General features: G+C 64.9%; 40 protein-coding genes, 1 tRNA gene and 3 pseudogenes. 17 read left to right on the top strand and 27 right to left on the bottom strand.

From position 1 onward, the window contains the following. The 8 genes and pseudogenes from AC1DXK_RS16345 to AC1DXK_RS16310 form a co-directional block, all read right to left on the bottom strand. A pseudogene (locus tag AC1DXK_RS16345) lies at positions 1-215 on the bottom strand (AprI/Inh family metalloprotease inhibitor); the annotation flags it as partial. A 171-nt stretch (positions 216-386) separates the two neighbouring features. Then, entirely contained in the window at positions 387-1,211 is an 825-nt protein-coding gene (locus tag AC1DXK_RS16340; RefSeq protein ID WP_457106409.1) for a succinate dehydrogenase iron-sulfur subunit, read from the bottom strand. An 85-nt stretch (positions 1,212-1,296) separates the two neighbouring features. Next, on the bottom strand, positions 1,297-3,114 hold the full coding sequence (sdhA, locus tag AC1DXK_RS16335; protein ID WP_477298351.1) for a succinate dehydrogenase flavoprotein subunit: 1,818 nt from the start codon (positions 3,112-3,114) through the stop codon (positions 1,297-1,299). A 31-nt stretch (positions 3,115-3,145) separates the two neighbouring features. Then, positions 3,146-3,565, bottom strand: coding sequence for a succinate dehydrogenase, hydrophobic membrane anchor protein (gene sdhD / locus AC1DXK_RS16330; RefSeq protein WP_457108382.1), 420 nt, complete (start codon positions 3,563-3,565; stop codon positions 3,146-3,148). A gap of 10 nt (positions 3,566-3,575) precedes the next feature. Further along, the gene (gene sdhC / locus AC1DXK_RS16325; RefSeq protein WP_457108383.1) at positions 3,576-3,977 is read right to left on the bottom strand and encodes a succinate dehydrogenase, cytochrome b556 subunit; all 402 of its coding nucleotides are present in this window, start codon (positions 3,975-3,977) and stop codon (positions 3,576-3,578) included. 129 nt (positions 3,978-4,106) lie between these two features. Beyond that, positions 4,107-5,408, bottom strand: a complete 1,302-nt coding sequence (locus tag AC1DXK_RS16320; RefSeq protein WP_457108384.1) for an SLC13 family permease — start codon at positions 5,406-5,408, stop codon at positions 4,107-4,109. 222 nt (positions 5,409-5,630) lie between these two features. Further along, the gene (locus AC1DXK_RS16315; RefSeq protein WP_477298348.1) at positions 5,631-6,260 is read right to left on the bottom strand and encodes a hypothetical protein; all 630 of its coding nucleotides are present in this window, start codon (positions 6,258-6,260) and stop codon (positions 5,631-5,633) included. A 149-nt stretch (positions 6,261-6,409) separates the two neighbouring features. Then, positions 6,410-7,903 carry an AMP nucleosidase gene (locus AC1DXK_RS16310; RefSeq protein WP_457108386.1) on the bottom strand — a complete coding sequence of 498 codons (1,494 nt, stop codon included), beginning with the start codon at positions 7,901-7,903 and terminating at the stop codon, positions 6,410-6,412. A 113-nt stretch (positions 7,904-8,016) separates the two neighbouring features. Between AC1DXK_RS16310 and tsaA the strand changes: the two genes are divergently transcribed. Together tsaA and AC1DXK_RS16300 are read left to right on the top strand one after the other, a co-directional pair. Continuing rightward, positions 8,017-8,514 (top strand): tRNA (N6-threonylcarbamoyladenosine(37)-N6)-methyltransferase TrmO, encoded by a 498-nt coding sequence (gene tsaA, locus AC1DXK_RS16305; protein ID WP_457108387.1) that lies wholly within the window; start codon positions 8,017-8,019, stop codon positions 8,512-8,514. Further along, complete coding sequence (locus AC1DXK_RS16300) at positions 8,511-9,203, top strand: SGNH/GDSL hydrolase family protein (protein WP_457108388.1); 693 nt, start codon at positions 8,511-8,513, stop codon at positions 9,201-9,203. Before tsaA ends, AC1DXK_RS16300 begins: the two co-directional genes overlap by 4 nt. 36 nt (positions 9,204-9,239) lie before the next feature. On the opposite strand, the gene guaA is transcribed toward AC1DXK_RS16300, so the two are convergent. From guaA to AC1DXK_RS16260, 8 genes are all read right to left on the bottom strand, one after another. Then, positions 9,240-10,796 carry a glutamine-hydrolyzing GMP synthase gene (gene guaA, locus AC1DXK_RS16295; protein ID WP_477298346.1) on the bottom strand — a complete coding sequence of 519 codons (1,557 nt, stop codon included), beginning with the start codon at positions 10,794-10,796 and terminating at the stop codon, positions 9,240-9,242. A gap of 96 nt (positions 10,797-10,892) precedes the next feature. Next, positions 10,893-11,312, bottom strand: coding sequence for a hypothetical protein (locus AC1DXK_RS16290; RefSeq protein WP_457108390.1), 420 nt, complete (start codon positions 11,310-11,312; stop codon positions 10,893-10,895). Further along, positions 11,309-11,692 (bottom strand): hypothetical protein, encoded by a 384-nt coding sequence (locus AC1DXK_RS16285; protein WP_457108391.1) that lies wholly within the window; start codon positions 11,690-11,692, stop codon positions 11,309-11,311. Before AC1DXK_RS16285 ends, AC1DXK_RS16290 begins: the two co-directional genes overlap by 4 nt. Before the next feature lie 50 nt (positions 11,693-11,742). Continuing rightward, complete coding sequence (locus AC1DXK_RS16280; RefSeq protein ID WP_457108392.1) at positions 11,743-13,116, bottom strand: NTP/NDP exchange transporter; 1,374 nt, start codon at positions 13,114-13,116, stop codon at positions 11,743-11,745. Positions 13,117-13,200: 84 nt separating this feature from the next. Then, positions 13,201-13,944 (bottom strand): NADPH-dependent F420 reductase, encoded by a 744-nt coding sequence (locus tag AC1DXK_RS16275; protein ID WP_457108393.1) that lies wholly within the window; start codon positions 13,942-13,944, stop codon positions 13,201-13,203. After that, positions 13,934-14,839 (bottom strand): aldo/keto reductase, encoded by a 906-nt coding sequence (locus AC1DXK_RS16270; protein WP_457108394.1) that lies wholly within the window; start codon positions 14,837-14,839, stop codon positions 13,934-13,936. Before AC1DXK_RS16270 ends, AC1DXK_RS16275 begins: the two co-directional genes overlap by 11 nt. A 117-nt stretch (positions 14,840-14,956) precedes the next feature. After that, positions 14,957-15,295 carry a hypothetical protein gene (locus tag AC1DXK_RS16265; RefSeq protein ID WP_457108395.1) on the bottom strand — a complete coding sequence of 113 codons (339 nt, stop codon included), beginning with the start codon at positions 15,293-15,295 and terminating at the stop codon, positions 14,957-14,959. Between the two features lie 74 nt (positions 15,296-15,369). After that, positions 15,370-15,801, bottom strand: a complete 432-nt coding sequence (locus AC1DXK_RS16260) for a CHRD domain-containing protein (RefSeq protein ID WP_457108396.1) — start codon at positions 15,799-15,801, stop codon at positions 15,370-15,372. Between the two features lie 280 nt (positions 15,802-16,081). On the opposite strand from AC1DXK_RS16260, the gene AC1DXK_RS16255 reads away from it, so the two are divergent. Continuing rightward, positions 16,082-16,158, top strand: a tRNA-Met gene (locus tag AC1DXK_RS16255). A 202-nt stretch (positions 16,159-16,360) separates the two neighbouring features. Continuing rightward, entirely contained in the window at positions 16,361-17,683 is a 1,323-nt protein-coding gene (locus tag AC1DXK_RS16250; RefSeq protein ID WP_457108397.1) for a tyrosine-type recombinase/integrase, read from the top strand. Positions 17,684-17,907: 224 nt separating this feature from the next. Here the strand turns inward: AC1DXK_RS16250 and AC1DXK_RS16245 are convergent, their stop codons facing one another. From AC1DXK_RS16245 to AC1DXK_RS16235, 3 genes are all read right to left on the bottom strand, one after another. Continuing rightward, complete coding sequence (locus tag AC1DXK_RS16245) at positions 17,908-19,491, bottom strand: LA2681 family HEPN domain-containing protein (RefSeq protein ID WP_457108398.1); 1,584 nt, start codon at positions 19,489-19,491, stop codon at positions 17,908-17,910. A gap of 106 nt (positions 19,492-19,597) precedes the next feature. Next, positions 19,598-24,463: a P-loop NTPase family protein gene (locus tag AC1DXK_RS16240; RefSeq protein ID WP_457108399.1), complete on the bottom strand. Its 4,866-nt coding sequence runs from the start codon at positions 24,461-24,463 to the stop codon at positions 19,598-19,600. A gap of 159 nt (positions 24,464-24,622) precedes the next feature. Next, positions 24,623-24,748 carry a hypothetical protein gene (locus tag AC1DXK_RS16235; RefSeq protein ID WP_457108400.1) on the bottom strand — a complete coding sequence of 42 codons (126 nt, stop codon included), beginning with the start codon at positions 24,746-24,748 and terminating at the stop codon, positions 24,623-24,625. A gap of 116 nt (positions 24,749-24,864) precedes the next feature. Here AC1DXK_RS16235 and AC1DXK_RS16230 point away from each other — a divergent pair, with 116 nt between their 5' ends. Beyond that, positions 24,865-25,446, top strand: coding sequence for a restriction endonuclease subunit S (locus AC1DXK_RS16230; protein ID WP_457108401.1), 582 nt, complete (start codon positions 24,865-24,867; stop codon positions 25,444-25,446). Continuing rightward, positions 25,443-26,801, top strand: coding sequence for an HsdM family class I SAM-dependent methyltransferase (locus AC1DXK_RS16225; RefSeq protein ID WP_477298341.1), 1,359 nt, complete (start codon positions 25,443-25,445; stop codon positions 26,799-26,801). The genes AC1DXK_RS16230 and AC1DXK_RS16225 overlap by 4 nt, the downstream gene beginning before the upstream one ends. Positions 26,802-26,848: 47 nt before the next feature. Here AC1DXK_RS16225 and AC1DXK_RS16220 read toward each other — a convergent pair whose 3' ends face one another. Then, on the bottom strand, positions 26,849-27,124 hold the full coding sequence (locus tag AC1DXK_RS16220; RefSeq protein ID WP_456684456.1) for a tyrosine-type recombinase/integrase: 276 nt from the start codon (positions 27,122-27,124) through the stop codon (positions 26,849-26,851). A gap of 176 nt (positions 27,125-27,300) precedes the next feature. Here AC1DXK_RS16220 and AC1DXK_RS16215 point away from each other — a divergent pair, with 176 nt between their 5' ends. Then, on the top strand, positions 27,301-27,972 hold the full coding sequence (locus AC1DXK_RS16215) for a dienelactone hydrolase family protein (RefSeq protein ID WP_456684399.1): 672 nt from the start codon (positions 27,301-27,303) through the stop codon (positions 27,970-27,972). A gap of 218 nt (positions 27,973-28,190) precedes the next feature. Next, positions 28,191-28,388, top strand: coding sequence for a hypothetical protein (locus AC1DXK_RS16210; protein ID WP_456684400.1), 198 nt, complete (start codon positions 28,191-28,193; stop codon positions 28,386-28,388). Positions 28,389-29,228: 840 nt separating this feature from the next. Here the strand turns inward: AC1DXK_RS16210 and AC1DXK_RS16205 are convergent. Both AC1DXK_RS16205 and AC1DXK_RS16200 read right to left on the bottom strand, forming a co-directional pair. Next, positions 29,229-29,696 carry a hypothetical protein gene (locus AC1DXK_RS16205; RefSeq protein ID WP_456684401.1) on the bottom strand — a complete coding sequence of 156 codons (468 nt, stop codon included), beginning with the start codon at positions 29,694-29,696 and terminating at the stop codon, positions 29,229-29,231. Between the two features lie 256 nt (positions 29,697-29,952). After that, a complete protein-coding gene (locus AC1DXK_RS16200) occupies positions 29,953-30,426 on the bottom strand; it encodes a tyrosine-type recombinase/integrase (RefSeq protein ID WP_456684402.1) in 474 nt (157 codons plus the stop codon). A gap of 124 nt (positions 30,427-30,550) precedes the next feature. On the opposite strand from AC1DXK_RS16200, the gene AC1DXK_RS16195 reads away from it, so the two are divergent. Continuing rightward, the gene (locus AC1DXK_RS16195; protein WP_456684403.1) at positions 30,551-30,997 is read left to right on the top strand and encodes a MarR family winged helix-turn-helix transcriptional regulator; all 447 of its coding nucleotides are present in this window, start codon (positions 30,551-30,553) and stop codon (positions 30,995-30,997) included. A gap of 167 nt (positions 30,998-31,164) precedes the next feature. Here the strand turns inward: AC1DXK_RS16195 and AC1DXK_RS16190 are convergent. The 4 genes and pseudogenes from AC1DXK_RS16190 to istA all read right to left on the bottom strand — a co-directional run. Then, a pseudogene (locus tag AC1DXK_RS16190) lies at positions 31,165-31,329 on the bottom strand (ATP-binding protein); the annotation flags it as partial. A 4-nt stretch (positions 31,330-31,333) separates the two neighbouring features. Then, on the bottom strand, positions 31,334-33,436 hold the full coding sequence (locus AC1DXK_RS16185) for a recombinase family protein (protein ID WP_477298337.1): 2,103 nt from the start codon (positions 33,434-33,436) through the stop codon (positions 31,334-31,336). Between the two features lie 427 nt (positions 33,437-33,863). Then, positions 33,864-34,585, bottom strand: a pseudogene (istB, locus tag AC1DXK_RS16180) (IS21-like element helper ATPase IstB); the annotation flags it as partial. Continuing rightward, positions 34,582-36,096 carry an IS21 family transposase gene (gene istA, locus AC1DXK_RS16175; RefSeq protein WP_456684405.1) on the bottom strand — a complete coding sequence of 505 codons (1,515 nt, stop codon included), beginning with the start codon at positions 36,094-36,096 and terminating at the stop codon, positions 34,582-34,584. The gene istA and the pseudogene istB, both read right to left, overlap by 4 nt. A 591-nt stretch (positions 36,097-36,687) precedes the next feature. On the opposite strand from istA, the gene AC1DXK_RS16170 reads away from it, so the two are divergent. The 5 genes from AC1DXK_RS16170 to AC1DXK_RS16150 all read left to right on the top strand — a co-directional run bounded on the left by AC1DXK_RS16170 (position 36,688) and on the right by AC1DXK_RS16150 (position 39,911). Continuing rightward, entirely contained in the window at positions 36,688-37,461 is a 774-nt protein-coding gene (locus tag AC1DXK_RS16170; RefSeq protein WP_456684406.1) for a VOC family protein, read from the top strand. A gap of 114 nt (positions 37,462-37,575) precedes the next feature. Then, entirely contained in the window at positions 37,576-38,052 is a 477-nt protein-coding gene (locus AC1DXK_RS16165; RefSeq protein WP_456684407.1) for a GyrI-like domain-containing protein, read from the top strand. A gap of 141 nt (positions 38,053-38,193) precedes the next feature. Then, positions 38,194-38,712, top strand: a complete 519-nt coding sequence (locus AC1DXK_RS16160; RefSeq protein ID WP_456684408.1) for an SRPBCC domain-containing protein — start codon at positions 38,194-38,196, stop codon at positions 38,710-38,712. A gap of 5 nt (positions 38,713-38,717) precedes the next feature. Next, a complete protein-coding gene (locus AC1DXK_RS16155) occupies positions 38,718-39,350 on the top strand; it encodes a dihydrofolate reductase family protein (protein ID WP_456684409.1) in 633 nt (210 codons plus the stop codon). 105 nt (positions 39,351-39,455) lie between these two features. Further along, entirely contained in the window at positions 39,456-39,911 is a 456-nt protein-coding gene (locus AC1DXK_RS16150; RefSeq protein WP_456684410.1) for a DUF1801 domain-containing protein, read from the top strand. Positions 39,912-40,012: 101 nt separating this feature from the next. Here the strand turns inward: AC1DXK_RS16150 and AC1DXK_RS16145 are convergent, their stop codons facing one another. Next, positions 40,013-40,582 (bottom strand): tyrosine-type recombinase/integrase, encoded by a 570-nt coding sequence (locus AC1DXK_RS16145; RefSeq protein WP_456684411.1) that lies wholly within the window; start codon positions 40,580-40,582, stop codon positions 40,013-40,015. 224 nt (positions 40,583-40,806) lie between these two features. Here AC1DXK_RS16145 and AC1DXK_RS16140 point away from each other — a divergent pair, with 224 nt between their 5' ends. The 3 genes from AC1DXK_RS16140 to AC1DXK_RS16130 form a co-directional block, all read left to right on the top strand. Beyond that, a complete protein-coding gene (locus tag AC1DXK_RS16140) occupies positions 40,807-41,172 on the top strand; it encodes a DUF2958 domain-containing protein (RefSeq protein ID WP_456684412.1) in 366 nt (121 codons plus the stop codon). A gap of 438 nt (positions 41,173-41,610) precedes the next feature. Further along, on the top strand, positions 41,611-41,892 hold the full coding sequence (locus tag AC1DXK_RS16135) for a DUF2312 domain-containing protein (protein WP_456684413.1): 282 nt from the start codon (positions 41,611-41,613) through the stop codon (positions 41,890-41,892). Positions 41,893-42,644: 752 nt separating this feature from the next. Further along, a partial coding sequence (locus AC1DXK_RS16130; RefSeq protein WP_477298334.1) for a hypothetical protein occupies positions 42,645-42,833 on the top strand: 189 nt, incomplete at its 3' end.

Here is a 42,833-nt window from a genome sequence, read left to right as displayed (position 1 = left end):
GGCGCGGGCGGGGCGTCCGGGCTGGCGGTGACGCCCGGCGGCGGTGCCAGCGGCGCCGCGGTCACGGTTCCCGACGGCATGGCCGGCACGGCCTCYAGGGAGGCCTGCGGCGACGGAGCCCGGGTGCGAGGCCCGTCAAGGCGGCTCGAGGCGCAGGCGGCCAAGCTGGCGCTCAGGCAGAGAACGGCGAACGTCGACAGGCTCGGTCGCAGCATCGGTTCACTTCGGATCAGGCTTGGAGGCGCGAACGCGCTTGTCCCCTGACTCCGTGCCAATTGCGCTGACCGCAAGGCGGCGCTCTCCTGCGCGGACGACTTCGCTGCGGAGAGCGGGCCTTTTCGGCGCGGTGTGGCCGACAGGCCTCAACGCTCTGCCGGCGCCTGCGATCAGACCGTGCGCTCCACCATCATCTTCTTGATCTCGGCGATGGCCTTCGCCGGGTTCAGGTTCTTCGGGCAGGTGTTGGCGCAGTTCATGATCGTGTGGCAGCGGTACAGCCGGAACGGATCGTGCAGCCCGTCGAGGCGGTGGCCCGTGTTCTCGTCGCGCGAATCGATCAGCCAGCGATAGGCCTGAAGCAGGGCCGCCGGGCCGAGGAACTTGTCGCCGTTCCACCAGTAGCTCGGGCATGACGTGGTGCAGCACGCGCACAGGATGCACTCGTAGAGGCCGTCGAGGCGGGAGCGATCCTCCGGCGTCTGGCGCCACTCCTTCTCGGGCGCGGGCGTCTCGGTCTGGAGCCAGGGCTCGATGGCGGCATGCTGGGCGTAGAAGTTCGTGAGATCCGGCACGAGGTCCTTGAGGACCGGCATGTGCGGCAGCGGATAGATCCGGATCGCCCCGTCCTTGTCCTTGCGGGTCATCACCGGAAGGGCGTTGTCGGGGCTCCTGCACTCGTCGATGCCCATGGTGCAGGCGAGGGCGTTCTGCCCCTCGATGTTCATCGCGCAGGAACCGCAGATGCCCTCGCGGCAGGAGCGGCGGAAGACCAGCGTCGAGTCGACCTTGTTCTTGATCCAGAGCAGCGCGTCGAGGACCATCGGGCCGCAATCCTCGCGGTCGACCTGATAGGTGTCGATCCGCGGATTGGCCCCGTCATCCGGATTCCAGCGGTAGATCCGGAAGGTCTGCAGGTTCCTGGCACCCGGAGGTGCCGGCCAGGACTTCCCCTGTGTGATCTGCGAGTTCTTCGGAAGGTTGAACTGGGCCATGGTTCTCGACGGCTTCCGCTGGATCAGGACGCGGCGGCCGGAGGAGCGAGGCTCCGCCGCCGCAATCGTGTTGCAGAGTGTTCGATCAGTACACGCGCGCCTTGGGCTCGATGTACTGGATCTCATTCGACATCGTGTAGGTGTGCACCGGTCGGTAATCGATGTTGACCTGATGCCGACCCTCGTCGAGCCAGGACAGGGTGTGCTTCATCCAGTCCTTGTCATCGCGGTCCGGGAAGTCCTCGCGGGCATGGGCGCCGCGGGATTCCGTGCGGTTGGCGGCCGATTCCATCGTCACCACCGCCTGGCCGATCAGGTTGTCGAACTCCAGGGTCTCCAGGAGGTCGGTGTTCCAGACGAGCGACCGGTCGGTGATCTTCACGTCGGCGGCAGCGTTCCAGACCTTGTGGATCAGGCCCTTGCCCTCCTCGAGCACCTCGCCGGTGCGGAACACGGCGCAGTTGTTCTGCATCGTCTTCTGCATCTCGGCGCGAAGCTCGGCCGTCGGCGTCGAGCCGTCGGCGTAGCGGAACCGGTCGAGGCGCTCGAGGGCCTTGTCTGTCGCGCCCTTCGGCAACTCCATGGCCCTGCCGTTCGGCTCGACGATCTCGGCGCAGCGCTTGCCGGCGGCCCGGCCGAAGACCACGAGGTCGATCAGCGAGTTCGAGCCCAGGCGGTTGGCGCCGTGGACCGAGACGCAGGCCGCCTCGCCGATCGCCATCAGGCCCGGAACCACCGTGTCGGGGTTGCCGTCGCGTAGCGTCAGCACCTCGCCGTGATAGTTCGTGGGGATGCCGCCCATGTTGTAGTGGACGGTCGGGATGACCGGGATCGGCTCCTTGGTCACGTCCACGCCCGCGAAGATCCGCGCGGATTCCGAGATGCCGGGCAGGCGCTCGTGCAGGATCTTCGGGTCGAGGTGGTCGAGGTGCAGGTAGATGTGGTCCTTGTTCTTGCCGACGCCGCGGCCGTCGCGGATCTCCATGGTCATGGAGCGCGAGACCACGTCGCGCGAGGCGAGGTCCTTCGCCGAGGGGGCGTAGCGCTCCATGAAGCGCTCGCCCTCCGAGTTCGTCAGGTAGCCGCCCTCGCCCCGGGAGCCTTCCGTGATGAGGCAGCCCGCGCCGTAGATGCCGGTCGGGTGGAACTGCACGAACTCCATGTCCTGGAGCGGCAGGCCGGCGCGCAGCACCATGGCGTTGCCGTCGCCCGTGCAGGTATGGGCGGAGGTGGCGGAGAAGTAGGCGCGGCCGTATCCGCCGGTCGCCAGGATGGTCATCTGGGCGCGGAAGCGGTGGATCTCGCCGGTGGCCTGATCGAGGGCGATGACGCCGCGACAGCGCCCTTCGTCGTCCATGATCAGGTCGAGGGCGAAGTACTCGATGAAGAAGTCGGTCTGGTTCTTCACCGCCTGCCCGTAGAGGGTGTGCAGCATGGCGTGGCCGGTGCGGTCCGCCGCCGCGCAGGTGCGCTGGGCTGTGCCCTTGCCGTAATCCGTGGTCATGCCGCCGAACGGGCGCTGGTAGATCTTGCCTTCCTCCGTCCGCGAGAACGGCACGCCCCAGTGCTCCAGCTCGTAGACGGCCGCGGGGGCGTTGCGGACCAGATACTCGATGGCATCCTGGTCACCGAGCCAGTCCGACCCCTTCACGGTGTCGTACATATGCCAGCGCCAATCGTCCGGCCCCATGTTGCCGAGCGAGGCCGAGATGCCGCCCTGCGCCGCCACCGTGTGGGAGCGGGTCGGGAACACCTTGGTGATGCAGGCGGTGCGCAGGCCGGCTTCCGAGCAGCCTACCGTGGCGCGCAGGCCTGCACCGCCCGCGCCGACGATCACCACGTCGAAGGCGTGGTCGTGGATGGTGTAGGCAGGCCCGCTGCCGTTTGTGCCGTTGGCGGCCATGTTCGGCTCCTCGAGATACGTTGTGGCGGGGTCAGGCCGGCTGTACGAAACCGATGCGCAGGACCGCGTAGAGGCAGGCGACGGCCACGACGACCGCGTACGCATTGTTGGCGAGCACAGCCGCGATCTTCGTCGCCGGCGCGTGAACGTAGTCCTCGATGATCACCTGCATGCCGAGACGCATGTGGATCGTCACCGAGAGGAGCGCCAGGATCAACAGGATCGAGACGAGGGGGGTCGCGACGAGGAGCCGCGCCTCCGCGTAGCCGCGGCCCGACATCTTGGCGATGATCACCACGAAGCTCAGCATCAGCACGACGTTGGCGATGGCGGTGAGCCGCTGCAGCCACCAATGGCCGGCCCCGTGATGCGAGACGCCGAGACCGCGCACCCGGGCGCGCGGAGTGCGGATCGAGACACGCGTGTCCTGCCGGACCTCTTCCTGAGCCATATCGGCCTCCTCAGCGGACCAGAAGGGCGACCGCCCAGATGACGAAGGTGAGGGCCACGGAGCCGATCAGCGTCAGCCGGGCCATCGAGAGACGCTTCTCCCGGTCGAAGCCCACGCCCGTGTCCCAGATCAGGTGCCGGATGCCGCCGAGCATGTGGTGCATCAGGATCCATGTGTAGACGAACAGGATCAGCCGCCCGAACACGGAGCCGAAGAATCCGGCCACGTAAGAGTATGCGACGGGTCCGGAAGCCAATGCCACGAGCCAGATCGCGACCAATGCAGTGCCGCCGTAGAGAGCGGTGCCGGTAATACGGTGAAACACCGACATCGCCATCGTCCAGGTCCAGCGATAGATCTGGATATGGGGCGATAACGGCTGTGCCACTGTCGGGCGCGCGGTGGGTGCCATCGGGTTGAAGCCTCGCAGCTGCGAACTGGACCGTGTCTAATCTGGTAGCGCTAGTGCCTGAGCGGGCAAGCCGCAATCCGTCATGGTGCGGCGCAATGTGCCGTCTCGGGCGACACTTTGCCGATTCTGTCACTTCAGCTGCCCCAGGATGCGCCACCACGCATAGTCGAGGGGCGCGGCGACGAGGAGCGACAGGAGGCCGAAGCTCACGGTCAGCCGCGTCGCGTCCCGGAGGCGGACGCGCCCGAGTTCGCTGGCGAACACGATCGGGGGCGCCTGATAGGGGAAGAACAAGGTCGAGTAGCCGATCACCTGAAGGGAGACGACCGCGAGGGGCGACAGCCCGCTCGCTTCGGTCATCTCCCCCGCCAGGGCCGTGTAGAGAGCCGGGGCACCGTTGGCGGTGACGAGGAGGGTCAGCACCGTGGCGATGCCGGTCAGGACCGCGAAGTTCTGTGTCGGCGCATCGTGCGCCAGGGGCGCGACCGTCAGCAGGAGATGCCCCAGGCGCTCGCCCAGCCCGGTCTCGTTGACCAGAGCGACAAGGCCGAGGAGCGCCGCGATGTAGAAGCAGGTCCGCAGGTTCACCTGCTGGAACGCCTCCGGCGGAAGCACTCCGATCCGCGGCAGCAGGCAGACCACCGCGGCGGCGAGGCCGACCCAGGCGGGGGCGAGACCATGCAGGCTGTCGGTCATCCAGAGGACCAGGGTGCAAGCCATGATCACCGCGAGGCGCCGCTCGGCCGCGGAGACCGGCGGCAGCACCGGCAGGGTCGGGACGGCGGAGCCGAGGTGGTCCGGGAACAGCCGGACGATGAGCGCGACCAGCAGTACCCCCTTCACCAGGGCCAGGACCGGGGCGTGCAGGACGAAGTAGGACAGGTATGACAGGTGCAGGCCGAGCAGGTGCTCCGCCGACCCGGCCATCACGAGGTTCGGCACGTTGGCGGGCAGGATCGCCGCCGACAGGATCGGCGTGGCGAGGCCGACGGACAGGACCGCTCCCGCCCGTCCCGGGCGCCCGTCCGTGAGGCCGAAGGCGTCGCAGAGCGCCAGGGTCACGGGAATCATCAAGGCGATGCGACCGAGATTCGACGGCATGACGAGGGCGATGAGGAAGCTCAGCGTCACAAGCCCGGCGATGAAGCGGGCGTAGGATCCCGAGAGCCGCAAAGCGAGCGTCTGGGCCACTCGGGCACCGAGGCCCGTCCGGGTCATGCCCTGCCCCACCACCATGCCGGACAGGACCAACCAGAAGGCGGAGGAGGATAATCCCGAGAATACCGTGGCGGCTGAGCCGAGGCGCAAAAGCATCGCGAGTCCGAAGAAGGCCAGCGCCGTGACGATCTCGGGCAGGAGGGCGGTGGCCCAGAGGCCCATGCACAGCACGAGCAGCGCCGCCGTCACCGCAACAAGACCCTCGCCGCTCACCGCGATCGTCCCCGCACCACACTACGCCGGAGGCGGCATCCTCATCGGATTGGAACGGTTCGCAATTCGGCAGTTGTTGAGCGAGCCTTCGTCAATGGCGAAGGTTATGGATCGGACGCGCCGTCGCGGCTCGCGAATCAACGAGAGCGCCCGGCCGGATCCCGGCCGGGCGCGGTGCTGTCTCGAAACGGCGCCGCAGACATGAAGCCCGCGCCGCGCGGTTCAGTAGCCGTAGCCGTAGTAGCCGTTGCAGGCGGCCGGATCGTAGGCGCCGTAGTCGTCATTGTAGGCGCAGCTGTCGTAGCCGTAGCCGAGGCCGCCCAGGCCGTAACCCACTCCGAGACCGAGCCCGACTCCCGCGAGGCCGTAACCCAGGCCGCGACCGTAGCGACGGCCGTAATAGCCGCGGTTGACGTATCCGCGGCCGACGATACCGCGGTTCCCGATCCCGCCGTACCGTCCGGCGTTATTGAACCCGCCCGTCCGGAGGCCGCCGCCCCGCAGCGCGCCGACGCCGGCGCCGGTCACGCCGGCCGCGCCGAGCCCGGCGCCGCGGAATCCACCGCCCAGGCCGCCGACGCGGGCAGCACCGACGCCGCCGTTCTGAAAGGCCCCGCCGCCGAAGCCGCCGTTCCGGAACCCCCCAGCGCCGACGCTGCCGCCGTGGAAGCCACCCCCGCCGAAGCCGCCGCCGTGGAAGCCACCCCCGCCGAAGCCGCCGCCGTGGAAGCCACCCCCGCCGAAGCCGCCACCGTGGAAGCCACCCCCGCCGAAGCCGCGGGCATCGGCGCCGCTCGGCGCCAAAGCGACGGCCGCCAGAAGGGCGGTGGAAACAAGTGCGATACGAGTCATGGAATTGCTCCGCTCGATGTGTAATGTCTTACACAACTCAACATCGGTCAACGCGGCTGTATCCAAGCTTGAGTATTGCCAGCGGCGTGGCAGTCGGTCGCTGAGACTGTAATCTGCCTCGCCGCTTGCGCGGTCTCTCGCGGAAAGTCTTACCGAAACGGCGGCTCATCGAAGCTGCGCAGCTTGCGCGAGTGAAGCCCCTGCCGGTCGGCGCGGAGGACGTCGAGGGCTGCCAGTCCCACCTGGAGATGCTCGGAGACGGCCCGGTCGTAGAAGGCGTTGGCGGCGCCCGGAAGCTTGATCTCGCCGTGGAGGGGCTTGTCGGAGACGCAGAGCAGCGCGCCGTAGGGCACGCGCAGGCGAAACCCCTGCGCGGCGACGGTGCCGCTCTCCATGTCGACCGCCACCGCGCGCGACTGGTTGATCCGCCGCCTCTCCTGGCTGAAGCGCAGTTCCCAGTTGCGGTCGTCGTAGGTCACCACCGTGCCGGTGCGCAGGCGCCGCTTGAGGGCGTCGGCCTGCTCGCCCGTCACCGAGGCGGCGGCGCTCTGGAGTGCGACCTGCACTTCGGCCAGCGCCGGCACCGGTACGTCCGGCGGCACGAGCTCGTCGAGGATCCGGTCACGGCGAAGATACGCGTGCGCCAGCACGTAGTCGCCGATGGTCTGCGACTGCCGAAGGCCGCCGCAATGTCCGACCATCAGCCAGCAATCCGGGCGCAGCACGGCGAGGTGGTCGGTGATGGTCTTCGCGTTCGAAGGACCGACCCCGATATTGACCAGCGTCGTGCCCTGCTGGGTCCCGTCGGCATCGCGGGCCACCAGATGATAGGCCGGCATCTGGTGGCGATGCCAGGGCGAGGCCGCGATCACCGCGGCGGGATCGGCATCGGCCGCTTCGGCCCGGCTCACCGAGACGCCGCCCGGCAGGACCAGCCGCTCGAACCCCTCCGTGCCCGAGGCTAGCCGCTCCAGCCCATGGCGGACGAACTGGTCGACATAGCGGTGATAGTTGGTGAGCAGGATCCAGGGCTGGACCTCGCGCCAGTCGCAACCGGTGTAGTGCACCAGACGCCGGAGCGAGTAATCGACCCGCACGGCGTCGAACAGCGCCAGGGGCAGCGGCTCGCCGGGGATCTGGTCGAACGTCCCGTCGGCGATCTCGTCGCCCACGAGCGAGAGGAGCGGGACCGGGAAGTAGGTGGCGAGGTCCGCGCCGTCGACGGCCCGCCCGCCCGCGTCGAGCCCGGCCTCCAGCACGTAGGGATAGGGAATCTCTTGCGCGCTCAGACCGACCTCGATGGCGATGCCGTAATCGGCGACCAGCGGCTCCAGCTGACGGGTGAGGTAGGTTCGGAAGAAGCCCGGATGCGTGACCGTGGTGGCGTAGGTACCGGCGGCCTGGAGCTTGGCGGTGGCGCGCCGGACCCGCGGCAGGGGCCCGTCCGGGCGGTAGCTGATCCGCAGCTCCGGGTAGCGGAAGGCAAGCCGCTCCGTGGCGTCCGGCGGCGGCCCGCCGGCGAGGTACCGCTCCAGGGCGCTCCGCAGGGCGCCGGCCGCGTCGTCGTAGAGCTCCACCAGCTGGTCGATAGCGGTCCCGGCATCGGCCACCGCCTGCATCGGCCGCAATTCCCGCTCGATCATGTCGCCTCCGTTGCTGCTGCCGGATCTACACCCCGCGCCATCCGGGTGCGAGATGCGGGGTTGCGAGCCGCGGACGCATCGCCGACAAGCCCGCCGGCATGGAGCGAGGCGGCATGGACGCGGAAGAGTTCGGGACCCGTCCCGGTGAGGAACGCGCGGCGCTGCCCGCGACCTTCGACGCGGGCCTCCACTTCATCGGCCGGCTGCGCACGCCCTGGCAGGCGCGGTCCGACTGCCCGAAGAACGGCCTTCAGACCGACGCGGTCTGCACCGTCGAGGTTGATCCGGCCTTCGCGCCCGGCCTGCGCAACGTCACGGGCTGCACGCACCTGATCCTGCTCTACTGGATGGACCGGTCGACCCGCGGCCTCGTGATCCAGCGCCCGCGCCACGCCGACGGCCCCCGCGGCACCTTCTCCCTGCGCTCGCCCGCCCGTCCCAACCCGATCGCCCTGTCGGTGGTGGAATTGCTCGGCCGCGACGGCGACACGCTCCGCGTGCGCGGGCTCGACTGCCTCGACGGCACGCCGCTCCTCGACATCAAGCCCTACTACGCGTCGACGGATTCGCGGCCCGACGCGCAGGTCGACCGGGCCGGGGCCGAGCCGTGAAGCGCGCCGTCCTGCTGATTCTCGGTGGGCTCGCCCTCCTGGCGATCGGCGGATACGCTGGATGGCGCTTGCACCGGCCTGGAGCCGACGCGCGGGCCTACGCGGAGATGCGCCTGATCGCCGTGCAGGTCAGCCTCGACGAGGCGCCGCCGGACTACGTGTTCTGGGCCGGAGATTCCCAGGTGGAGCTGCAGCCCGGCAGCCAGCGGCCCTGCGGCCTCGAATTCCTAAACGGCGGGGTCAGCGGCGCGACTGCGGCCAGCTACGCGGATTACCTCGCGCGCTTGACCTTCAAGGTCCATCCCCGGCTCGCCGTCCTGACGGTCGGGACCAACGACATCCTGGTGAAGAACAAGCCGCAGCTGCCTAAGCCGACGGAGCAGTTCGAAGCCGCTGCCGAAGCGATCGTCAAGCGGCTGCAGGCCCTGAGCCCGCGCGTCGTGGTGACCGCCCTCCCCCCGGTCGGACGTGAGATCGGCAAGCTCGTCGAGGCCGGCGCGGTGGCCGATTACTCACATCGCTTGCAGACCCTCTGCGGACGGCTCGGCTGCGTCTTCACGGACCCGTTCGCGGCCCTGCGCGACGGCGATACCGGCTACGCCAAGCCCGGCGCCCTGCGCGACGGGCTGCATCTCGCGGCGTTCCGGCCGGCGCTGAAGGCGGTTGAGCCGGCGCTCTGCGCGCCCTGACGCCGCGTCCGGGCGCGCTGACAGTTCAGCGCCCGCTCACTCCCACTCGATCGTGCCAGGGGGCTTCGAGGTGATGTCGTAGGTCACCCGGTTGATGCCCTTCACCTCGTTGATGATGCGGGTCGCGACCCGGCCTAGGAAGGCCATGTCGAACGGGTAGAAATCGGCCGTCATGCCGTCGACCGAGGTGACGGCGCGCAACGCGCAGACATGGTCGTAGGTGCGGCCGTCGCCCATCACGCCGACGGTCTTCACCGGCAGGATCACCGCGAAGGCCTGCCAGATCGTGTCGTAGAGCCCGGCCTGCCGGATCTCGTCGAGGTAGATCGCGTCGGCCTTGCGCAGGGCTTCCAGCTTCTCGGCGGTGATCGTGCCGGGGCAGCGGATCGCCAAGCCCGGTCCCGGGAAGGGATGGCGGCCGACGAAGGCCTCGGGCAGGCCGAGTTCCTTGCCGAGCACCCGGACCTCGTCCTTGAACAGCTCGCGGAGCGGCTCCACGAGCTTCATGTCCATGCGCTCGGGCAGGCCGCCGACATTGTGATGGCTCTTGATCGTCACGGACGGCCCGCCCGTGAACGACACGCTCTCGATCACGTCCGGGTAGAGCGTCCCCTGAGCCAAAAACTTCGCGCCGCCGATCTTCTTCGATTCAGCCTCGAACACGTCGATGAACAGGCGGCCGATGGTCTTGCGCTTCACCTCCGGGTCGCTGACGCCCTCGAGCGCCGCAAGGAACATCCCCGACGCCTCAACGTGGACCAGCGGGATGTTGTAGTGGTCGCGGAACAGCGCCACGACCTGCTCGGCCTCGCCCAGGCGCAGGAGCCCGTGATCGACGAACACGCAGGTCAGCTGGTCGCCGATCGCCTCATGGATGAGCACCGCCGCCACGGCGGAGTCGACGCCGCCCGACAGGCCGCAGATCACCTTCTCGGAGCCGACCTGCGCGCGGATCTTGGCTATGGCCTCCTCGCGATAGGCACCCATGGTCCAGTCGCCCGAACAGCCTGCCACGTCGCGCACGAAGTTGCGGATCAGCAGGGCGCCGTGGGGCGTGTGAGCCACCTCCGGGTGGAACTGCACCGCATAGTAGTTGCGCGTCTTGTCGGCCACCGCCGCGAACGGGGCGTTCTTCGAGATCGCCACGGTGGTGAAGCCGTCGGGCAGCTTGGTCACCCGGTCGCCGTGGCTCATCCAGACCGGGTATGTCTCGCCCTTGTGCCAGACGCCCTCGAACAGGGGGCAGTCGGCCAGGATCTCGACCTCGGCCCGGCCGAATTCCGCGTGGTGGCCGCCCTCGACGGCGCCGCCGAGCTGGGCCGCCATGGTCTGCTGGCCGTAGCAGATGCCGAAGACCGGGACGCCCGAATCGAACACCAGCTGGGGTGCGCGGGGCGAGGCCTCGACGGTCACCGATTCAGGACCGCCCGAGAGGATCACGCCCTTGGGCTTCTGCTCGCGGAACGCGGCCTCGGCCTTCGTGAAGGGCACGATCTCGCAGTAGACGCCCTCCTCGCGCACCCGCCGGGCGATGAGCTGCGTCACCTGAGAGCCGAAATCGACGATCAGGATCTTGTCGTGGTCGGTGTTCATCGCGGGCGATTATCCGAAGGCCGAGGCGCGCGCAACGCGCCTCGTCGATGCGGGCTGGGGATCGCCCCGCAAGCCATGCGCCAGCGTCGTGCGCGTTCAGTCGAAATTGCGGACCTTGGCCGAGCCGCCCAGGCTGATCGCCGGCTTCGGCGCGGCCCCGGCGAGGCTCACCTTCTTCTGGCCCGGCGGGGTCTTGGCGCGCAGCTGCGGCGCCGCCTCGGGCACTGGCCGGGACGGCTTGAGATGGGCCTGCCCGTGGATCACCGAGCCGATCTCGCCCGCCACCCGGATCAGATCCTCGCGGTCGCAGGAGCGGGCGACCTTCAGCCCGAGCTTGTGCATGTGGCTCTTGCCGTAGAGGTACGCGGCGAGCTGGGCGCGCTTCAGCGGCGGGATCTCCTCGAGGATTAGCGGCAGGTCGAAATCGTCGGCCCGATAGACCGAGCCCAGAACCTCCAGGGTCACGGGGCAATCGACTTCTGGCTCGGCGCCGCTGGTCGGATGCGCTTGCGTCATGGTTGCCTCTCGGAGGTCGATGGATCGGGGTGCTGGTCGGATGCCCCGGAGCCGGGGTCGAGTTCAACCCCTATCGGGACGGTGAGGTTCGTCATCCGATCCTCGGCGGGTGCCAGCGCGGGGACGGGCTCCGGTTTCCAATCGCCGAGACAGCCGGTGCAGACGGATTCGATGACCGCGCGGGCATGCGCCTGCCGCCGCGCCCACAGCGTCTCCCGGGCGGCACGCGCGGCCTCGGCGTCAGACAAAGGCCGGATGCGGATGAACAGCGGCTCCTGTGCGCAGGCCGGGGCCGCCGACAGGGCGACGATCCCGAGCACGATGCGCAGGCGCCGTCGGCCGTGAACGCGTCCCCGCGTCGATGGCGCGATCCCCGCCATGCCCTGTCTCCCGGTCGAAACGAGCCCGATACCTTCACCCATAGGGTAAATCAGGTCTTAACGCTGCCCTTCGTTCGGCGGGCGTCCCCGCCTGCAGCCGGTGCGCCCACCCTGCCATCCTCCCGGTCGGTCCGGCGCCGTTCCTGGGCACGCCCGAGCCAGACGCTGTTCACGAGCCATGCGAGAGAGAGCGGGATCGCGACCCCGGCAATGCTCGCGCTGCCGAGTCCAAGCCCCTCGATGCCGGTGAACGACCAGGCGCCGACCTGATCGCCCAGACGGTAGACGACGGTGTCGATGAAGCTCTTCGCCTTGTAACGGTCCTCCCGCGGAACCACCGTGAACAGCACCTCCCGCACCGGCCGGGCGATGGCGAAGTTTCCGGCCCGCCGCAGCACCTGAAAGCCGACGATCACGCCGATCGTCGGCCAGAGGGCGAGCGCCGCGAAACCGAGGATGCTGAAGGCGGGCAGGATCGCCAGCGTGAGGGCGACGCCGATGCGGTTCACGATCCGGCCCGTGAGGAACAGCTGAATCCCCAGCGTCAGGACGTTCACTGCCAGATCGACGCTGGCGAAGAACGCGGTCTGGGCGCCGCGGTCCGGGAAACTCCGCTTCGCGATACCGGCCTGCTCGAAGTAGAGGAAGGTCGATGTCACCGAGAACAGGAGCAGGAACAGGGAGATGTTGAGCAGGTAGGGCGACGCGAGTGTCCGCGTCACACCCGCCAGGACGCTTCCGCCGATCGTCCGATCCTGCCCGTCTGCGGCGCCCTGGCCGCCGCCCGGGACCTCGTGCAGCCGGGTCGACAGGGCCGCGAGGCCACGCATGCAGAAGACCGCGACCTCGAGCAGCAGTACCGCGCAGAGCATCAGGCCCCAGGTCGGGACGTTCTTGGCGAGGAGCGCGGTGGTGGCCGAGCCCGCGATGGCGCCGAGCGTCGCCCCGGCCGCGATGAAGCCGAACAGACGCTTGCCCTGGGCATTCGAGAATACGTCGACGATCGTCGCCCAGAAGATCGAGACCACGAACAGATTGAAGATCGACAGCCAGACGAAAAAGACCCGACCGATCCAGACGGACCAGTCCGGCGGCGCGACGTAGAGCGTGAGCGCGAAGGCGACGATGTTGGCCGCGAAGAACCGATAGGTGATCGGCACGAATTGCGCCCGCGGCATCCGCTTCACAAGGTAGGCGAAGGGCAGGTTGAGGCCGAGCATGCCCACCAGGGTGGCGGTGAACAGCCAGGGCAGATTCTCGATCCCACCCGCGACGCCCATCTGGTCGCGGATCGGCCGGAGCACGTAATAGGCGGCCAGGATCGAGAAGATGTAGGCCCAGGACCACGCCAGCGCTCTGCCCTCGCCGGGCTGAACGTCGATCAGTCGGGAAAGCGCTGCGCGGGCGCCGCGGGTATCAGCCACGGGGCGGAATACGTCCCGGGCTTTCGGAGGCCGGGGCGGCCGCGCCGAGCCATGCGCGCAGCACGCATCTCGGCTGTGCGCGCCTCATTGTCCGAGCCCCAGCTTCGCGCGCAACTCCGGTGCGGTCACGTCCTGTCCGAAACCCGGCGCGCCGATGGCGACGCGATCCGCATCCTTGAGCGTGCCGATGACGACCGGGTCGAAACCGGCATCGCGAACCAGCCCCTCCGCCACCTTGAGCGCGGCGGGATCGTCGCCGGCGATCGGCATGGCCATGCGGCCTCCGACGCGGTCCCGGCCGCCATTCGCACCCTCCTTCGCGAAGATCTTGTAATTGGCGGAACTGAAGGCCCGCACCAGCCTCGCATCCGGAAAGTACTTGGCGGAGGTGATGCCGATGCCGTTCGCCTGGACTTCGTCAAAGAGGGCGCCGTCGCGTTTCTGCGTGGCATTGCCGGCGTCGAGCACGACCTTGCCCTTCAGGGCTGCGCCGTTCTCCTTGGCGAGGTCCGGATAAGCCTTGTAGGGAACGGCAATGAACACGGCATCGCCGAACGCGATCGCCTCCTCGGGCGTGCCGGCCTTGGCCTTCGGCCCGAGTTCAGAGACCATCGCGGACAGCTGCTCCGGGTGGCGGGAGGCGAACATCACCTCGTGACCGTCGTTGACCCAGAGCGCCCCGATGGTGCCGCCGATATTCCCGGCTCCGATGACCCCAATCCGGATCTTCTTCGGGCTTTCCTGGGCCGAGGCGGGCATGGCGGCCGCGACGGCGATCCCGGCCGCGAGGGCGAGGGCCGAACGACGCGTGATGAAATCAGACCGCATCGATGAACGTCTCCATCTGCTTGCGCTGCGCCGCGTCCGGGAGCCGGCCGCGGGCGGCACCGAGGTTGTCCTCGACATAGGCGGCTTTCGCCATGCCGGGGATCGGGCAGGTCACGGCCGGGTTGCCGAGCACGTATTTCAGGAAGACCTGCGGCCAGCTCGTGCAGCCGAGATCCGTGGCGACCGTCGGCAACGCCTTGCCCTGCACCGCCTTGAACAGGCGGTCGCGGCCGAAGGGCACATTCGTCATCACCGCCATGCCGCGATCCGCCGCGAGCGGGATCACGCGCTCGGCGGCGGTGCGATTGTCGATGGCGTAATTCACCTGAATGAAATCGAGCGTTTCACGCTTCATCACGGCTTCGAGGGCGTCGAGTTGATTGTCGCGCCAGACCGTCACCCCGAGGTAGCGAATGCGGCGGCGAATTTTCAGGTCGCGCAGGACGGCGAGGTTCTCTGCCACATCGATCAGGTTGTGGACCGCGACGAGGTCGAGACTTTCCACCTTCATTCGCTTGAGCGACTGCTCGTACTCCGCAACGGTCGCCTCCCGTCCGGTGGTGTCGACCTTGCTGGCAAGGAATACGTTCTGCCGCAGGCCCGGCTCAGCCAGGATCAGTCCGAGAACGTCCTCGGCCGTGCCGTAGCTTGGGGCGGTGTCGATCACGGAACCACCGAGGGCAACGAAGGTCTTCACGGCGTCTTTCAGAGGCGCGATCGCCTCTGGCGTAGGCTCGACCTCGTAGCGCCGCGACGTGCCGATCCCGATCGCGGGAAGCATCTCGCCGGTGGAGGGTATCGGTCGGCGAAGCAGCGGTTCCGCCGCAGAAGCGAGGCGGCCGGCCAGCGGCGCGAGCGCGCCCGCGGCGATGACGGCGCGACGGGATAAGGGCATGATCGGCCTCCGGCGGCATCACGATACCGCAGCAGATAGGGCGCCGACGCCGCATGTGAATTCTTTATTCTCACGCTTGYGCGAGCGCAGCCGGATCTTTCGGCGGCTGTCCGCGGGCTAATCCTCTTCTGGCGGATCTTCGAACTCTGCGCCCTCGGTATCCGGTGCGATGCGGAATCGGTACTCGTCGATCGCTAGGAATGCGCGGTGCGCCGTCTGCGGGTCGATCCCGTCGCGGACCACGAGGGTCTGAAAGTCGATGAACAGGCGGGCAATGCGCGCCTCCTCGGCGAGGGCGGCCAGGGCGGACGAGCTGGCGCCCGCGCGCATCATGTAGCGCTTGGCCTCACCGGCGGCATCGGGAGCCGGCAGGACGACGACCTGCCCGGCCGTCTCCGGCTTCAGCTCTGCCCAGCGCACGGGCGTCCAGGCGATGATGGCGTCGATCTGCTTCATCGATAGCTCCGGCAGGGGAACGAGATCCGCCTACCGGTCACTGTCGCCAACGTCGAGGCTCCGGGCTCCGGGGATCAGGGCGCGCGCTCCAGCTGGCCGCGGATTTCACCCTTCGGGTTCGCCCCGGTGTGGACATTGAAGTAAACCCGGCCCGCCGCGAGATCGGAGGCCTTCGCGTCGTCCAGGGTCGCCTCCCCTGAGAACGGGCTGGTCGCCGCGGTGACCGGAACCAGCACGCCGGCATTCTCACCGGCCTTTGCGGGTCCGTGGAAATGGGCCGCGGTCACGGGGCCGGTGAGACCGCTGTATTGGCCGGTCCAGCTGAGGTGCTTCGTGGCGGGATCGAAGGTCGCGGTGACCTCGCCAGTGCCGCTGGACGTGGTGGCCGGAACCTCGCTGCCGCCCTTGAGGGTCGCGCGGTAGGTGACACCGTCGCCCGCCGCGAGGGCCGGCCCGACGACGAGCGGCGCTCCGAGGATGAGAAGGGCCGCGATGCGAGGGCTCATGCGCGCAATCATCGAACGCTCCGAGATGGGATGTCAGGGGCCTCAGGGTGGCCCGGTGCCGGAACATAGGAGTGCCCGCCGGGCTGGACATGGCCGCCGGCRCCGCAATGGTCGGGTCTCAGTGACAGCCGCGTGCGTTCTTCGCGCTCCTCGCGCACCGAGCACGCCGTGCACGACGCGTACATGCGATTTGCGCGCGCGAAACCGTTGACACCGTGCGGCCGCTCTTCCTATACCGCCGCCACTGCACGCACCATCCTGATCGATGCGTGCGGCTTGAGGCGGGGTAGCTCAGCTGGTTAGAGCAGAGGAATCATAATCCTTGTGTCGGGGGTTCAAATCCCTCCCTCGCTACCAAATTTATGCAACCCCGCTAAGCACTTAGCGGGGTTTTTGTTTGCCTTGCTCTCTGCGGGTTTCGGCTTTAAATCCTAGAACAGCGCTAGCGCAGCCGAAAAAATTATCGTGCGGGCGTAACGGTTTGCTGGGGGCTCAGAAAGCAGCCTAGCGCACTTCTAGCGCAGTCGGCTCGAGCAGAAGCACCAGACAGGCCCGCACCGTGAGCACCCCTGGCAACGTCCAAGCCGAGCGCTACCAGCTGTTCCAGCGCGCCGGCAGCACCAAGTGGCAGGTGCGCTTCAGCATCAAGGGTCAGGGGCAGTTCAAGCGATCCCTCGACACGGACGACCGCAGAGAGGCTGAGCGCAAGGCCGACGCCATCTGGTACGAGGCCACCTACAGAGCAAAGCAAGGGCTCACGGCAAAGGCGCACACCTTCGAGAGCGTGGCCGAGGCGTACATCGCGCAGATCCTGCGTGAGGTGGAGCGCGGCGAACGCCGAGCCGACCAGGGCAAGAGCGAGCCCGCTGTGATTCGCCGCTACTTCATCGGCTACTTCGGTCAGAAGCCCATCGACGCGGTCACCGAGACTGATCTGGAGCGCTACGCGGAGTGGCGGCGCACCTACTGGACGGAGGGCCTCGGTAAGCTCGTCACGCACATCGAGTATGAGCGCGACGGACATCGCTTGCGCCGGCCCGTGCGGCGCTCGGCCCCGTCCCTGAGCCGCCAACGCGGAGAAAGCGTGGTGCTGCGCGCGCTGCTGCGCTGGGCCTCGCGGCAGGGCTATCTGAAGACTCCGCCGGAGATCAGCATCAAGGCGCGGCGTTCACCCGACAACCGGCGGCCGAGCTTCGAGCCGCATGAGTTCGCCAAGCTGGAAGCGGTGAGCCTCAGCCGGCTGGTGGACCCCATCATGGAAGGCACCGGCGCGGAGGTGCGGGCCAGCGACCGGCGGAGCTGGCGCATCAAGCGGCTGGATGACCACACCCGGCGTGATCGCACCGTGCTGCACGCGTACGTGATGATCGGCGCGTTCTCGGGCCTGCGCCCCACCGAGATGTACAACCTGACCTGGGGCGACGTGCTGGGCTACCGCGCCGGTCGAGGCAAGAGCGTGGATGATCGCGACATCCGGCTGCAGGTACGAGGCAAGGGCAAGAGCGGCAAGGCCATCCCGCAGAAGGCGGCGATCCCGTGGTTCGACACCCTTTGGATGCTGTTCGAGCGAAGCATGGGCCGAGAGCCAGCTGATTCGGATCCGGTCTTCGCGAGTGAGATGGGCAAGCGCATCACCTCGGTGGCCAACGGCTTCACCGAATTGGTGAAGGCGGCCGGCTTGGAGCGGGATCACCGGGGGATCAAGCGCACACCGTACTCGCTGCGCCACTTCTACATCAGCGAGCAGCTGGCAAACGGGGCCGAGGTTCTTGATGTGGCGCGCAACTGCCGCACATCACTGGCGATGATCGACAAGCATTACGGCCAGGTGCGGCTCGAGCGTGTAGTGGACCGTTTACGGCCTGAGTGGACGCGCGCATGATCAGAGTCACAGTTGGCTAATATTGTTAAAAAACTTAGGACCGGCCCGAACCAGCACCCCGAGCTCCGCCAGCTTAGAAAAGTCCTGCTATCAGATTTCTAACACTCGCCGCTATCGTGCGATGGCCATCGCCGATGAGAGACAAACATACTTCGGCACGTAGTCTCGAACGGCGCATTGGAGCGCCGCCTCCAAGTTTCTCAGCAATGGGCAGAAAGCTACGATTACCAGCTAGGATCCCGCCGCTTTCGCCTGTCATCAAGCCCGTAGAGAGGCAATGATCCGATCAGCTGGTCTGGCGCCTCTGCGGCTTTGTTGCGCTCTTCGACGCCGATGGCGAGCGCTAATTGAATTAATGCTGACCTCGCAATCTTCATCACCCGAAGTGCTTTGGCTTCAAGCGAATCGCTGTCGATCGACAGGCCCAATCCGTTGGTCGCAGGCGCGATGAGCATCAGATCCCATGCCCATCCTTCATGAACTTGCAGGTATTTATGCTCAAGCGCGTTGCGGATGTCATGCAGCTCTCGGGCATCCGCCGCAGTCGTACGCTTCAGCTCGTCATCGAACAGCTCCTTGGACAGCCAATAGAGACCACGCAGCGGCCAGTTAGGACAACTTTCGAAGCTATCCAGCAGGCGTGACTTGCCTTCAGCCATCCAGACATTCTTAAAATTGATGCGGTCAGAGATTTTGCCGAGCTTCCAGACATGGTCGACTAGGAACGCCACCTTGTCGAGCAACGAGTAAGCGATGCGGTAGGCGGCACGGACGCGCTCGGTCGCTAACGAATGCGCCGGGTAGTCGAGCGTATCGAACAACCGCACGCCGCGGTCCGAGAAATGGAGCTTGGTGCTGCTTAAACCTTCGTACAGCATAAAGCGCGCTGAGGCATATTCCTGCTTCATCTGATTGAAGAAGCCGAAGACCGGCGGCGGCGTGACGGCAACAGACCGGTCATCAAAAGACTCCCTGATTGTCGGCAGTACGAGATCATCGATTGCCGCCACCGTGAAAGCGCCGAGATCGTTCAGCGGGCTGAGGAAGAGCCTATGATCAAGGCACCAACGCCGATAGGCTCGCTCGGCCTTGCTGCGCCCAAGGTTAGTGCCATCGAGATCCTGCAAATCGCGTACACGATCCAGATCGACCGCCGCGGCATATTCGGAGGCAGTCGCGGCGAACCGCCGCCGCAGGTCAGCCTGATTATCACCTTCATAAATTGCATCTGGCGTAACCGCTGCCGCCAATCCGTCATGCGCGTGCAGCAGAAGGATCGCCCGTTCACGATCATCCTCCAACAGCCCGCCATAATGTTTGAGGCCCAAGCCGCGGTTCGCTAGCGCCATTGCAAAATTGGGGATGATTCGCAGTGCCGTATCCCAGCCCTCGATCGCGTCGACCAGACGTCCAATGGTGTTAAGCTGGTTGGCGCGATTGGTTAGGATCTGGCAGCGGCGGCCGATGTCGAGCTCGGCAAAGCCGGGATGTGCGGCAGCGCGGGATAACGCCAAGATCTGATGTTCTCGCTCGGCATGCTCCCAGTCCCAAGAACAGCGCTCACCCGCCAGCTCTTCCTTGGCGCTCCAGGCATTCGCGCGGAAATACTCGATGAGAGCGCCTTGCTTGGACTTTAGCTCGCGCTGCGCCAGCTCGTCGAGCAGATAGAGGGCACGTTCGACACCGCGCCCGAACTGTGTGTCGAGTGAAGTGTCGATCAGGATCGCGATATGGTTGAGTGCGGTGTCGGTATCGAGCTTTGCGATAGAACGCTTACGTAACTTTTCCATTTCCGACAAAGCCGGCATACATCATCCCTTCGTCGACGGTCCTTTTCTGGTGTGATGACTTGCCATCAGTCGATCACACAGCGATACGAGCGCCCGCAGTAGAGTTCAGTAGATCGGCTAATTGTTAGCGAAGTAAATCGGGAAGTTCGTAGAGAAGCTTCAGCGCGTCTGACCATCCAACGTCTGAAAACAGGCGCAGGATTTCAACCAGCGCGGCGCGGCGCTTGTCGTCTTCGAAAATTGAGCGGTGGTCAGCAATATAGCGGGTGATCATCCTCACGATGACTGGCGTAGCAAGGCTTTCGTGATGATAGCCTTCACGCGCGGCGGGACCTGTCAGCAGCGCATGGAGCGCGTTGAACACGCCGGTCGGATCACCAGGGATCAGAAATTCGTAGAGTTCGACGAGCTGATGGTGTGTCGAAGGTTCGTGTGAGGCCGCCAGCAAAGTGAGCATCGGGCGATAATCCACCAGGAACCGGTGCATGGTGTCAGCAGACACAAGTCCGACCACCGCCTCGGGACCGTCGGCATGCGCGCCTGAGCCAAAATAGAGCTGGTTCATGAGGCGGCGGATAACCGACTCCGCCGCCTTGTAGGTGGCAATGGCGGCATCGTGCTCAGCGCCCTCGATCGTCCCGCCCGTCACCACAGCATGGCTGACTTTCGCAGCCACCGAGCACGCCTCTAAGATGACCATCGCCGCTTGTTGAGCGCGATCGGCAAGCCCGGCATCACGCTGCTCGCCGCTAGCATAGCGGGCGAAGAACGCGCTACGCAGCATCGACAGAAAAGAGGTCAAGAACTCGCGGTGCGCGGTGGGACTGTGAGCTCCGGTCTTGAGCCATTCGAGCGCGAGCGCCTCTTCCTGCCAGCACCAGAGCTGCGCTGTCAGACCGCCGAGCTGTTCGGCTACCTTGTCGCGGCCGGGCTTGTCGTCGTGCTCAGTCGCTTCGCAGCGAGCCCGCACGATCTCGATGATCGCCTTGCACTTCTCGACATCGTGCCAGGTTAAGCGCCAGACGACATAGTGCAGGAAGGCGCTCAGTACCTCGATGTGCGGCTCGTCGCGCGCGACATGTTCGGCCAGAGCCCACATCTTCCCGAGTGCGATGCGGCTCAGCACCTGCAGGCTTTGCGACGCCTGGAGACGGACCTGCGGCGCCGGATCGGCGAGGATCGCGTCGAACATGTCAACGATCTCGCCATGATCTTTGCCGAACCGGTCAGCAAGCGAGACATAGGCACTGGCCGCATAGACGCGGACCTCCCAATTGCCCCAGCTCAGGCTGGAGTTTTCGTCCTCCTCCCAGGCCCCCGGGAAGCGGCTCGCCCAAAGCCGCCGCAACACTTTGAGCAGTTCCTCGATCGGCGGCATGCCATCGATCCCAGGCACATAGGACTGCGCACTGGCGATACGTTCAACGGCATTACTGACATGGCCCCAGACCGGCTGCTCGACCCTTTCATGCAGCGCATGGGCTTGAGCGTCAAAGAACGCGATCGTCTCCGATACTTTCGCCCAGAGCTCGGCGAGGGACGTGCCGCTACTGCTCGAGGGCGTGCTCTGAACTTTGTCATGGAGCGCCTCGGACAGCGACAACATTTGCGCGTCCACGCCGTCCTCGACGTCGACGCCTTCGTCGGCAAGCAGGCTGCGCGCGGCCCCGCGCGACGAACCCCAGCGCACCGTAACCGACCGCGTCGGCGGATTACCGGTCAATTCGTCCGCCGCCGCAAGTTCCTCGCGCAGCGTACGCATTGGATCAGTCGCGATTGCATCCGCATCGACCAGCGACAGGAAGCGGCGGAGCGTGCGGCGCCACCAGCGCTGCTCAACGTCATCCGCAATTAGATCGATCCGGAGCGCTTCGTTCTCGAACGCAACCCGCTCGGAAAGCAAACGCGACGGATAGACTGCGGCTAAGAAGCGGACGGCATCCCGTACGATGTCGCCATGCATCAGGATCGTGATGTTGCATGCGAACGGCCACAGCAGGTCGGCGACCTCGCGGACGCGCTCGGCGCCGACTCCGAGGATACGAGTCCACACTGCCGGCCCGGCATAGCCGGTCGCGGCCGCATCGACCGTGCCGGCAAAGGCCGCAGGCGAGCAGCTACGCAGATGCGCAACGAGTTGTGCGAGTACATCATCGTCCTGTGTGCTGTGGCGATCCTCTGTGTCATCCCAAGCTTTATATTCATGATCATGACCTAGCAGGTCGAACGGAGCCCGGCCCGGCACGACGACCTGTTCACGTCCGCTGCCCAAAGGCATTGCGCGATTGATGTCACCGAGCGACGCTTCTACGATCGCGCGCGTGCCAAGCGGCGCCGACAACTCCAGTAGGCGCGTGACTCGTCGGCCCAGATCGTACCGGCAGTGCCGGTAATCCTGGCTGCGGTTGGACGAGAGTGGCATAATCCGGCTTGCCTGCCCGCCCATGAACGAGGTGCTAATATCGGTGATGTCGCGAGAGTAGAGCACGCTGTAGATCTCGATCGCGAAATTGGCGTCGGCTTGCGCGATCGGCATGATCTGTTCGGAGAGCCAACTAGCTTCCTTGTCGGCATGGGCCGAGAAATGCGGATCGCGGAGCATCCGGTCGAGCAGTGCTCGTGACGCCTTTGGATCAGACGCGAAGCTCTTGCCGACGAAGCGGATTGCGTTGATCGCCGTCTGCTGCATCAGCGGATCAGCGGCCCAAGCAAAGGCGAGTAGTGCACGCGCGGCACGGCCAAAAACGTCCAGCAGCGCGGGTTCAACAATGTCACTCGCGTCGAACAAGGTGTGGAGCAGGAAGCGTGTCGCGTCGGAAAAGTCGCGCGAGCCTGCCCTGATCGCGGCGTCGGCGACCGTCGCCCAGGCGAGCGCTTCGTCCGGCACGATGCTGCCGGCGGCATCAACCGCCAGGCCGACGAAGCGGGCGAGCCGCGAGAGCATCGTCGCAAGCGCCTCGTCATTCGGCCGAGCCGCGATCAGCTCGACCAGCCCTGCGATATCGGTCGGCGTTGCCACGCGCTCGATAGTGGTGCGCAGCGCGACATTGGCGAGCACCGGATCAACCGCTGGATTGGCGTATATGTCGGCGACCAAGCGCCAGACCTGCGCCTTTCCATCGGCGTCCTGGCGCCACAGCCGCTCAATCGCGAATCGCAGCGCAGGCGCGAGCATGAGCGCGATCGAGCTGTCGCCGCCGAGCTGCAGAATGAGCCGCGCGGGATCGTCCCACTCAAGGAAGAAGCGGCCGGCGACATGGTCGAACAGCACATGATGGGAGAAGCTGACGAGATCGCTAGACTCGGCGAGGACGCCGGTCTGAATGACCGCATCGAGCTGATCGTGCCCGACGACCACCTTGCGCACCGCGAGCCGGCGCCGCACAACCATCGCGCCGACCGTCGCGGCCGCGGCCTGATGCGCCGAGGTACCGACGAGCCGGTGATCCTCATAGGCGTCGATAAGGTCGGACTGGGTGGCAACGGTTCGGATGCTGTCGGGTTTGGCGCCATCGGCGAGCAGTTGCGCGGTAAGCGAGAGATTGAAGACATTGCGCAGCAGGTCGCGCAGCTGGCCGGGCGCGGCGGCAAGCAATGCGCCTACATCGGCGGAAGCGACGCCGGCGGCGTCAAGATCTCCGTCCGCAAGCCGCGGCACCTGGAAATGCCGCACAGTGGCAAGACCGGACTCTGCAAAAGCCAAATCCGGCGGCGAACCGGACATGGCGTCGCGGAACCGCCGACCGTTGCGCAGGTCGAACGTGCGGATCGAAGCGATGACGGTCCAGTTCGGCGCTAAGCCCCCCAGCATCTCAATTAGATGGGCGAAGACGCCTTCCGCCGGACCACCACGCGCGGCATCGAGCGCATCGATGATGAGCAGCTTGCGCCCAGCGCCAGGGGCTGCGGCGAGCACCTCGGTCAGTGGATGCGCCAACCCCAGCTCAGACTGGAGATTGGCGGCAATGGCGACGCCTGGGAAGCGGTCGACCGAGAGAAATACCACCGTATCGCCCGTCGCGCGGTACGCCTGCGCTAGCGTGACCAGCGCACCGGTCTTACCGGCGCCCGGCTCGCCAATGACGATCAGCGAGCCTGTATCAACCGCGGTGCCAAGCGGTCCGTCGCTGGCCCGCGCGATCGGGACGCCGCCGGCGATCGGCAGACACGTGTGTCCGGCGAGACGCGCAAGCTCGGCCTCGGTCACAGCCGACAGGCGCTCCAAATCGGCGGTGTAGTCGGCGGCGCCGATGTCATTGTGGCCAAGCCTGCGAAGCTCGTTTAGCAGGCCGGCGCGATCAGCGGGCGCGCCGCTGCCGATCATGCCGCGGATGATGCTTTTTAACCCGCGCAATGGCGCGTCGCCGGCGGCTTCGGCACCATAGAGCCGTGCGCCGAGTAGGCGCGAGGCTTCACGCCAATTGTCCTCTCCCTCGTTCATCGAAAAGCGCACGATGCGGAACACCCGCGCCATCATCGACAGTTCGACGTCAGTCGGCGGCGTGGCTGAATGCGTCGCCCATGCGGTCTCCGCATGCGTCTGGAATAGGTTAAGTGCCTCGCGCTCTGCTGAAGACCGTCCGGCCTTGGTCATCGTCCAGCTGCCACCAAGATCGAACGCACGACATCCCCGCTCCAGCACGTCGAGCGTGCGCGGCGCATTAACGGCAACCGCGAGGACGGCTCGCACTTTCGCCGGATCGAACGCGATTCCGGCGGCGCGGGCGTTGATCATGAAGGCAACGAGCTGGCTGATTGTCTTGCCGAGTGGGCTTGTGGGACTGGTATCTAACCCGGCACTGGTTTTGCTCTGCAGATCGATGCGGCTGGCGTCGTCCTGATCCAGACGAATGTCGTCGAGCCCGTCACCAGTCTCAAGCTGGATCGATACTGGCAAGGTGGTGTTGGCGAGGCCGAAGCGCCCGCCGACAGGCATCCGCGCTAGCAGATGGGCGGCAAGCCAGGTGCCGACCTCGGCCTGGAAATCCATGCCAGCTTCGGTCGCGCGGCCACCGGCGCGCATTCTAGACGTCGGTGAAGCTTCGATAGCCAAGTGCGTCCCCGAAAAATTCTATCCTCTCTTGGCATGCCATCGCCGTGACACGCCTCACCATGCACGACGGTAGGTGGGCTCGGCAGAACCTTACACTCAAGCCCGTCGACGAGCAGCCCAGATGACGTTCGCTACCGCACCAATCAGGGAAGCCAGCGCGGTGGTGAATGCGGCGAGAGCAGTGATCGTGGCCGCGTCGGTCAGACCGATCTCAAGGTGCATGGGATTGCCTCCAGAGCCAGGCTTCGCTAGGCATCAGATAGAGCATAAGTACCATACGCTCGCGTCGTTCGTCAACGAGCATATGGTCCATATGCTGACGGCTTTTGGAGCGGATCGTGCTTGCCGACCTCATCGTTGACGTTTTTACCGGAAAGCCCACCAGCCGGCTGAAAACCGACGCTGCCGGGAGAGGCCTGCGAGTTGTCAGCATCAAGGACGTTGATGTCAGTATCTCGCCTCTTGAGAGGCTGGAGCAGGTGCGCGTGCCGGACCTCTCCGATCTACAGCGGCTGCAACTTCAACTGAATGACATCGTTGTAACAGCAAGGGGCGCGGTACGGTCTGCCGTCGTTCGCGAGCAGCACGTTGGCTCACTCCCAGGAGCCAATTTGATCGTTGTAAGGCCAAAGCCCCAAATCAACGCTGAAGCTATAGCTGCATACCTCCGCCATCCGAAGATAGAAGAACTGCTGCTTTCAGATTTCGCCGGATCTGTAACTCCAGGTTTTAGCGTGCATGCTTTAAGAAAACTTCCTATAAAACTACCAAGTGTAGATATACTATCAAAACTATCAGACTTATCCGACATAACAGAGAAATATATTGCTGCTATCGAAGCTTCTGTGAAAATGCGGCGCATGATCACCCTTGAAGCAATCTACAGCAACCTCTGGCCGAACGAAGAGGACGGGCTTTGAGCATCGAGCCATCCCTTAGCATCGACGCACTCAGATCCCTTTCATCACGAATCCGCGGATCGGACCGGCTCACCACCGGGCGTCGTATACTCGTGCTTGCAGCTCTTGCGCTTCTAGCAAAAGAGTGTCGACTTGAGTCGCTTTGGAAGGAGATAAGAAGTTCTGCAGTTCACTACGGTGACAGTGCGCAAATTGAAGCGCTTCTATTTAAAGTTGCGGCACTGGTGGAGCATGAGTTCGGATCGCTTGAAGGTATTTTCACACATCACCTTGTGCGAGACATATTGCTTGTGGGCGGCAGCTTACCTGAGCATGTCTCTTCCGCATCAGAATTAACGCAGTTTCCAGAATTCAAGACGATCGAGAAATTCGGCGCATTCTTCGATAGTGCATTGGACGATCTGAGCTTCGGGCCGTCGATATCTGAAACAGCGACACCCAGGCCACTGGCTAGATTGATGGTCGACCTGGCTAGGTGCTTTGAGGGGGCGAAGGTCGCCGACTTTAGCTGCGGTCAAGGAGCTTTGCTGGCGGAAACGGCGCGGAGAAAGCTAGGCTGCTATCTAATCGGGCAGGAGCTCAATTCAGTAGCCGCAAGTCTCGCCACATTGAGACTCTTCCTTCTAGGTTCGAAGGCAAAAATCGTAATCAGCGACGCGCTGCTTGCGCCGCTTCTCACTCCTCAGTCCGAGCTGCTGAAATTCGATATTGTGTTAAGCGATCCTCCGATTGGGCCGATCTACAGAACGAGATTGACTGACCAAGTGCAGCTTTCAGGCTCGTCTCATCGGCACACCCGCCTGGAGACACAGTTTCTTGAAAAATCCATCGCTTCTCTAAAAGCCAATGGTAGGGCCTGCGTTTTAGTTCCGCAAAGTTTTCTCTCCAGACGGAATGACAAAGCTCTGCGAGAACAACTTGTTCGGGATGGAATTCTCGAAGGCGTCATTTCTTTACCTAGAGGAATTGTTCCCTGGACTGAAATAACTTTTGTGCTACTCATTATTTCCAAAATTGGGTCGAATAAATCCACCAACACAGTGTCGTTCGTAGACGCAACAAAATTTTACACTCTGGGCAGACGACGATCTGAGCGCATCGAAGATGATATGGCAGAGAAAATATTTTTCGAATACGTGAACGGAACAGATAACACGCGTGTTGCCCGCATCAGTATAAATGTCGTCCACGAAAGTGGTTTTAAACTATTGCCGTCCGATTGGGTATCGCAGGCCTCATCCGAGGAGATAGATGTCAAGGCAATCTATAACTTAGCCCATGAAGCGGAGAATGAAGCAGCGAGCCTATTAGAAGATATCGACAATCTGCTAGCAGACATCGCGATATTTAGATAATCATGAGGCTTAAGCTTCAACATTACTCAAGTGTGGCCTTCTACATGTCAGAGCACTTCCACAGCCGCACGCATCATCTCGTCGTTGACGTCGATGTAGCGCTGCGTCGTCGAGCGATGCCAGTGACCGGCGAGCATCATAATGGCCTTGGGCGAGATGCCTGCGTGGGCCAGGCGATTGATGAGCCAGCGGCGGCCGCTCTGGCTTGAGCCACCGTCTCGACCTGCTTGAGTGTTGAAGCCCTTCAGCAGCTGTGTCAGCACGTTGGCGCTGAATGCCGACCTCTTCGAGGTGATGAGGACCGGCTGCGACGAGGCGGGCATCTCGGCCAAGGTGGATCGAACCCGGTCAATCTCACCGGCCGCTAATCATATGTGATTTAGGCTTCTCGATGATCAGCCACGTGGCTCCGTAGGAGCGCGAAGTGCCGCATCCTAATGTCCAAGGCGGCCTCCCACCTCTGCGGTTCAGGCCAGAAAGCGGGAACATAGATCCTCAAATGCAGAGCTTCACGAGTGGCGCCCGACGAATTGAGGTGGAATGGTTCGCTGCCTCTGGCGGCTCTGCAGGGGGCGACGGGAACGGAGCATCCAGCCCAGCTGTACTTCTCCTGCACGGTGCCGACGGGCTGACCTTTGCCGCGGGTTACCACTTGGCCGCTCGCACGATTGCTGCCTTAGGCTACCACGTCGCCTTCGTCCACTACCTTGACCGGACTGGTGACCGGCGTGTTGCCTATACCCGGCTGCGGCAGGACTTTCCGCTCTGGGCGGAGACGGTGCGCGATGCAGTCGTCTGGCTRGCGGACCAGCCTGATACCGATGCGCAGAGGCTCGGCATCGTTGGGATCTCGCTCGGTGCAGCTCTGGCCCTCACCACAGCGGCAGCTGAGCCGCGGGTGCGGGCGATTGTCGACTATTTCGGTCCGTTACCGGAGGAGCTCAAGCGTGAGCGCCCACGCCTGCCGCCTACGCTGATCCTGCACGGCAGCGCAGATGCAATCGTGCCGGTCTCTCACGCACGAGGGCTGGAGCAACTGCTTCAGGAGCAGGGAACGGCGCACGAGATCCGGATCTACGAAGGCCAGGGTCATGGACTTTCGGGACCAGCACAGCTCGATGCGGCTACACGCGTTGCAGGATTCCTCGGACAGCACCTCCAGGCCGCTTAAGCTTCGGGACGGTACCCAAGTTTGCGAGCTCACAGCGCTGTTCAAGGCCAGATCTGCGGCTCAAGGGCTGGAGAGCCGTGTGCGAGCGGGCACGTCCGCCCGCATGGCTGCTATCCATTTCAATATTCAGCCGGAGGCACCATCTGAGCTGTCTACCGCCACATGACAGTTCGGCCAGATGCACCCGTGAAAGGAGCTGCTGACCGGGAGCATTTATCATGCGTGAACTCAAGGACCTCCACACCAGCGGCTGCGATGATGGCATTGATGCCGTCCTGCAGGGTATCGCGCATGGACTGAAGCAACTCGATCTGCCTAGTCTCGATACTATGCCAGAGAGGTTGCAAACCCTCCTGGACCGTGCCTGTGAGGCGTGCGAGGCTGCGTCATCAGAGCCGAACGCGGAACTGGCGTAGCAGTCGGCGCCAGCACTCAGCCCGCTGCCACAGCTTCCTCCGCCGGATGCGCAACGAGGTTGTCGAGCGTCCGCGTGACCCTTGGTGACGAATTCTGGAGAGCCAGCTGGACGCAAAGCATCAACGTGCGGCAGACAGCCCGGGGCCAGATCACCTGAGGACGCGCGGAAGCCGTCGCTTCCACCGCTCGCCAAGGCGCAGTGTTTCGGCCGGCTGAGAACGCCGTACTGTACGCGCCTGCGCCACAGCAGGCTGCGAGACCATGACGGGCGTTGTGATCGAGGCAGGAACGGCAGCAGGTGTAACCCGCGGCTGTATTGCTGGCTCAGCGCGAGGCCCTCGCCTCGGGCTAACCCTAGCAGCTGACTTCTGCAGGGGCTCGGCCGCCGATTTGACAGGGCGGACACGCGGCAGGCGCTCCGGCACTGGTGCTTCATGAATCGCCTGGACTTCGGGCTCAACCGGCATGGCAAACATCGGCACCAGGCTCGGCAGTACACGACGAGCGGGTGTCTCGAGCCGAGCAGCTTCGGAAGAAGCTGGCTGCACCGGCTGTACCGGCTTCACCTCGGCGGGCTGGTTATCCGCGATCAGTGGCAGACCCTGCCAAAGATCATTGCTCTTGCGGGAACGTGCGGTGGCATCGGACAGCGAGGCACGGGATGTGCGGGTGTGCTTGACTTCGACCGTGAACGGTCGCGCGCTTCGGCGCTTCATGTGTGTGGGAATCCTGAAAACATCACGCTCAGCCGCACAATTCGCGCTGACAACGTTCGCACATCATATGGGTGACGGCAGATCTTTGTCTAGGAAGACCGGAGCCGATCTCCCTGGCTTCCTTTACAGAAAGGCGTGGCTGCGTAGCTCGCTGATCGAAGTGGCTGCATCGCGGTGATGGATGAAGATGCCGCCGGCTTCTTCCCAGAGGTGACGGTACTTCTCGCGATCGTCCACCAAGGCATCGCCTGGGTGACAATGCTCCCGCTTCAATGCCGCGCTCGTGGTGATCACTTCGACGCCTGGGAAGTGCGCCTCTGCCCAGCGCCGCTTCTGCGGCTCAGCCCAATTGCCGCGCGGCAGTCCTGTCAGGATAATTGGCTTCAGATGACGCACAGCCTCGTAGAGCTCCATGGCATCGGGCAACAGTGGAAGCCCTCCGAAGAAGTCGTCGAGCGAGGCCAGCTTGCTCCAGAACCGCCTCAGCCCGAAGCGGCGCTCAAACTCGCTCGGTGGCATGCCGAAGATGCGTCCGGCACCAGCATCAAAATCTGCGAGTACGCCATCGCAATCCAGGTAGATGGTGGGCATCAGGTCACGGGCCCGCAGACTGCACGACGTAGGTGTCAATGAATGCCCACGTCCTGAATTTCACAACCGACGGGAAGACCGTCGGGATGCACATGTAGAGCCTGGCAACGGCCGGCCCAATCAAAACGAAGGGTATGAGAGAGGTTAAGACGCGTGGTGCCGTGAGGTTGAGCATAAGTCATCCTCGTGCTGCGCGTTCACCAAGACGTAAAACAGCGGCCTCGCCAGATGACGGGCGCTCGTGCTGGCGTCTCGGTCAGAGCACCTCGACAGCTGCACGCATCATCTCGTCGTTGACATCGATGTAGCGCTGCGTGGTTGAGAGGTGTCGGTGGCCAGCCAGCATCATGATCGCCTGGGGCGAGTTCTCGCCATGTGCAAGGCGGGTGATGAACCAACCTCTGCCGCTGTAGCTCCAGCCACCGTCCAGGCCGGCCTGATCGTACAAGCCTTTCATCAGCTGCGTGAGGACGTTCGCGCTGAATGCCGACCTCTTCTGTGTGATGAGTACCGGCTGTGAAGTCAGCGGCGCTTCGGCCAGACTCGACCGGAATTGCTCAACCTCGCGGCGCCGGCGCGCGTTCATGAACAACACACGCGCATGCCCACCCTTTGTGATGGCCGCGCTCAGCCGGAGCTGCTCACGCACCCTCCCCTCGCCGTCGAGGAGATCACCCCAGCGTAGCACTGCGATCTCTCCGACGCGTAGGTCCGCGGGGTAGCTCAGCATCAGACCGGCCGGCAGCAGTTAAACATCACGTAGGAGGTGATCTGTATAGCCCCCCGTCACCCCCCCCCCCGGGGGGCATCGCTCGGGCCTTGATTAATAGCCTTGATATCAATACGATTTTTAAATGTCTAAGCCGCTCGATGTCCCCTTCGAGACAACCCTACTGGTTCGGGACACCTGTCTGTGCCTGCATGCGCAGCGCACCGCGCGCGCCCTCGCGAGGCGCTTCGACGAGGCGCTGCGGCCGGTGCAACTGACCAACGGCCAGTTCTCCCTTCTGATGTCGCTGAACCGTCCTGAGCCGCCGACCATGGGGCCGGTGGCCGCGCTGCTTGCGATGGATCAGACAACTCTGACCGCGGCTCTCAAGCCTCTGGAACGCCGTGGTCTCGTCGATGTGACGCCCAACCCTGCAGACCGGCGAGAGCGGTTACTCCGGCTGACGGCAGAGGGGAAGGCGCTTCTTCGGCAGGCGGTGCCAATCTGGGAGCAGACTCATCAAGCGATCGAAGCGCTCCTGCCGGACTTGGATGCGGAGGCGGTGCGTCGAGCAATGCGTGCTTTAGCCTGAGCATGACAGCATTGGCTCATGGCACCAGTTGCCCGCTTGTAGCGCGGCGATCTGGATGAGATGTCAGCGACAATCAGGATGAGTGACCGGTGTCGCGGCGGGTTGATGATGAGCGGGTCGATCGACCGGCGCAAGGTGGCGTCGGGTCAGGTTCGTGTCGCGGCGCGTCACGCATCGGCAGTTTTGATTGTCGCGCGAGTTGGCGGTCGACCAGGACCGCGTTTCCGATCCAGGGCCGTGCGACGCCGGTAGCTGTCGACGTTCATCTCGAAGATGGTGGCATGGTGCACCAGCCGGTCGACGGCAGCGAGCGTCATGGCCGGATCCCCGAAGCTGTCATGATGCCTCCTTCGTGGATCGTCTGGTGCGACGCACGTCCGCTCGCAGTTCCTCGACCGCGCCCGGTGTCAGCGCGATCTGCCATGGTTGCCCGTTGCTCGATTGCCGACCGACGAGCCGGCCCCGCCTCAACCACTTGAACACGGTCTGGGCCGTCACCTCCAGAGCCGCCGCTGCACCTTGAATCGAGTAACTCCCATCCGGCCAGCGCGCCGGGTTCGGGCTCGCGCCGTTGATCTTCACCGTCAGGATGCCGAAGCGCCGCCGCAGCAGCCAGACGTTGCCGCCTGCGAACGCGCGGCCTCGTGCCGAGACGAAGCCCTCGGCGTTCAACTGAGCCGCGATCGCCTCGTCCATCAGGCCCGCGCCGTTGAGCGCCGCGATCCGGTCGCGCAGGCGGCCAGTGTCGATGTAGTCGTGGTAAGCGTGGACACGCCGCTGCAGGCGGTGCTCGCTCGTCGCCCCAGTCTGCCAGACGATCTTGAACCAGACCTGGCCCCGCACGCGCTTCTGGTCGAGGACGACCTCGCGCACGACGAAGCGCAGCAGGCGCTTGCGCTCGGCCGGTGCGGTTGCCGCCGCGTGCCAGATCCGCGGCAGATCCTCGCCCAGTCGCTGCAGCGCCCGGTGATCGACATCGCTCAGTACCAAGGGCTCCTCGCGCTGCCAGCGGGCGTGATCCTGCTCGATCGCTTCCAGGGCGCGCAGCTTCTCCTCCCACACCTTCTCCAGCGAACGCGCCACGAGGCGGTTCTCGGGCTCGACTGCATCGTATTGACGCCGCGCCCGCTCGGCCTCGTAGCGGGCGCGCTCGCGCCGCAGCGCCCACTGCCGCTCCAGCAGCTGCGCCTGCGCCTTAATCTGCGCGAGTGCGGCGACCGCAATGGCGATCCGGTCGGGCGCGAGCGCTTCGAGGAGGAGGCGCGCGACCACCGTGTCGACGGCCTGGGCGCGGACCTCCTGGCAGAGCGACCCGCCGCTCTGATCGCGATCGACCCGGCAGCCGTAGACGGGATAATCGCCGCGCGGACCGCTGTAGCGCAGGCCCATGCGACGCCCGCAGCGCCCGCACAACGCGATGCCTTGGAGGAGCGCTTGGCCGTGCCGTGGAACTCCGGGTAGGCCCCCCTCGTAGTGGTTGGTGTTCTGGGACAGGCGGGACTGATTGGCCATGAACGCCTCCCAGTCGATGTAGCCGGGATGAGCAGCGCGCAGGCAGACCTCCCATGCCCCGAGGGCGATCTTCGAAGTCGTCGGCCGCGCTCCTGGCCGGCGCCGGATCGCGTCCGTCCGACGCCGGCCGTAGACGTAGGCGCCGGCATAGGCGGGGTTCTGCAGGATGGCGCGCACCCGGGCACCGTCGGCCTCGCGCCAGACGACCGGGTGCGGGGCGGGGCCGAGCACCGGGCGCACGGGCAGCGGCAGGTGGTGGGCGCGCAGGAAGCGCATCACGGCCCGCGCGCTCTGCAGCTCCTGGAACTTAGCGAAGACGAGGCGCAGGCGCCCCTGAACCTCCTCGTCCGGGTTGAGCACGATCGCGCCCGCACCGTCGTGAGCGAGCCCGGCCGGGAGCGGCAACCGCAGCTCGCCGCGCGCCGCCTTCTGGCGCTCGCCCTGGTGAAGGCGGACGCGGATCTGGTGCAGCTCCGCCTCGCTCATGATCCCGGACAACCCGAGCAGCAGCCGGTCGTGATAGGCGGTCGGATCGTAGAGCCGCTCGCCGTCGGCCAGCAGCACGCCGAACAGCGAGCACAGTTCGAGGAGCTGGTGCCAGTCGCGGTTGTTGCGGGCCAAGCGGGAGGCGTCGAGGCTGAGGACGAGGCCGGCATGGCCGAGGCCGATCTCGGCGATGAGCGTCTGGAAGCCGCGGCGCTCGACGCTGCCGGCGCCGGAGAGGCCGAGATCCTCGTCGATGACGTGGACGCGCTCACGCGGCCAGCCGAGGCCGACCGCACGCTCGACGAGGCGATACTGCAGCTCGGTACTCTCCTGGTGGTGCCGGACCTGGGCGAGCGAAGATTGACGCACGTAGATGAAGGCGCGCTTGGCACGGTGGAGCGCGCTCGGCGGCGCGTCAGGGGCGAGCGTGGCGCTCAGCACGACGGCTCTCCTCGACGGCGTCGCGTCGCTCGGGCTGGGGGCGTCGCAGCAGGTCGGCGACAAGGCTGGCGATCTGCGCCTGCGTCGCAGCCGGGAGGTTGGGCCAGAGCCGCGGCGGGGCTGGATCGCGAGGGCCGGGACGGGGCGGGTGTGACGGAGCCGTGGACATCGCGATGGACCTCCTCGTCGCCGGGGGGCGGCATCGCGCTGAGATGGTGGGCCAACGGCAGGAGCGTGGGCACGCTGACGAGCGGCACGGCCTCCGTGACGGCGATCTCCGGCGCGCTCAGCAGGTCAGTGGCGGCGCGGCGGATCGAACGGCGGCGGCCGTCGGGTAGGGCGACGACGATGAAGGCCGGACCGCGTGCGGAGCGTAGCGCCGTGACCTGCAGGCGCTGACCGCACAGGGCGTGGCCTGGATCAGTGACGGTGACGTGAGCGACCAGACCGTCGACGATGACGGTACTCTGCGATGTTGGGTTCGGGGAAGATCCGACCCCATTCGCCGAAGGGCTGGTTGGCGGTGATCATCAGGGAGCGGCGCTCGTAGCGGGCGCTGATCAGCTCGAACAGCACGCTCGTCTCGGCCTGGTCCTTGGTGACGTAGGCGAGGTCGTCGAGGATCAGCAGGTCGAAGCGGTCGAGCCGGCCGATGGCCGCCTCCAGGCCGAGGTCGCGCCGGGCGACCTGCAGCTTCTGGACGAGGTCGGTGGTGCGGGTGAACAGCACCTTGAAGCCGGCCTCGACGAGAGCGAGCCCGATCGCGGCGGCGAGATGGCTCTTCCCACCGCCAGGTGGACCGAACAGGAGCAGGTTGGCCCCCTGCGCCAGCCAAGCGTCGCCGGCGGTGACCGCCATGACCTGAGCCTTCGAGAGCATCGGCACGGCGGCGAAGTCGAAGCCATCGAGCGTCTTGCCCGGCGGCAGGCGCGCCTCGGCGAGATGACGCTCGATGCGTCGTCTGTCGCGCTCGGCCAACTCGTGCTCGGCGAGGGCGGCGAGGAAGCGGGCGGCGGGCCAGCCCTCCTTGTCGGCCTGTTCGGCAAAGCGGGGCCAGACGGTCTTGATGGTCGGCAGGCGCAGCTCACCGAGCATGATCCCGAGCCGGGCGGTGTCGACCGCGGTCGTGGTGCGGGCCAGGGCCTTCATGCCGCCCCTCCCGTCGTGACGCCGTCGAGGAGGCTCTCGTAGCTCGTCAGCGAGCCGAGGACGACGTTGACGTGAGGGATGGTAGCCGGATCGGGTGCGAAGCGGGCGCGCAAGGCGGCGAGATCGGGCAGGCGCTTGGCGGCCAGTTCGACGGCCAGACATTCGGCGAGCTCGGCCTCGCAGCCGCGGTCATGGGCCAGCGCAAGTAAGTCGACGGCGATGCGGCAGGCCTGCCGTTCCGGAAGCGCGGCGCGCAGGGCCTCGAAGGCGTGCCGGTAGGGTGCGCGCGGGAAGAGCCGGTCGCGGTAGACGAGGTTGAGCAGCGCCATCGGCTTGCGCCGGAGGGCGTGGATGACGTGGTGGTAGTCGACGACCTGATCGTGCCGTCCGTCCGGATGAGCCCGCCCCCGCGGCAGGGTGAGGAGGTGGGAGCCGCCGACGAAGACGTCGAGGCGGTCGTCGTAGAGGCGTACGCGCAGGGTGTGGCCGATCAGGCGCGAGGGCACGGTGTAGAACACCTTGCGCAGGCGGAACCCGCCGGCCGAGGAAACGCGCACGCTGACCTGCTCGTAGTCGCACGAGCGCCGCTCGGGCAGCCGCGCCAGGACAGCCCGCTCGCTGTCGATGCGCTTGGCTTGGCGGGCGTTGCGGCGTCCTACGAGCTCGTCGACGAAGGTGCGGTAGGCGGTCAGGTCGGGGAAGTCGGTGCTGGTGCGCAGCAGGAGCGCGTCGGCGATGGCCCGCTTGAGATGGCCATGCGGGCCCTCGACCGAGCCGTTCTCGTGGGCGAGGCCGGTGTTGTTGCGGGTGGGCGTCATGCCGTAGTGGGCGCACAGGGCCTCGTAGCGGCGGGTGAGATCCTCCTGGGCGGCCTCGTCGAGGTTGCGGAAGGCGGCCGAGAGGCTGTCGGTGCGGTGCTCGCGCGGCACGCCGCCGAGAGACCAGAGGGCATTCTGCAGCCCTTCGGCGAGCGCCACGAAGCTCTCGCCGCCGAGCACGACGTGGGCGTGCTCGAAGCCGGAGTAGGCGAGCCGGAAGTGGTAGAGCCGATGGTCGAGGCGCAGCCCAGCGATGGTGACGCCGAGATCGGCCATGTCGGTAAAGTCCGACAGCCCCATCCGCCCGGGCTCGTGGGTCTGACGAAAGATGACGTCCTGGTCGGCTCCGTGCACGGCGCGCCAAGCCCGGATACGCCGCTCCAGCGTCCGGCGGACCCCTTCGCCGAGATCGGGATGACGGCGCAGGATCTCCTCGAAGACGGCCACCGGCCTCAGGCCGGGCGCGGCTTCGAGCAATGGCACGATCTCGGCCTCGAACACCTCGGCGAGAGGATCGGGCCGACGCCGTCCGCGCGGGGTCTTCTTAGCCGAGGGCAGACGCGGATCGGCGGCAATGCGATGGCCGGTGGCGGGACTGAAGGCGGCCTTGGCGGCGGCCGCAGCGACGCTGTCGCTCTGACGGAACTGCATGAAGAGCCTCATCTGGTGATCGGTCACGTGGCGGCCGGGCACGGGCGGGCTCCTCAAACTGAGGACGACCCCGCAGCTGGCCCGGTGGCCGCGATCACCAGACGACGTGCCCCTGGAGGTCACGCCGACGCCGATCCGATGCCTCCGGTCGGGCTCTGCCCTCCTTGCGTCATCAGATCGGCGGTTCCTCTCATCTTGATTGACGCGCTGGTCTCATCCTGATTGCCGCGCTGCACCCGCTCGCCTCCGCCGCGCCTGCGATCTCGGCTTCGAGCTGCCGCGGGTGCTCGCTGCACCAGCATACAGCTGCAACCCCCCCCCGAGGCGCTCAGAAGACGCTTAAGGGGCTTAGCGATTATGCTGATGCACCAYGACGATGATGGGCTTTGCCGCCGCTTAGGTTGCAAACTGGAGCGAGCGCGACGTTGAGGCAGTGCTCCGGCGCTTTGCCGAGGAGGCTGGGTTCGTCAGTCCGATTGCCCGCGACATTGTCGGAGAAGCCGTGCTCCCTTACCGGGCTGAGCCGCTCGCAACGCAAGCTCGGCCGTATTGACAAATCAGATCATATTGATATCAATATTATCAGGCTGGCGGGGGCTCCGCGAAGCTCATTGCCCGATCGGAGAGGCCTGTATGTCGAGCGCGCACGGACAGTTTGCCTGGTACGAGCTAATGACGACCGATGCAGCGGCCGCAGAGGCTTTCTACAAGGCCGTGGTCGGTTGGAATGCCCGTGACGCGAGCCAACCTGGTATGACCTATACGTCCTTCCTCGCCGGAAGCACGCCGGTGGCGGGGGTGATGACCCTGCCCGAGGACGCGTGTGCTGCCGGCGCTCGCCCGGGCTGGCTCGGCTACGTCATCGTTGACGATGTCGATGCTTACGCGGTGCGGGTGACAGACGGCGGTGGTCAGATTCACCGCCCAGCGACCGACATCCCGGGCATCGGCCGTTTCGCCGTCGTGGCAGACCCGCAAGGGGCCGAGTTCGTGCTGTTCAAGGGCATGGAGTGTGGGTCGGCATCACCGGCCCTCCCTGATGAGCCGGGATACGCCGCGTGGCGTGAGTTGATGGCTGCTGACGCCGAGAGTGCGTTCAGCTTCTACTCTGACCTGTTTAGGTGGACGAAAGCCGACGCTGTCGACCTGGGGCCTATGGGCACTTACCAGTTGTTCGCTGCTGGTGGCGCCGCGATCGGTGGGATGATGACCAAGCCGCCGAGCCTTCCGGCACCGTTCTGGACCTACTACTTCCGCGTCGACAGCATCGAGGCTGCAGTGTCGCGCATCCAGGCTGCGGGAGGGACCGTCATCAATGGCCCGCACCAAGTGCCAGGCGGTGACTGGATCGTCCAGGGCCTTGACCCGCAAGGTGCGATGTTCGCGCTGTTCAGTCCTCACACCTGACTTTCGGCTAAATCAGAGCGAGGCTCTTCGACGTGCTGACGCACGGGCGGCACCTTTGCTTGCCGGGGAGCTGCGAGCCCGCTCGTCCTAGGTCGCCACAACACGTAAGAGGGTATGATCATGACTGCAGCCGGGATAGATGCTGCTCAGATCGAGATCGTGCCGGTTGAACCACGACTGATCGCGATAGTCCGTAACACCGTGGCCTTTGCTGATCTTCCCCGAGCACAGCGTGAGGCACGCGCCTTACTCGATGCATTGCTGAAAGATGCGGGGATTGAGAACGGTGGCTGGACGCTGACGGTTTGGCGGCCTCCGGAGGCTGGGATGATCGACTACGCGCCGGGTGTCTTCGTGCCGGAAGGGTTCAGCGTGTCAGGAGCGGTGAGCCTCTTCACATTGCCAAAAGGACGCGCTGCTCATCTTCGTATGCGCGGTTCTTACGCGGGTTTGCCGGACGCATGGGGACGCGTGTTCTCGGGCATCAAGGCCCAAGGATTGGTGCCTGCAGGCCTCAATTGGGAGATCTATGCCGCTCCCGACGTGCCGCCTGAGGAGGCGGAGACAGACCTGTACGCCCTCCTGGCGTGAGTTGAGCTGGCGAGAGCCGTCAGAGCCTGATCTTGAAGATGGCCATCCCGCTCGATGGCTTCTGAGCATTCTGGATGGCGCAAGTTCATGGATGTTCGGCGCCGATCAGGAGGCAAGGGTCGAAGCAGAGGGAGACGTTCGATGGACGCAAGCGGACAGAATGTTCCCGCCGCCAGGAAGGCCCGCACAACAGTGGAGCCGGCATCAGAAAGGGAGTTCGTCGTTACGCGAACCGTCAGTGGACCGGCGCGCATCGTGTTCGAAGCATGGACCAAGCCGGAGCTGTTTCAGCAATGGTGGGTGCCCAAATCGTGCGGCGTGTCCTTGATCTCGTTCGAGGCCGATATCCGCACGGGCGGCGCCTACCGGTTGGTGATGGGTCATCCTTCCTCGGAGCAGCCCATGGCGTTCTTCGGCCGATACGTCGAGGTGACGCCCCGTGCCCGACTCGTCTGGACCAATGACGAAGGGGGTGAGGACGGGGCCGTCACCACCGTGACCTTCGAGGAAACGGGCGGGGCGACACGCGTCGTCGTGCACGAGCTCTATCCCTCGAAGGAAGCGCTCAACGAGGCCATGGCCTGCGGAAGCACCAGCGGCTGGGCTGAGCAATTCGCGCAGCTGGACGAGCTTGTCATCAGCCTGGACGCGAAGGTCTGACCGCCATGGGCAAGGTGTGCGTGAGAGGTTTTGCAGTGTCCGTCGACGGCTTCGGCGCCGGCCCGGACCAGAGCCTCGAGCATCCGCTCGGGAAAGGCGGCCCGGAGTTGATGCGGTGGTTCTTCCCGACGCGGGCCTTCCGCTCGATGATCGGGCAAGAGGGCGGGACTGACGATCGCTTTGCCGAGGACGGGATGAAAGGCTTCGGCGCCTTCATCCTCGGCCGCAATATGTTCGGCCCGATCCGGGGCGAATGGCCGGACGACGCGTGGAAGGGCTGGTGGGGCGACAATCCCCCGTATCACGCACCGACTTTCATCCTCACCCATCACGCCCGGGCGCCAATCGAGATGGAGGGCGGGACGACCTTCCATTTCATCACCGGGGGGATCGAGGCGGCGCTCGCCCAGGCCAAGGCCGCCGCTGGCGACTTGGACGTCAAGGTCGGCGGTGGCGTGTCGACGGTCCGGCAGTATCTGCTCGCGGGCGCGATCGACGAAATGCAGCTGGCGGTGTCACCCATCGTTCTGGGCCGGGGCGAACACCTGTTCGCGGGCATAGACCTGCCAGGCCTCGGCTATCGCGTGACGGAGACGGTCCCGACGGAGCTCGCGACCTACATCGTGCTGACGCGCTGATTGTCGGAAGGGAGCCGGTCGACGCCTCAACGCCGAAAGCCGATCCATTGCGGGCCTTTTTGAGGCATGTGATCGGCGCGTTGGACTACCTTGGGAGAGACGCTGATGGCCGGCAAGAGGACGGACGTTGCAACTCAGGGAAGAGACCAGGATACCGGCACCGCCGGGCAGTTGATCGACGCGAAGATCGCCGCGCTGGGCGACTGGCGCGGGGCGATGCTAGCCTCGATCCGCAATCTGATCTGGCAGGCCGATCCGGCGGTTACCGAGGACGTGAAATGGCGGAAGCCGTCCAATCCTCTGGGTGTCGCCGTCTGGTCGCACGGCGGCATTTTGTGCACGGGCGAAACCTACAAGGACAAGGTCAAACTGACCTTTGCGCAGGGCGCGTCGCTGCCAGATCCATCGGGCCTCTTCAACGCTGGGCTAGACGGTGGCACGCGGCGCGCGATTGATCTGCGCGATGGCGACACGATCGACGAGGGTGCGTTCAAAGCTATCATCGCCTCGGCAATCACATTCAACGCCGCCCGGCCATTGAGGCCGCAGCCACCCATCTGAGACGATCACGTAGACCGGCTGGATCACAGGCAGCATCTATGGCCTCTCTGATCTGGTGAAGTTGTTCAACAAAACCGATTAGTCGGAGATATTGGAAGGCTCTAAAGTACCTCGACCGCAGCACGCATCATTTCGTCGTTGACGTCGATGTAGCGCTGCGTTGTCGAGAGGTGACGGTGTCCGGCCAGCATCATAATGGCCTTGGACGAGATGCCTGCGTGGGCCAAGCGAGTGATGAACCAGCGTCGACCACTGTGGCTCGATCCGCCGTCCAAGCCAGCCTGGACGTAGAAGCCCTTCATCAGCTGCGTCAGCACGTTTGCGCTGAACGCCGACCTCTTCTGCGTGATGAGGACCGCCTGCGAAGCTTGTGGCGCTTCGATCAGGCTGGATCGGAACTGCTCAATCTCACGTCGTAGGCGAGCATTCATGAACACGACGCGCGCGTGTCCGCCTTTGGTAACAGCCGCGCTCAACCGGAGCTGCTCGCGCACCCTCCCGTCCCCGTCGAGGAGATCACCCCAACGTAGCGAGGCAATCTCGCCGACCCGCAGACCGGCCAAGTAGCTCAGCATCAGAGCAGCTCGGTTCCGATGACCATATTTGCCTTGGCCCGCAACAGCCAAAAGTCTTCTCAGCTCAGCATCGCTTGGAACTCGGGCCTGGCTCATCGAAAAACCTCAAAATTTGTACGCCTCAGCGGCAAGGCATGATGTTTCCAAATCAAGCCGAGAGCGAGCTCTTGCCTTTCTTTAGCAATATCAACAACTTAGCTGCAAACCTCAGAAAAACTACATTTTATGACGTTTTCGTGCGGGCACACCTCAACCTTGGCGCGCTCGCTCTTTGATCAGCCTGGCTGCACGGCTTCCTCATCCCACGCGCGAGGTTGCCCATGCCGCCCCTGATCGACGCTGCTACCCGAAAGCTGCTCCTGGCCAATGGCCGCGAACCGGAGCGCGACCACCACCCCGTGCTCAAGCTGTTCAATCCGGTGGGACCGGCCACTTGGTTGATTTGCGCGATGGAGGCGGATGGCGACACCCTTTTCGGGCTGTGCGATCTCGGCTTCGGCGAGCCTGAGCTCGGCTACGTCAGCCTCGAGGAGCTAAAGGAGGTCAGTGCTGGGCTCGCCATCGGCTTGGAGCGCGACCGCTCATTCCGAGGTACGCATCCGATCTCGGTATATACGCGCGTTGCGAGAGCCGCCGGCCGGATCCTCGAGTTAGACCGTGGGCCAAGCATTAATCCGAGCGCGTAAGATGCTGGCATGTGCGAAGGGGCTGCCAGCGCAGTCCCTTTCCTGCCTGGTACTGCGGCTTGACCATATCGAGGTCACCACACACTGCGGCTGGCTCAGTGTCCGTGTCTGCGAAAGGCGGCCAACGCGCTCGCGCTTGACCTGCCGAGCACATCACGCACCCTCCGGCCGCGGCACTCCGCTCGGCGCAGCACCCGTTTGCACCTCCGACTGATCCGATTGCCGCGTGGCGGTGTCGCTGTCGCGGCAGGGCATCCCTGTGCTGAACATGGCATGCAATCGGTGGGCGATCCGGCGTGGGACGCTGCATCTGGCGCGGCAGGCACAGCAACCAGAAAACGCCCGGCAAGATAGCTAAGCAGGCTCCGCCGGTTCGCTTAACCCCTCGTTGATCCTGATCCGCAAAAGTGCCGCCCCGCATCAGCGCGAGGAGGGAGCATGAGTGATATGACTGACACCGTAGGCGTCGCGGGCGACCGCATCCGCTCCATCATCGAGCGCATCGAGCGGTTGGAGGAAGAGATCAAGGATCTGATGGAGACCAAGAAGGAGATCTTCGCCGAGGCTAAGGGCGAGGGCCTGGACGTAAAGGTGCTCAAGGAGATCTTGAAGCTTCGCAAGCAGGACAAGGACGAGCGCGAGGAGCAGGAGACGCTGCTCGAGCTCTACCTGCGCGCCATGGACGCGCCGGCTCCCGACCCGGTCGCGCAGGCCGCCTGAATACTACGGATGAACTTTCCTCAAAAGATGAGCTAGGGAGTCCGCGATAATGAACAGCAGTGGGAATGCTACAAAAGCCCACTGGTTTTCCGGTCCCGCTTGTAAAGCACAATCTGAGCATCCAAGTCAGTATGTAGCGGTAGTGCACGGATCGGACGCAAGGGAGCAGACCAAGTGGCTTAAGCAGGACGCTAAGGATGAGAGCGCGTACAGTGTGCTTATCAGCTTCACAAATACCAAGCCGATCTCAATGAAAACGGTAATCAGCTTCTTGTACAAAGAAGGTGATTCGCGGCTCAATGCGGAGGCAAAAAGGCTGGCATCTATGTTCAAGCTTAAATTTTGTTAGTCTAAACAGGTTGAGCATTGAGGTGACGCAATATAGACGCTTTGCCGCAGAATGCGTTATTTCCTCATCCGACGTAGACGTGACGCTGCGTGGTCGAGAGCCGCCTGCAGCGTGTCTCCGCAACGGATAGGAAAGGCCCTGGCTATTTCTGTCCGAAGGAAAACCCTTCTGCTCGCAAGCCACCGAACCAGGCTCTGTAACCATGCCGCGCATGCATCCAGTACCCCACCTAGTACCCCTCATCGGCGAAGCGAGACGCGGTCGCAAACACTTTATTCCGAAGGATCGCGTCAGAGACCTGCAACAGCTATATAACTTGCAGATTCATCTCTATCCTCTCATGGTGCAGCGGTCAGAAGAACTGAATTCGCCGCCCTCGCCGCTATTTGACGGTGACCGAAGGATGACGAAGACCGAGTTGCTCTTGTTCATCTTAGCTAACCCCGAGTCTGATTTTTCGTCAGAGAGAGTGAGAACTGCTCTCAAACCCTCGCAGGACATGTCAGATGCGGAGCGCACGCACCACATTGATCGCCATCATGACAGAGCACGTGAGCTCACGCAGGTATGGACCTCCAGCGCGGCTCAATCC

This window comes from Methylobacterium sp. P3_A11, assembly GCF_056403155.1.
This window is presented reverse-complemented; position numbering and strand designations above follow the sequence as displayed.

Bases quoted from the DNA above. Each gene is read 5' to 3' on its own strand.
- AC1DXK_RS16340 (WP_457106409.1), bottom strand. From the start codon at position 1,211: ATGGCCCAGTTCAACCTTCCGAAGAACTCGCAGATCACACAGGGGAAG.
- sdhA (WP_477298351.1), bottom strand. From the start codon at position 3,114: ATGGCCGCCAACGGCACAAACGGCAGCGGGCCTGCCTACACCATCCAC.
- sdhD (WP_457108382.1), bottom strand. From the start codon at position 3,565: ATGGCTCAGGAAGAGGTCCGGCAGGACACGCGTGTCTCGATCCGCACT.
- sdhC (WP_457108383.1), bottom strand. From the start codon at position 3,977: ATGGCACCCACCGCGCGCCCGACAGTGGCACAGCCGTTATCGCCCCAT.
- AC1DXK_RS16315 (WP_477298348.1), bottom strand. From the start codon at position 6,260: ATGACTCGTATCGCACTTGTTTCCACCGCCCTTCTGGCGGCCGTCGCT.
- AC1DXK_RS16310 (WP_457108386.1), bottom strand. From the start codon at position 7,903: ATGATCGAGCGGGAATTGCGGCCGATGCAGGCGGTGGCCGATGCCGGG.
- tsaA (WP_457108387.1), top strand. From the start codon at position 8,017: ATGGACGCGGAAGAGTTCGGGACCCGTCCCGGTGAGGAACGCGCGGCG.
- guaA (WP_477298346.1), bottom strand. From the start codon at position 10,796: ATGAACACCGACCACGACAAGATCCTGATCGTCGATTTCGGCTCTCAG.
- AC1DXK_RS16290 (WP_457108390.1), bottom strand. From the start codon at position 11,312: ATGACGCAAGCGCATCCGACCAGCGGCGCCGAGCCAGAAGTCGATTGC.
- AC1DXK_RS16285 (WP_457108391.1), bottom strand. From the start codon at position 11,692: ATGGCGGGGATCGCGCCATCGACGCGGGGACGCGTTCACGGCCGACGG.
- AC1DXK_RS16275 (WP_457108393.1), bottom strand. From the start codon at position 13,944: ATGCGGTCTGATTTCATCACGCGTCGTTCGGCCCTCGCCCTCGCGGCC.
- AC1DXK_RS16270 (WP_457108394.1), bottom strand. From the start codon at position 14,839: ATGCCCTTATCCCGTCGCGCCGTCATCGCCGCGGGCGCGCTCGCGCCG.
- AC1DXK_RS16265 (WP_457108395.1), bottom strand. From the start codon at position 15,295: ATGAAGCAGATCGACGCCATCATCGCCTGGACGCCCGTGCGCTGGGCA.
- AC1DXK_RS16260 (WP_457108396.1), bottom strand. From the start codon at position 15,801: ATGAGCCCTCGCATCGCGGCCCTTCTCATCCTCGGAGCGCCGCTCGTC.
- AC1DXK_RS16245 (WP_457108398.1), bottom strand. From the start codon at position 19,491: ATGCCGGCTTTGTCGGAAATGGAAAAGTTACGTAAGCGTTCTATCGCA.
- AC1DXK_RS16240 (WP_457108399.1), bottom strand. From the start codon at position 24,463: ATGGATTTCCAGGCCGAGGTCGGCACCTGGCTTGCCGCCCATCTGCTA.
- AC1DXK_RS16235 (WP_457108400.1), bottom strand. From the start codon at position 24,748: ATGCACCTTGAGATCGGTCTGACCGACGCGGCCACGATCACTGCTCTC.
- AC1DXK_RS16220 (WP_456684456.1), bottom strand. From the start codon at position 27,124: ATGCCCGCCTCGTCGCAGCCGGTCCTCATCACCTCGAAGAGGTCGGCA.
- AC1DXK_RS16210 (WP_456684400.1), top strand. From the start codon at position 28,191: ATGCGTGAACTCAAGGACCTCCACACCAGCGGCTGCGATGATGGCATT.
- AC1DXK_RS16205 (WP_456684401.1), bottom strand. From the start codon at position 29,696: ATGCCCACCATCTACCTGGATTGCGATGGCGTACTCGCAGATTTTGAT.
- AC1DXK_RS16200 (WP_456684402.1), bottom strand. From the start codon at position 30,426: ATGCTGAGCTACCCCGCGGACCTACGCGTCGGAGAGATCGCAGTGCTA.
- AC1DXK_RS16195 (WP_456684403.1), top strand. From the start codon at position 30,551: ATGTCTAAGCCGCTCGATGTCCCCTTCGAGACAACCCTACTGGTTCGG.
- AC1DXK_RS16170 (WP_456684406.1), top strand. From the start codon at position 36,688: ATGTCGAGCGCGCACGGACAGTTTGCCTGGTACGAGCTAATGACGACC.
- AC1DXK_RS16165 (WP_456684407.1), top strand. From the start codon at position 37,576: ATGATCATGACTGCAGCCGGGATAGATGCTGCTCAGATCGAGATCGTG.
- AC1DXK_RS16160 (WP_456684408.1), top strand. From the start codon at position 38,194: ATGGACGCAAGCGGACAGAATGTTCCCGCCGCCAGGAAGGCCCGCACA.
- AC1DXK_RS16155 (WP_456684409.1), top strand. From the start codon at position 38,718: ATGGGCAAGGTGTGCGTGAGAGGTTTTGCAGTGTCCGTCGACGGCTTC.
- AC1DXK_RS16150 (WP_456684410.1), top strand. From the start codon at position 39,456: ATGGCCGGCAAGAGGACGGACGTTGCAACTCAGGGAAGAGACCAGGAT.
- AC1DXK_RS16145 (WP_456684411.1), bottom strand. From the start codon at position 40,582: ATGAGCCAGGCCCGAGTTCCAAGCGATGCTGAGCTGAGAAGACTTTTG.
- AC1DXK_RS16140 (WP_456684412.1), top strand. From the start codon at position 40,807: ATGCCGCCCCTGATCGACGCTGCTACCCGAAAGCTGCTCCTGGCCAAT.
- AC1DXK_RS16135 (WP_456684413.1), top strand. From the start codon at position 41,611: ATGAGTGATATGACTGACACCGTAGGCGTCGCGGGCGACCGCATCCGC.